At 71.3% G+C, this 57,671-nt stretch carries 46 protein-coding genes and 1 riboswitch (2 of these 47 running past the window's edge); of the genes, 28 read left to right on the top strand and 18 right to left on the bottom strand.

The window, feature by feature from the left end:
• Positions 1-277, bottom strand: partial view of an ABC transporter substrate-binding protein gene (locus ACFO60_RS28935; RefSeq protein ID WP_380846171.1) — the start only. The gene continues 1,040 nt to the left of window position 1, outside the view; 277 of the gene's 1,317 nt are visible here — the first part of the coding sequence; the start codon lies at positions 275-277; its stop codon lies beyond the left edge, outside the window.
• A 189-nt stretch (positions 278-466) separates the two neighbouring features.
• Between ACFO60_RS28935 and ACFO60_RS28930 the strand changes: the two genes are divergently transcribed.
• Positions 467-2,497: a beta-galactosidase gene (locus tag ACFO60_RS28930; RefSeq protein WP_380846168.1), complete on the top strand. Its 2,031-nt coding sequence runs from the start codon at positions 467-469 to the stop codon at positions 2,495-2,497.
• A gap of 87 nt (positions 2,498-2,584) precedes the next feature.
• Here ACFO60_RS28930 and ACFO60_RS28925 read toward each other — a convergent pair whose 3' ends face one another.
• Positions 2,585-4,243 carry a sensor histidine kinase gene (locus tag ACFO60_RS28925; protein WP_380846165.1) on the bottom strand — a complete coding sequence of 553 codons (1,659 nt, stop codon included), beginning with the start codon at positions 4,241-4,243 and terminating at the stop codon, positions 2,585-2,587.
• 134 nt (positions 4,244-4,377) lie between these two features.
• A complete protein-coding gene (locus tag ACFO60_RS28920; protein WP_380846162.1) occupies positions 4,378-4,935 on the bottom strand; it encodes a TetR/AcrR family transcriptional regulator in 558 nt (185 codons plus the stop codon).
• Between the two features lie 125 nt (positions 4,936-5,060).
• Here ACFO60_RS28920 and ACFO60_RS28915 point away from each other — a divergent pair, with 125 nt between their 5' ends.
• From ACFO60_RS28915 to ACFO60_RS28890, 6 genes are all read left to right on the top strand, one after another.
• Positions 5,061-6,671, top strand: coding sequence for an MDR family MFS transporter (locus ACFO60_RS28915; protein ID WP_380846159.1), 1,611 nt, complete (start codon positions 5,061-5,063; stop codon positions 6,669-6,671).
• 172 nt (positions 6,672-6,843) lie between these two features.
• Positions 6,844-7,257, top strand: a complete 414-nt coding sequence (locus tag ACFO60_RS28910) for a DUF3592 domain-containing protein (RefSeq protein ID WP_380846156.1) — start codon at positions 6,844-6,846, stop codon at positions 7,255-7,257.
• A 32-nt stretch (positions 7,258-7,289) separates the two neighbouring features.
• Complete coding sequence (locus ACFO60_RS28905; protein ID WP_380846153.1) at positions 7,290-7,874, top strand: histidine phosphatase family protein; 585 nt, start codon at positions 7,290-7,292, stop codon at positions 7,872-7,874.
• Positions 7,875-7,886: 12 nt separating this feature from the next.
• Positions 7,887-8,819: a Ppx/GppA family phosphatase gene (locus tag ACFO60_RS28900; protein ID WP_380846150.1), complete on the top strand. Its 933-nt coding sequence runs from the start codon at positions 7,887-7,889 to the stop codon at positions 8,817-8,819.
• A 274-nt stretch (positions 8,820-9,093) separates the two neighbouring features.
• Positions 9,094-9,624, top strand: coding sequence for a hypothetical protein (locus ACFO60_RS28895; RefSeq protein ID WP_380846147.1), 531 nt, complete (start codon positions 9,094-9,096; stop codon positions 9,622-9,624).
• A 27-nt stretch (positions 9,625-9,651) separates the two neighbouring features.
• Positions 9,652-10,770, top strand: a complete 1,119-nt coding sequence (locus ACFO60_RS28890) for a 5-methyltetrahydropteroyltriglutamate--homocysteine S-methyltransferase (protein WP_380846144.1) — start codon at positions 9,652-9,654, stop codon at positions 10,768-10,770.
• 101 nt (positions 10,771-10,871) lie between these two features.
• Here the strand turns inward: ACFO60_RS28890 and ACFO60_RS28885 are convergent, their stop codons facing one another.
• From ACFO60_RS28885 to ACFO60_RS28855, 7 genes are all read right to left on the bottom strand, one after another.
• Complete coding sequence (locus tag ACFO60_RS28885) at positions 10,872-12,251, bottom strand: AAA family ATPase (RefSeq protein ID WP_380846141.1); 1,380 nt, start codon at positions 12,249-12,251, stop codon at positions 10,872-10,874.
• Positions 12,248-13,726, bottom strand: coding sequence for a hypothetical protein (locus tag ACFO60_RS28880; protein ID WP_380846138.1), 1,479 nt, complete (start codon positions 13,724-13,726; stop codon positions 12,248-12,250). The genes ACFO60_RS28885 and ACFO60_RS28880 overlap by 4 nt, the downstream gene beginning before the upstream one ends.
• Entirely contained in the window at positions 13,723-13,857 is a 135-nt protein-coding gene (locus tag ACFO60_RS28875; protein ID WP_380846135.1) for a hypothetical protein, read from the bottom strand. Before ACFO60_RS28875 ends, ACFO60_RS28880 begins: the two co-directional genes overlap by 4 nt.
• A gap of 22 nt (positions 13,858-13,879) precedes the next feature.
• Positions 13,880-14,989: a hypothetical protein gene (locus ACFO60_RS28870; RefSeq protein ID WP_380846132.1), complete on the bottom strand. Its 1,110-nt coding sequence runs from the start codon at positions 14,987-14,989 to the stop codon at positions 13,880-13,882.
• Positions 14,990-15,007: 18 nt separating this feature from the next.
• A complete protein-coding gene (locus ACFO60_RS28865) occupies positions 15,008-15,892 on the bottom strand; it encodes a hypothetical protein (RefSeq protein ID WP_380846129.1) in 885 nt (294 codons plus the stop codon).
• A gap of 57 nt (positions 15,893-15,949) precedes the next feature.
• Positions 15,950-17,149: a cytochrome P450 gene (locus ACFO60_RS28860; protein WP_380846126.1), complete on the bottom strand. Its 1,200-nt coding sequence runs from the start codon at positions 17,147-17,149 to the stop codon at positions 15,950-15,952.
• Positions 17,150-17,341: 192 nt separating this feature from the next.
• Positions 17,342-19,438 (bottom strand): serine/threonine-protein kinase, encoded by a 2,097-nt coding sequence (locus ACFO60_RS28855; protein ID WP_380846123.1) that lies wholly within the window; start codon positions 19,436-19,438, stop codon positions 17,342-17,344.
• Positions 19,439-19,844: 406 nt separating this feature from the next.
• Between ACFO60_RS28855 and ACFO60_RS28850 the strand changes: the two genes are divergently transcribed.
• The gene (locus tag ACFO60_RS28850) at positions 19,845-20,438 is read left to right on the top strand and encodes a TetR family transcriptional regulator (RefSeq protein ID WP_380846120.1); all 594 of its coding nucleotides are present in this window, start codon (positions 19,845-19,847) and stop codon (positions 20,436-20,438) included.
• Between the two features lie 124 nt (positions 20,439-20,562).
• On the opposite strand, the gene ACFO60_RS28845 is transcribed toward ACFO60_RS28850, so the two are convergent.
• Positions 20,563-25,188, bottom strand: coding sequence for a LamG-like jellyroll fold domain-containing protein (locus ACFO60_RS28845; protein ID WP_380846117.1), 4,626 nt, complete (start codon positions 25,186-25,188; stop codon positions 20,563-20,565).
• A gap of 413 nt (positions 25,189-25,601) precedes the next feature.
• On the opposite strand from ACFO60_RS28845, the gene ACFO60_RS28840 reads away from it, so the two are divergent.
• From ACFO60_RS28840 to ACFO60_RS28830, 3 genes are all read left to right on the top strand, one after another.
• Complete coding sequence (locus ACFO60_RS28840; protein WP_380846114.1) at positions 25,602-28,625, top strand: AfsR/SARP family transcriptional regulator; 3,024 nt, start codon at positions 25,602-25,604, stop codon at positions 28,623-28,625.
• A gap of 102 nt (positions 28,626-28,727) precedes the next feature.
• Positions 28,728-29,033 carry a hypothetical protein gene (locus ACFO60_RS28835; RefSeq protein ID WP_380846111.1) on the top strand — a complete coding sequence of 102 codons (306 nt, stop codon included), beginning with the start codon at positions 28,728-28,730 and terminating at the stop codon, positions 29,031-29,033.
• An 87-nt stretch (positions 29,034-29,120) separates the two neighbouring features.
• Positions 29,121-29,450: a cupin domain-containing protein gene (locus tag ACFO60_RS28830; RefSeq protein WP_380846108.1), complete on the top strand. Its 330-nt coding sequence runs from the start codon at positions 29,121-29,123 to the stop codon at positions 29,448-29,450.
• Between the two features lie 263 nt (positions 29,451-29,713).
• On the opposite strand, the gene mctP is transcribed toward ACFO60_RS28830, so the two are convergent.
• From mctP to ACFO60_RS28815, 3 genes are all read right to left on the bottom strand, one after another.
• Positions 29,714-31,321, bottom strand: coding sequence for a monocarboxylate uptake permease MctP (gene mctP / locus ACFO60_RS28825; RefSeq protein ID WP_380846105.1), 1,608 nt, complete (start codon positions 31,319-31,321; stop codon positions 29,714-29,716).
• On the bottom strand, positions 31,318-31,548 hold the full coding sequence (locus tag ACFO60_RS28820) for a DUF3311 domain-containing protein (protein ID WP_380846102.1): 231 nt from the start codon (positions 31,546-31,548) through the stop codon (positions 31,318-31,320). The genes mctP and ACFO60_RS28820 overlap by 4 nt, the downstream gene beginning before the upstream one ends.
• Positions 31,549-31,788: 240 nt before the next feature.
• Positions 31,789-33,384 (bottom strand): CocE/NonD family hydrolase, encoded by a 1,596-nt coding sequence (locus ACFO60_RS28815; protein ID WP_380846100.1) that lies wholly within the window; start codon positions 33,382-33,384, stop codon positions 31,789-31,791.
• A gap of 332 nt (positions 33,385-33,716) precedes the next feature.
• On the opposite strand from ACFO60_RS28815, the gene ACFO60_RS28810 reads away from it, so the two are divergent.
• The 5 genes from ACFO60_RS28810 (at position 33,717) to thyX (ending at position 39,822) form a co-directional block, all read left to right on the top strand.
• Positions 33,717-35,849, top strand: coding sequence for an anthranilate synthase component I (locus tag ACFO60_RS28810; RefSeq protein ID WP_380846097.1), 2,133 nt, complete (start codon positions 33,717-33,719; stop codon positions 35,847-35,849).
• A gap of 191 nt (positions 35,850-36,040) precedes the next feature.
• Positions 36,041-37,258, top strand: coding sequence for an amidohydrolase family protein (locus ACFO60_RS28805; protein ID WP_380846094.1), 1,218 nt, complete (start codon positions 36,041-36,043; stop codon positions 37,256-37,258).
• A gap of 77 nt (positions 37,259-37,335) precedes the next feature.
• A complete protein-coding gene (locus ACFO60_RS28800) occupies positions 37,336-38,286 on the top strand; it encodes an ABC transporter ATP-binding protein (protein WP_380846091.1) in 951 nt (316 codons plus the stop codon).
• A complete protein-coding gene (locus ACFO60_RS28795) occupies positions 38,283-39,035 on the top strand; it encodes an ABC transporter permease (RefSeq protein ID WP_380846088.1) in 753 nt (250 codons plus the stop codon). Before ACFO60_RS28800 ends, ACFO60_RS28795 begins: the two co-directional genes overlap by 4 nt.
• Positions 39,036-39,111: 76 nt before the next feature.
• Positions 39,112-39,822, top strand: coding sequence for an FAD-dependent thymidylate synthase (gene thyX / locus ACFO60_RS28790; RefSeq protein WP_380846085.1), 711 nt, complete (start codon positions 39,112-39,114; stop codon positions 39,820-39,822).
• A gap of 7 nt (positions 39,823-39,829) precedes the next feature.
• On the opposite strand, the gene ACFO60_RS28785 is transcribed toward thyX, so the two are convergent.
• On the bottom strand, positions 39,830-40,135 hold the full coding sequence (locus tag ACFO60_RS28785; RefSeq protein ID WP_380846082.1) for a ubiquitin family protein: 306 nt from the start codon (positions 40,133-40,135) through the stop codon (positions 39,830-39,832).
• A gap of 191 nt (positions 40,136-40,326) precedes the next feature.
• Positions 40,327-41,550, bottom strand: coding sequence for a globin domain-containing protein (locus ACFO60_RS28780; protein ID WP_380846079.1), 1,224 nt, complete (start codon positions 41,548-41,550; stop codon positions 40,327-40,329).
• Positions 41,551-42,105: 555 nt separating this feature from the next.
• Between ACFO60_RS28780 and ACFO60_RS28775 the strand changes: the two genes are divergently transcribed.
• Positions 42,106-42,792, top strand: a complete 687-nt coding sequence (locus tag ACFO60_RS28775; RefSeq protein ID WP_380846076.1) for a gamma-glutamyl-gamma-aminobutyrate hydrolase family protein — start codon at positions 42,106-42,108, stop codon at positions 42,790-42,792.
• A 162-nt stretch (positions 42,793-42,954) separates the two neighbouring features.
• On the opposite strand, the gene ACFO60_RS28770 is transcribed toward ACFO60_RS28775, so the two are convergent.
• Together ACFO60_RS28770 and ACFO60_RS28765 are read right to left on the bottom strand one after the other, a co-directional pair.
• Positions 42,955-44,136, bottom strand: a complete 1,182-nt coding sequence (locus ACFO60_RS28770) for an acyl-CoA dehydrogenase family protein (RefSeq protein ID WP_380846073.1) — start codon at positions 44,134-44,136, stop codon at positions 42,955-42,957.
• Between the two features lie 160 nt (positions 44,137-44,296).
• Positions 44,297-44,887 carry a class I SAM-dependent methyltransferase gene (locus tag ACFO60_RS28765; protein WP_380846070.1) on the bottom strand — a complete coding sequence of 197 codons (591 nt, stop codon included), beginning with the start codon at positions 44,885-44,887 and terminating at the stop codon, positions 44,297-44,299.
• Between the two features lie 271 nt (positions 44,888-45,158).
• Between ACFO60_RS28765 and ACFO60_RS28760 the strand changes: the two genes are divergently transcribed.
• The 11 genes from ACFO60_RS28760 to ACFO60_RS28710 all read left to right on the top strand — a co-directional run.
• Positions 45,159-45,737: a CDP-alcohol phosphatidyltransferase family protein gene (locus ACFO60_RS28760; protein ID WP_380846067.1), complete on the top strand. Its 579-nt coding sequence runs from the start codon at positions 45,159-45,161 to the stop codon at positions 45,735-45,737.
• A gap of 96 nt (positions 45,738-45,833) precedes the next feature.
• The gene (locus ACFO60_RS28755; protein ID WP_380846064.1) at positions 45,834-48,335 is read left to right on the top strand and encodes a sugar phosphate nucleotidyltransferase; all 2,502 of its coding nucleotides are present in this window, start codon (positions 45,834-45,836) and stop codon (positions 48,333-48,335) included.
• A gap of 349 nt (positions 48,336-48,684) precedes the next feature.
• The gene (locus ACFO60_RS28750) at positions 48,685-49,188 is read left to right on the top strand and encodes an FHA domain-containing protein (protein WP_380846061.1); all 504 of its coding nucleotides are present in this window, start codon (positions 48,685-48,687) and stop codon (positions 49,186-49,188) included.
• A gap of 12 nt (positions 49,189-49,200) precedes the next feature.
• On the top strand, positions 49,201-49,878 hold the full coding sequence (gene ftsR / locus ACFO60_RS28745) for a transcriptional regulator FtsR (RefSeq protein ID WP_380846058.1): 678 nt from the start codon (positions 49,201-49,203) through the stop codon (positions 49,876-49,878).
• A 130-nt stretch (positions 49,879-50,008) separates the two neighbouring features.
• Positions 50,009-50,479 (top strand): bifunctional nuclease family protein, encoded by a 471-nt coding sequence (locus ACFO60_RS28740; protein WP_380846055.1) that lies wholly within the window; start codon positions 50,009-50,011, stop codon positions 50,477-50,479.
• A gap of 146 nt (positions 50,480-50,625) precedes the next feature.
• Positions 50,626-51,249: a MerR family transcriptional regulator gene (locus tag ACFO60_RS28735; protein WP_380846052.1), complete on the top strand. Its 624-nt coding sequence runs from the start codon at positions 50,626-50,628 to the stop codon at positions 51,247-51,249.
• Positions 51,250-51,432: 183 nt separating this feature from the next.
• Positions 51,433-51,558, top strand: a riboswitch (glycine riboswitch).
• 169 nt (positions 51,559-51,727) lie between these two features.
• Positions 51,728-54,595: an aminomethyl-transferring glycine dehydrogenase gene (gene gcvP / locus ACFO60_RS28730; protein WP_380846049.1), complete on the top strand. Its 2,868-nt coding sequence runs from the start codon at positions 51,728-51,730 to the stop codon at positions 54,593-54,595.
• Between the two features lie 104 nt (positions 54,596-54,699).
• Entirely contained in the window at positions 54,700-55,515 is an 816-nt protein-coding gene (locus ACFO60_RS28725) for a tetratricopeptide repeat protein (RefSeq protein WP_380846047.1), read from the top strand.
• Between the two features lie 87 nt (positions 55,516-55,602).
• A complete protein-coding gene (locus ACFO60_RS28720; RefSeq protein ID WP_380846043.1) occupies positions 55,603-56,400 on the top strand; it encodes a MerR family transcriptional regulator in 798 nt (265 codons plus the stop codon).
• A gap of 73 nt (positions 56,401-56,473) precedes the next feature.
• Positions 56,474-57,319: a hypothetical protein gene (locus tag ACFO60_RS28715; protein ID WP_380846040.1), complete on the top strand. Its 846-nt coding sequence runs from the start codon at positions 56,474-56,476 to the stop codon at positions 57,317-57,319.
• Between the two features lie 111 nt (positions 57,320-57,430).
• Positions 57,431-57,671: the beginning of a hypothetical protein gene (locus tag ACFO60_RS28710; RefSeq protein WP_380846037.1), read on the top strand. The gene runs 740 nt beyond the window's last position; the window shows 241 of its 981 coding nt (coding positions 1-241); the start codon lies at positions 57,431-57,433; the stop codon falls past the right edge of the window.

Raw genomic sequence — 57,671 nt, 5'->3', positions numbered from 1 at the left:
CGGCCTTGGCGGCGGTGAGGAACTTGGCCGCCGCGTCGTCACCGCCGGCCTGTTTGCTCACCGTGACCTGGATGTCGGGGTGAGCGGCGTTCCAGGTCTGGACGATCTTGTCCATGTTGGGGACCCAGGTCCAGTAGGTCAGCTTGACCGGCCGGGCCGGGGCGCCGGACGACGCGGCGGGGGACCCGGCGTCGCCGGTCGTCCCTCCGGAGCATCCCGCGGCGAGCGCGGCGGCGAGCGCGACCGCCGCCACCGCCGATAGCCGTCGTGTACCCATGCGTAGCTCCATGTCCGAGTTCGGGTGCCCACATATCTCTGTGAACGTTCACAGACTGAGAAACCGATACGGGTACGTCAAGGGCTGTTACGGGGTCGTTAAACAGCACGTGGGCCGGGCCGATGCTTCCGGGTGCGGGGATCCTCGGTTACTGTGCACGTTCACAGAGTTGGACGTCGAGGGGGACCGATGCGGGGCATCGCGTACGGGGGGGACTACAACCCCGAGCAGTGGCCGGAGGAGACCCGCCGCGAGGATCTGCGGCTCATGCGCGAGGCCGGGGTGAACCTGGTCAACGTCGGGATCTTCGGCTGGGTGCTGATGGAGCCCGCGCCGGGCGCCTACGAGTTCGGCTGGCTGGACGAGATCGTGGACCGGCTGCACGCCACCGGCGTCCAGGTCGGCCTCGGCACGCCCACCGCCGCCCCTCCCGCCTGGTTCTCGCGCATGCACCCCTCGTCGCTGCCGGTCACCCGCGAGGGCCACCGAATCGGCGTCGGCGGCAGGGAGTCGGCCTGCCCGAGCTCGCCGGAGTACCGCGCCGCGACCGCGGGGCTGGCCACCGCGCTGGCCGAGCACTACGCCGGCCACCCGGCCGTGGCGCTGTGGCACGTCCACAACGAGTACGGCGCCCCGCTGGGCGAGTGCTACTGCGAGACCAGCGTCGAGGCGTTCCGCCGCTGGCTGCGCCGCGCCTACCTGGACCTGTCGTCGCTCAACGACGCCTGGGGCACCACCTTCTGGGGCCAGCGCTACACCGCCTGGGAGGAGATCGACGCCCCGCGGGCCAACCACACCGTGGTGAACCCGGCCCAGCGGCTCGACTTCATGCGCTTCACCTCCGACGAGCACCTGGACTGCTACCGCCTGCAACGCGACATCCTGCGGCGGATCACCCCGTCGGTCCCGGTGACCACCAACTTCATGACCACCAACTGCAAGTCGATGGACTACTGGGCCTGGGCCCGCGAGGTGGACGTCGTCTCCAACGACCACTACCTGGCGGCGGAACGGCCCGACAACCACATCAACCTGGCCATGTCCGCCGACCTCACCCGGTCGCTGGCCGGCGGGCCGTGGATGCTGATGGAGCACTCCACGGGCGCGGTGAGCTGGCAGCCGCGCAACATCGCCAAGACGCCGGGGGAGATGCGCCGCAACAGCCTCGCCCACGTGGCCCGCGGCTCGGACTCGGTGCTGTACTTCCAATGGCGGGCCTCGCGGTTCGGCGCCGAGAAGTTCCACTCGGCGATGGTCCCCCAGGCCGGCACCGACTCGCGCCTCTGGCGCGACGTCAAGGAGCTCGGCGCCGACCTCGCCAAGCTCTCCGGCGTGCGCGGCGGCTCGGTGCGCGCCGACGTCGCCATCGTGTGGGACTGGCACTCGTGGTGGGCGCTGGAGCTGGAGTGGCGTCCGTCGATCGACCTGGCCTACCGCGAGCGGGTGGACGCCTACTACGAGGCGCTGTGGCGCTCGCACGTGACCGTCGACTTCGTCCACCCGACCGCCGACATGTCGGGATATCGGCTGGTGGTGGCGCCGAGTCTCTACCTGCTGACCGAGGCGGGGGCCAAGAACCTGCGCCGGTACGTCGAGGCGGGCGGCCACCTGTTCGTGTCCTACTTCTCCGGCATCGTCGACGAGCACGACACCGTCCACGCCGGGCCGTACCCGGGGGCGCTGCGCGACGTGCTCGGCCTGACGGTCGAGGAGTTCCACCCGCTGCGCGAGGGCGAGACCGTCGCCCTGTCCCCGTCCGCGCGGTCCGAAGAGGCCCTCTCCGAAGAGGCCCTCTCCAAAGGGGCCGCGCCCGAGGAGGCTCACGCCGGGCGGGTCTGGTCGGAGCGGGTGCGCCCCGCCGGGGCCCGCGCGCTGCGGGCCTTCGCCGAGGGGCCCGACGCGGGGCATCCCGCCTTCACCCGCCACGACCTCGGGGCCGGGACCGCGTGGTACCTGGCCACCGGCGTCGCCGACCCGCGCCCCCTGCTGGCGGAGGCGCTGGACGCCGCGGGAGTCGAGAGGCCGCGCGACCTGCCCGAGACCCTGGAGGCCGTCCGGCGCGCCGGGCACCTGTTCCTCATCAACCACGGAGACCGGCCGGTGACCGTCCCGGGCGTGACGGGCAGTGGCGTCCTGGACGGGGTCGAGTACACCGGCGCCGCCACGGTCCCGGCCGGCGGGGTCACCGTCGTCCGGGAGCCGCCTCCCGGTCGCGGATGACCGCGGCGTGACGGCCGGGCCGTGACCGGCGAGCTCGGGAGCCCGCGCCCGCCGGCTCCGGCTCGGCCGGCCGTCCGCGGGACGGGTCTAACTCTCGGCCGCGCCCAGCGGGCCGTCCGGCAGGGGAGAGGCCGCGGGAGCGGCGACGCCGGCCGTGGCCGTGGCGCCGGCCGTGGTCCTGGTGTCGGCGGCGGGCAGGGTGAAGAAGAAACGGGTGCCCTCGGCGCGTTCGGTGTCCAGGCGGATCCTCCCGCCGTGGTACTCGACGATCTTCTTGCAGAGGGCGAGCCCGATGCCCGTCCCGTCGTACTCGGCGCGGTTGTGCAGCCGCTGGAAGATGACGAAGATCTTGTCGGCGAAGCGCGCCTCGACACCGATGCCGTTGTCGGCGACCGCGACCTCCCACATGTCGCCGTCGCGCTCGACGGAGATCTGGATCTCGGGCGCCAGGTCAGGCGAGCGGAACTTCATGGCGTTGCCGATGAGGTTCTGCCACAGCATGGTGAGCAGGGCGGGGTCGCCGACCACCTGAGGCAGTTCCGGCGGCCGGCGCACCACGGCGCCGGTGTCCTCCGACAACGTCTCCAGGTTGGCGAGCGCGCGGTCGAGCGGCTCCGCGAGCGCCACGGGCACCCGCTGGCTCTGCTGGCGCCCCACCCGGGAGAAGGTCAGCAGCTCGGCGATCAGCGCCTGCATGCGCTTGGCGCCGTCCACCGCGAAGGCGATGTACTCGTTGGCGCGCTCGTCGAGCTGATCGGCGTAACGGCGCTGCAGGAGCTGGCAGAACGCCGTCACCTTGCGCACCGGCTCCTGCAGGTCGTGCGAGGCGACGTAGGCGAACTGCTCCAGCTCGGAGTTGGAGCGGCGTAGTTCGTCGGCCTGCTCCCTCAGCAGGTCGGCCTGCTCCTGCAGGCGCCGCTGGGCGTCCTGCGACACGGTGAGCTCGGCGGAGATGCGCCGCCGCATGGCGTCGACGTCGGCGCCGAGCATCGTCAGGTCGCTCGGCCCCCTGATGTCGATCGCGTGGCCGAAGTCGCCGTTCGCCACCCGCCGTGAAGCCGCCCCGAGCCGGTCCAGGGGCCCGAGCACGGCATACCGCAGCAGCAGGGCCACGGTGAGCAGGGTGACGGCGAACATCACCAGGATGACGGTGAGCACCGTGTTGCGCCAGAACCGCGCCTGGGTGATGTCGGCGGCGGCCCGCGCCTGCTCCCGCGTGAGGCTCGTGACCTGCTCGTCCATGGCGGTCTTGATGCGGTCGAACAGCGCCTTGCCGCCGGTGACCTGCTCGGGGGAGGCCGTCCCCGGTCCCTGCGCGCGCACCGCGGCCATGATGGGCTGGGCGTACGCGGTGCGCCAGGCCTCGGCGCGCTGCTCGACGACGTCGAGGTCGGCGAGCAGCGGGCCGCCCGCCAGCGAATGCCGAAGCGCCCTCACCGCCGCCCGCTCCGCGGCGAGGCCCTCCTCGTAGCCGGTGACGAAATCCTGCTGCCCGCTGACGATGTAGCCGTGGACGCCGGTCTCCTGGTCCAGCAGGGCCCCGCGCAGGCGCTCCGCCGACAGCAGGCCGGGACTGACGCGCTGGGTCATCTGGTCGAAGGTGAAGGTGCTGCGGCTGAGGGCCCAGGTGCCGGCCACCGCGGAGATCGCCAGCAGCAGCGCCGTGGTCGCCAGGGTGGCGGTGAACCAGGAACGCGTGCTCAGCCGGGGCCATGTGGCGGCACGGCCGTAGCCGGAGATGCTCACCCGTCCTCCTCTTTCCCGTCGCCAGCTCGCCATGACCTTACCGAAATCGCCTGGTTCAACCCTCGTGATGACTCGCCGGAGGACAGGACGCGGCGCTTTCGAGAAGCGGGGCGCGCGAGATGACCCCGGGCCGGTCAGCGGGCGGACTCGAGCAGCTCGAGGGCGAGGTCGAGGGCCTCCGCCTTGCGCTCGTCGTCGGAGATCTTCTCGTCCTTCAGCACGAACCAGGAGGCGTGCAACGTGAAGATCGCCACCGAGGTGCGCAGCCGCTGGGCGGTCGTGGCGTCCTCCTCCCAAAGGACGTCGCCGAGGCTGGCCATGAGGTTGCGCATCCTGTCGAACTTCGGATGGCCGCGCAGCGCCGTCTGGTTGCGCTCCATGAAGCGCATGAACGCGTAGTGCCGGCCGCTGTACACCTCGTCGGCGTAGCGCCGGACGAACTCCCGCCGGGTCTCGATCGCCCGGGGCTCGCCCTTCGCCCACTCGATGAGGCGTTCCACGGCCGCGTGACGGTCCTCGGCGAGGCTGGCCACAATGTCTTCTTTTGTCTTGAAGTGGTAGTAAAGTGCCGCCTTGGTCACCCCGAGCGCTTCGGCGATCTCCCGCAGCGAGGTCGCCTCGTAGCCCTGCTCGGTGAAGAGCCGCAGGGCGATCTCCTGGATGCGAGCTCGCGTGTCGGTCTGTGGCCTCATATGTCTTTGACGCTCCTTGGTCCCCTATTTAACTTGACGGCCGGCAAGTAAGCACTCTACCTTGGGGCAGTCTACGCACTAGCCGGTCGGCAAGTAAGTAAGCGTTCACCAAGGGGGCCAAAAGAATGACGGAGACCGAGGCCGGGGTGGTTCCCGGCCGCCGGCGGGAGGTAATGGTCGTCCTGCCGGGGCTGATGCTCGCGATGATCCTGGCGATGCTGGACAACATGATCGTCGGGACGGCGATGCCGCGCATCGTCGGAGAGCTGGGCGGCTTGGCCCATCTCTCGTGGGTGGTCACGGCGTACGTTCTCGGAACCACCGTGTCGACCCCTATTTGGGGCAAGATCGGCGACCTCTACGGCCGGAAGAACGTGTTCCTGTCGTCGATCGCGATCTTCATGGTCGGTTCGGTGCTGTGCGGCATGGCCGGCTCCGACCTGTTCGGGGGCACCGGCGACGGCATGATGGAGCTCATCGGCTTCCGCGCCCTGCAGGGCCTCGGCGCCGGCGGTCTCATGGTCAACGCCATGGCCATCATCGGCGACCTCGTGCCGCCCCGCGAGCGCGGCCGCTACCAGGGCATCATGGCGGCGATGATGTCGCTGGCGATGGTCGCCGGCCCGCTGGTCGGCGGGTTCATCACCGACCACCTCAACTGGCGCTGGGCCTTCTACGTGAACCTGCCCATCGGCGCGGTGGCGTTCGTCCTGCTGGTCTTCCGGCTGCACCTGCCGAAGTACCGCACCGAGCACCGCATCGACTGGCTGGGCGCCGGCCTGCTCGGCGTGGGCATCACCGCGCTCGTCCTCATCACGACCTGGGGCGGCAACGAGTACGACTGGGGCTCCTGGCAGATCCTCGGCCTGGTGGCGATCGCCGTGGTGACGCTCGCCCTGTTCGTCCCGGTGGAGCGCCGGGTCGCCGAGCCGATCATGCCGCTGCACGTGTTCCGCGACCGCAACTTCACGCTGATCTCACTGATCGGCTTCCTGCTGGGCTTCGCGATGTTCGGCGTGATCAACTTCCTGCCGCTGTTCCAGCAGACCGTCCAGGGCGCCTCGGCGACCAACTCCGGCCTGCTGCTCCTGCCGATGATGGCGGCCATGATGGTGGTCTCGCTCTTCGTCGGACAGGCGATCACCAAGACCGGCAAGTACAAGGTCTTCCCGATCGTGGGCGGGGTCGTGATGGCCATCGGCATGTGGCTGCTGTCGCTCATGGACGTCAACACCGCCCGCTGGGAGACCGGCCTGTTCATCGCCGTGCTCGGCCTCGGCATGGGCGGCCTCATGCAGACCACGATGCTGATCGCGCAGAACAGCGTCGAGCAGAAGGACCTGGGCGTGGCCAGCAGCGCCTCGACCTTCTTCCGCTCGATCGGCGGCTCGTTCGGAGTGTCGCTCTTCGGCGCCATCTTCAACAACCAGCTCACCGCCGGCCTGACCGAGAAGCTCGGCCCGCAGGCGTCGAAGATGGCCGAGGGCGGCGGCGGCCGTCTCGACCCGGCGTCGCTGGCCCGGCTCCCCGCCCAGGTGCGCGACGGCTTCCTTTCGTCGCTGGCCTCCTCCATCTCCAGCATCTTCTTCTGGGCCATCTTCTTCGCCGTCCTGATCCCGATCCTCGCGGCCCTGGTCAAGGAGATCCCGCTGCGCAGCGGCCCGCCCACCCCCGGCGCCGCCACCAAGGACGGCGAGCAGGCACAGCCGGTCACGCCCGTGGCGGCCTTCGACTGATCCGCCCTGTCCGCCCCATCACCGCCGACGGCCGTGACCCCCGTGGTCACGGCCGTCGCCGTGTCCCCGGAGGGAGTGCCATGGATGGGCCGTCAAGGAGGCGGCAAGTCGCCCGCAAGCCCGCCTTCCTAACCTGGCGGCACCTCTCCCACAGATCGTCAAGGAGCTCAACGTGTCCGACACCGCCTGGATCGTGCTCGGCCTCGGGCTGGCCGCCCTCGTCTTCGGCGGCGTCGGCACCGGCCTGCTGGTGTCGGAGCGCGAGTTCCGGCGCATCGCGCACCGCGTCCCAGGCCAGGTGGTACGGCTGCGTCCGAGCCGCGGCGAGGACGGGACGACCTACTATCCGACCCTGAGGTTCATGACGGTCAACGGGCAGGCCGTCGAGGCCGAGACCCGCTTCGCGTCCAACCCACCGGTCGCCCCGGTCGGAGGCGGCGTCATGGTGCTCTACGACCCCGCCGGGCCGACCCGCGTACGCGTGGACAGCTTCTGGGGCGGCGGCACCGTCATCGGGGTGGTCTTCGCCGGCGTCGGCGCTATCTTGCTTGCGGTGACGATCGGCATGGTCGCCTTCAGCGGCTGAGAATCCGCCCTCTCGGGCGCTACGTTCGTGTCATGGGCGTGGAACTGGTGTACGAGACGCACTCGATCACCGTGGACAACGAGACGGGCATCGCCACCGGATGGCTGCCGGGTGAGTTGTCCCGGCAGGGCCGCGTCCTCGCGCGACAGCTCGGCCTGCGCCGCCGCGACGACGGTCTGTCGGCCGTCTTCAGTTCCGACCTGCGCCGCGCGATGGAGACCGCCGAGCTGGCGTTCTCGCACGCCGCCGTCCCCCTCTTCCAGGACGCCAGGCTCCGCGAGTGCGACTACGGCGAGCTCAACGGCCGCCCCGTCCGCGAGCTCCAGCCGCTCAGGTCACGGCACATCACCGAGCCCTGGCCCGGCGGTCAGAGCTACCTGGACGTCGTCGAGCAGACCCGTTCCTTCCTCCACGACCTCGTCCGCGACTGGAACGGCGCTCGCCTGCTGGTCATCGCCCACTCCGCCAACCGCTGGGCTCTTGACCACCTCTTCCACGGCCGGCCCCTGGAAGACCTCGTCGACGCACCCTTCGACTGGAGACCGGGCTGGACCTACCACATCCCTGACCACTTCGGTGGCCGGGGCCGGGAGGATCTCCCGGGCGGGTGCGGGTAGTAGCGTCTGCTCATGCGACTCGGCGTTCTCGACATCGGCTCCAACACGGTCCACCTGCTCGTGGTGGACGCCCACAGGGGTGCGCAGCCGCTGCCGGCCTTCTCGCACAAGGTCGAACTGCGGCTCGCCGAACACCTGCACAACGGCGACACCCTTTCCTCCGAGGGCGAGCGCGAACTGCGGCGCTTCGTGGAGGAGTCACTGCGCATCGCCGAGGACAAGGGGGTGGAGGACATCATGGCCTTCGCCACCTCGGCCGTCCGCGAGGCCGTCAACGGCGAGGAGGTCCTGGCCCGCCTGCGCACCGCGACCGAGGTCGACGTCCGGGTGCTGTCCGGGCAGGACGAGGCCCGGCTGACCTTCCTGGCGGTGCGTCGATGGTTCGGCTGGTCGTCCGGGCGGCTACTCGTGCTGGACATCGGCGGCGGCTCCCTGGAGATCGCCTCCGGCATGGAGGAGGAGCCCGACGTGACGGTCTCGCTGCCCCTCGGCGCCGGGCGCATGACGCGCCAGTGGTTCACCGGAGACCCGCCCGCCGCCGAGGAGGTGCGCGGCATGCGCAAGCAGGTGCGCGCGCAGATCGGCAGGGTCGTCGGCGACGTGGTGAAGTACGGCCGCGCCGACCACGCGGTCGCCACGTCCAAGACCTTCAAGCAACTCGCCCGCATCGCCGGCGCGGCGCCCTCCAGCGAGGGCGCCTACGTCAAGCGGGTGCTGCGGCAGCAGGACGTGTCACACTGGACCGGGCGGCTGGCCAAGATGGACAACGCGCAGCGGGCCGGCCTGCCGGGCGTCTCCGCCGGGCGCGCCCCCCAACTGCTCGCCGGGGCCATCGTGGCCGAGGCGACGATGGACCTGTTCGAGGTCCCCGAGGTCGAGATCTGCCCGTGGGCCCTGCGCGAAGGCGTGATCCTGCGCCGCCTGGACGCCATGCCCGGCGCCTGAGACGAGGAGACGATCGATGGCCGGACGCCCGCACGGCAAGATCGCCCTGTCAACGGCCGCCACCTCGCCGGCGGCCCCTCGGGGACCGGGCTCCTGCCACCTCAGATGAGCCGCCTTCCCGTCCTGGGCCCTCGGAGCGCGTGGGGGAGGGGCGCGAGCGTGCGGCGGAGGCGGGAGAATCGGTGGATCGGTGGGTCCGCCTGAGTCGGGGGACGTGTGACCGTGCTCCGTGCGGGCACGTGTCCACCGCGAAGGCACAAGAGGAGGAACGGCGATGATGGCGTTCATCGGAGCCGCCTGCACCTTGCTGGCCGTTCTGATGCTCATGGGGCTCGCGCTGATCCTGATCGCGGTCATGGGCCTGATCTCGCTGGCTCTGCTGGCCTCGACCACCAGCCCGGAACCTGAGCTCGGCGCGGACGGACGCCCGGTGTCCCGGCCGGCGCCCGGGGGCCTGGCGCCGGCCCGCGCGGCGGAGGGGGCGTCCGACGCCCGGGCGGGAGAGCAAGAGGCGTCCGAGACGCCGGTGCGGGACGCCGCGCGAAAGCCGGCGAGGCGAGATCGTGTGCCCGGGACGCCGGACGTGGCGCGGTCCGCGTCCGAGGCGCCGCTGCTCGATGGCCGGCCCGGGGCGCGCGCACGGGAAGCCGCGCCGCCGGAGGCGGGGGAGAGCAGGGTGCCGCCGTGGCCCTTCGCAGGGCCGCGATCAGGCTGGGTTCCGCATGGAGTGGCGTACGCCCGGGACGCATGGCTTTATCCGCTTCGACGGTACGGCGAAACTGCCCAAAAGCTGATAGGACGGTAGTCGCCCGAGATCGCCAGGAGGATCGCTATGCGGACAAAACCCCCATTCCGCGCCGACCATGTCGGCAGCCTGCTTCGTCCCCCCGCACTGCTGGAGGCGCGTGAGGCGTTCGCCGCCGGGACCATCCCCGCCGAGCGGCTGCGCGAGGTGGAAGACGAGGCGATCCGCGAGGTCGTGCGGGCCCAGGAGGAGGTGGGCCTGCGCTCGGCGACCGACGGCGAGTTCCGCCGCGCGTCCTGGCACATGGACTTCATCTACCGCCTGGGCGGCATCGGCCAGGCCTCCGACGAACGCATCAACGTCCAGTTCCGCAACGAGCAGGGCGTCATCGAGTTCGCCCCCGCCGCGCTGCGCGTGCACGACCGGGTGAGCCTTCGCGAGACCATCTTCGGCGACGACTTCGCCTTCCTGCGCGACCAGGTGACCACGGCCGTCCCCAAGCTCACCATCCCCTCGCCGAACATGGTCCACTACCGGGGCGGCCCGGCCGCCCTCGACCCGGACGTCTACTCCGACATGGAGCCGTTCTGGACCGACCTCAGCGCCGCCTACGCCGAGGAGGTCCGCCGCCTGGCCGAGCTCGGATGCACCTACCTGCAGTTCGACGACACGAGCCTCGCCTACCTCAACGACCCCTCCCAGCGCGCCGAGATCGCCGAACGCGGGGACGACGCCGAGCACCTGCACCTGAGGTACATCAAGCAGATCAACGACGCGCTCGCGGACAAGCCCGACGGGTTGTCGGTCACCACGCACATGTGCCGGGGCAACTTCCGCTCCTCGTGGGTGGCCGCGGGAGGCTACGACTTCGTGGCCGAGGCCCTGTTCGGCGAACTGGCCGTGGACGGCTTCTTCCTGGAGTTCGACGACGAGCGCTCCGGAGGGTTCGAGCCTCTGCGGTTCGTGCCCAAGGGCAAGGCGGTCGTCCTCGGACTGGTCACCACCAAGCGCGGCGCCCTCGAGTCCAAGGACGAGCTGAAGCGACGGGTCGACGAGGCCGCCAAGTACGTCGACCTCGACCAGCTCTGCCTGTCGCCCCAGTGCGGGTTCTCCTCCACCGTCGAGGGCAACTCCCTCACCAGGGAGGAGCAGTTCGCCAAGCTCCGCCTGATCGTCGAGACCGCCGAGGAGATCTGGGGCGCCTGACCCGCGGGCGGCCCGCGAGCGCGGACGGCCGGCGCCCCGTGAGGGGCGCCGGCCCTCCGGCGGGGCGCGCGTTCACGGCGCCGGCCCGCGGATGGCCGTCGTCAGCGGGGCGGGGCCGCCTCGACGCGGTGCTCCGCCAGGTGGGCCAGCACGGCCTGGTTGGCCTCCCAGCCGTCGGGGAACTTCACCGGCACGTTGAGCTGCACCGTCTCGGCGGAGGGATGGGCGTCCAGCAGTTCGGGGATCCCGGCGCGGGCCACGACGACGCACGCGTGCCGGTGCCGCGAGGCCAGCACGCACAGCCGCCCCGACTCCAGGTGGAAGGCGGTGGCGTCCCTGCGTCCCGACAGCGGGTGCAGCACGATCGTGACGTCGTACTCCCTGCCCTGCAGCCGGTTGGCGGTGTCGACGGTGACGCCCTCGGGGACGCCCGCGGCCTGGATCGCCGCCACCTGGTCGCGGTGCGCCGCGCCGACCGCCACCCGGCCGGCGGTCACCGGCCGCTCGCCGCGTTCGGAGGAGGCGACGGGGGCCCGCTGCAGCAGCCGGGTGGCCAGCGCCGCCACGGCCTGGACGGCCTCGGCGTCGGTGCGCACTGTGTGCCTGCTCGGCAGCTCGTACAGTGCCCAGCCCGACCGCGCGGCCTCCTCCAGGGCAAGGTCGTAGGAGGTGCGCATGCCGTCCGCGGTGAACGACAGCCGCCGCTCGCCGGGCGCGGTGCCCGCCCGGAAGCCGGTGAACGGGTAGAACGCCTCCGACACCACCGGCGCCGCCGAGGCGGGCAGCCGCCACGACACCGGCAGGCGGTGCACGGGAAGGTCGGGGTTGTGCCGCGTCAGCACCGCCACCGCGCTCTGCAGCGGATCCCACGACAGGCCCGCCCAGCGGTCGCCGTCCACGATCGAGAACGGGTCCAGCTGCCCGGGGTCGCCGACGAACAGCGCCCGCTCGAACAGCCCGGCGACGCGAAGCAGCTTGTCCGAGCGCATCTGGTAGGCCTCGTCGACGATGGCCCACGGCCAGGTGCGCCCGCCCGCCCAGGCCCACTTGTCGGCCGTCGCGACCACGATCGCCGGGTCGCCGAGGTCGGGCAGCTTGGTGCCGATGGCGGCCTTGCCGACGATGCGCTGCGGGACGGAGTAGTCGGCGGCCGACAGCCGGCCGACGGGCACGCCGGGGTGCTCGTCGGCCAGCCGGACGATCAGGTCGTCCACCTGCTCGTTGGTCTGCGCGACGATCATCAGCGGCTCGCCGGTCGCCGCCAGATGGCCGGCCGCGCGCACGACCAGGGTCGACTTGCCCGCGCCCGGCGGGGAGTCGACGACCACCCCGCGGTTGCGGGGCAGATCGGCGAGGACCGCCTCCACCACGCCCTCCGCCTCCACCGCCGGCGAGGGCGCCTTCGCCGCCGGGCCGCCGGCGGGACCGCCGGGATCCGCGTCGCCACGGCCCGTGACGCCGCGGGCCACGCCCGGGCTCATGACCATTCCTCGTCCGGCTCGTCCGGCTCGTCGGCCGCGGGCTCGTACTCGGGAGGCGGGCCGCCGTGCGTCCACGGGGTCTCCTCGGGAGGGGGCAGGGCGGCCGGCGGCTGGAACTCGTCGGTGAGCGCGGCGTAGCAGACCCGCTCGCCGGCGTCGGGCACGGCGCCGGGCGTCGCCGCCATGCCGCGCCCCATCCCCTTGACGATCTTCAACGTGACGTGCTCTCCCTCGATCGCGACCAGGTCGGCCTGCTGGCCGCGCCGCTCTGGAGTGCCGAGCCGCGTGCCGGGCGCCAGGCGCACCGGGTCGGTGGTGCGGACGGTGACCAGCGGCCGGAGCTTGCGCCCCCGTCCCTCGCCCTCGGTGCGGTCGGGTTCGGCGTGCACCACCGTGCCGGTGAACGCCTCGCCGGTCAGCCGGTACCCCGCCATGACGAGGGGGTCGTCGTAGGCGCGCTGGGCGTCGTAGGAGGACCGCGCGCGCTCCATGCGGGCCAGCCGGGAGGCGGCGCTCACCGCGCCGTCCCGCTTGGGCTGCGGCGGCGCGCCCTCGGCGAGCTGCGCGGCGAAGGAGGTGAACGCCGCCCGGTCGGCCTCCCAGCGGCCGGCGCAGCCCGGAGCGGGAGGCAGCGCGGCCAGCAGGCCGATGGCCCGCCACATCAGCCGCCAGGTCGGCTCAAGCTGGGAGCGCACCGCCTCGCGCACCCGGGCCTCGGTGTGCTCGCCGCGCGTCTCCTCGTGCGCGCGCATGGCGGGGGCCAGCACTTCGGCGTCGAAGCCCGGGTCGGTGGCGGGCCCGGCGGGCGGCCAGATCAGCGGGTCCTCGGCCTCCTTGGCCGCCGCCGCCCCGCTCATGCCGGGCGGCGGGTCGATCCAGCCGACCAGGGAGGCCAGGTTGGCGTCCTCCAGGGCGCTCTGCCCGGTGGCCCAGTGCAGCGACAGCGCCTCGGTGGCGGCCGGCAGCAGCGAAGAGCCGGGATAGCGTCCCCGCTGGGCGAGGAAGGTGAGCCACCGGCCGAGCACCGGCACCGACGGATGCACGGCGTAGGGCCCCTCGGCGCGGCGGAACCGGGTGGAGCGGCCGAGCAGCTGCACGAACGCCGCCGCCCCCCGGTTGGGGACGATGAGCTGCGGCGCGTCGACGCAGCGCTCGTAGGGCTCGGCGCCGCGCCGCTCGACCGTCTCGGTCGCCTTCTGCAGGCTCTCGATGTACGGCAGCAGGACCTCGGCCAGCTCGGCGGCGAAGGCGAAGCGCAGGTCGCGGTCGCGCGGCTGCGGCACGACCAGCAGTCGCGGATGGGCGGGGTCGGTGCCGGCCATCGCGGCCAGCGGCGCGGCCGCCTCGCCGGCCAGCCGCAGCGGGATGACGACCATGGGCCGCTCGGACAGGTGGAGGTGCCGCACGGTCGCCAGCCGCTGCGCCGTCCCGCTGCGCAGCGCGCGCGACCGCGCGAGGGCCGCGAGAGTGCTCACAGGGCGTCCGTCCGCGCCGTGCCCACCTGCGGGCATGGGCGTCTCGTGCGGATGCCGCCGATCGCCGGCGCGGCCGTCTCGTCCGCGACCACCGGCCCTTCGATCGTGCGGGCATGGCCAAGGGTGCTCACCGGAACCTCCGGAGCGGGCGGGTCAAGAGACCTCCGCGTAGATGCGGTCGGCGAGGCGGAGCAGGCGGGCGATCTCCTCCTGGCCCTCGCCCGGGATGAGCGTGCCGTCCGCCAGGCCGAGCGCCTCCGACACGGTGGCGACCCCGCCGAGGGCGTCGCGCACCTGCCGCCCGAGCAGGTCGGTGGACTCCCCGGCGGCCGCCTCGTCCCGGCAGAAGAAGCACAGGTCGCAGGTCGAAAGGCAGTCGGGCGCGTACCGGGCCTCCACCCCGCGCACCGCCTCGCGCAGTTCCTCGACCGGCCGGGCGGGCACGCCGTCGGCGTCGCGCGCCAGGTCGAAGGTCAGCCCTGGCGGCAGCGCGTCCACGATCGTCCCGACACGGGTCATGCGGGCGAGCTGGCGCCGCAGCACGGCGAGCTGCCTGCGCACGTCCACCAGCGTCGCGGTCGGCCGGTTGGCGAAGTTCTCCGGGCACACCAGCACCACGTCATGCGACACCCGGCCGGGATCGTGGCCGAGGTCCTCCATCATGTTCCTCAGCGCCAGCACGTACACCGCGGCCTGCCGGGCCGCCGCCGCGACCTTGTCGGGCTCGGCCTGGCCGTCGACGACCGCGAACGACTTGATCTCCACGATGTGGAAGCGGCCGCCGAGCTGGAACGCCACCACGTCGGGCTCGAGGTAGGCGCTCTGGCCGGCGATCTCCAGCCGCAGCAGCGGGTGGTCGAACAGGGTGCCGGCGTCGTCGCGGTCGCGCGCCGCCCGGTCGAGCAGGCCGCGGGTGTGGGAGTGCCGCACGTGCGCCGAAGGGTTGCCGCCGACGTCGCCGAGGTCGGCGTAGGCGGCCTGCTCGACCGGCAGGCCGAGAAGCTCGCGCAGCAGCCTCAGCAGCTCGGCGCATCCGCTCTCTTTGACCAGCGACTCGAAGACGTTGCCCCGGGTGATGGCGAAGGGCGACTGGCCGAACGGCGCGGGAAAGCCGAGATGGGTGGCGGTGGCGTCCTTGTCGATGCCCGCGGCGTCCAGTACGGCGCGCCGCGCGCACCCAGGGTTCGCCGCCAGGGCGGCGATGGCCCGCGCGTCGTGGGGACGCGGCGGCACAGGGCCGCGCAACCGGTCGAGTGGATCCACCTCACGCCTTCCTTTCACTCACGCTTTGGCCACCCGCAACGCGGCGCCCCCGAAGAGCCGCTCGGCGTCGGCGAGCCGCTGCCGGGCCCGGCCCGCGATCTCGGCGCGCGCCGCGGCGTCCGCGGCGGCGTGGACCGCCAGCTCGGCGCGGGCCGCCCGGGCGACGACCGCGGGGTCGGGCCCGTCGAAACCCTCGGAGAACGGATCGGCCGCCCCGGCGCCCGGCCGCGCCGTCAGGGCGTCCACCAGGGACAGGCCCGGCGCGCGCGGCCCGGCCTCCGCCGAGGCGCCGGGGATGTTGTGCGCCAGCCGCGCCAGCAGGCGCCGGGCGCCCGGCGGGGTGTGCTCGCCCGCCTCCGCCGCCCGCGCGACATGCTCGGCCACCCGGATCGCCGTGCTGAGGAAGTCCACGCGCGGGCTCAGCGGGCCGATCACCCGCCGCTCCAGCGGCCAGGTGCTGACCGCGAGCAGCCCCCGCGACGCCGACAGCCGGTCGGTCAGCGCGGCGCACAGGTAGTACGGCCGGGTGTAGGGCGCGACGCGGAAGGAGCGTTCCTCGTCCCGGCGCAGACTCGTGAGCTGGGAGCTTCTGAGTGAGCCCGCGCGCAGGGCGGTGTGCACGGCGACGATCACCCGGGCCGCGGCGGGCACGCCGAGCAAGGTGAGCGCCTGGTGGACCTGCTCGCGGATGGGCACCAGCGAGCCCGGCGCCCGCTCGTCGCTCGCGTGCTCGTCGCTCGCGGGTTCGCCGGCGGCGAGGGCCTGGTCCCAGGCCTGTTCCGCCCGCCGCAGCTCGCCGCGCAGCGACCGGGCCAGGACGCTCTCGCGGGCGCGCACGGCGCGCCGGATCTCCCGGCGCAGCGCGTCGATGCGCCGCTCGAGATCGTCCAGCCTTTCACTCACGCCCGGAGCGTACCAGTGGTTCCCAGGAGTTCCAGGGATTTCCAGCATGTCTCGCGTTCAGACCAGCGGAAGGCGGCGGACTCCCGTCATGGTCGGCGTCGGCATGAACTCCACCGGGTCGCCGGGATCGGTGCGCAGAACGGGGTGCCGGTCGAGCAGGACCTCCAGGGCGACCCGCCCCTCCAGCCTGGCCAGGGGGGCGCCCAGGCAGAAGTGGATGCCGCGGCCGAAGGCGAGATGCGGGTTCGGGTCGCGGCCCGGGTCGAAGACGCCGGGATCACGGAACTGCCGGGGGTCTCTGTTGGCCGATCCGACCCAGACCATGAGCAGTTGGTCCGCCGGTACCGTCACCCCGCCGAGTTCGGCCTCGCGGGTGGTGGACCGGGCGACGGCGGCGAACGGGGTGAGGAACCGCAGGGACTCCTCGATGGCGGCCGGGATCGAGGCGCGGCGGGCGCGCACCTCCTCCTGACGCTCGGGGAAGGCGTCCAGGCAGAGCACCGTGTTGCCGAGCAGCATCGTCGTGGTCACGTGCCCGGCCAGCAGGAGGATGATCGCGAAGGTGACCACCTGGTCGCCGGGAAGGCGTTCGCCGTCCACCTCCGCCTCGACCAGCTTGGTGAGCAGGTCGGCGCGCGGCCGCCGCCCGCGCTCCTCCGCGTGGCCGGCGAGGTACTCCGACATCTCCTTCCACGGTGTCAGCGTGGCCCGCATGTCCGCGCTCTGCTCCTCGACGGGCTTGGTGAGCGAGATCTTGGTGTCGCGCTGGAACAGCGCGTCGGCCCACCGTTTGAACAGGGCGCGGTCGCCGCTCGGCACGCCCAGCAGTTCGGCGATGACGATGACCGGCAGCGGGTAGGCCAGATCGGTCACGAGTTCCAGCCGGCCGCGCTCGCGCGCCGCGTCGAGCAGCTCACCGGTGAGGGAGGCGATCCGCGGCTCGAGGTCCGCGACGACCTTGCGGGTGAAGGCACTGCTGACCAATTTGCGCAGTTTGCCGTGCTCCGGCGGGTCCATCTGGGTGATGAGGCCCTCCGTCGGGAACTCATCGCTCTCCGGGATCAGGCCCTTGGGGATCAGGCGCATGGTGTCGGAGGAGTACGTCGCGGGGTCGCCGAGGATCTCCTGCGCCTCCGGGTGACCGTAGACGTTCCATATCGCGGTGTCGGCGTCGTACTCGACCGGCCGGTCCGGCCGCGCCCCGCGCAGCCAGAAGTGCCGCTCGGAGATGTCGTACCGCTCGATGATGTCCGTCATCGCCTCTCCCCAGGTCGTAGGCCGTCCGGTGGAGCGAGATCAGTTCTGTGAAGACCGGGGCACGACGTGTCGCGGCGGCCGGGACGCCCTCGTCGTACGGATCCTCCTTCCCTGATACCTCTTCCGGGCTCCTTTCGATCCTCGCGACCGAGGCGAATTCGCGGGCGCCACATTCGGGTGGCTCAGAGACGATCAGCCGAGAGGACGGAAGTAGGTGCCCGGGCGTTCGGCGCCGAGTACGCCGCCCACGCAGCGGTACACGCGCACACCCGCCTTGAAGGCCTCCGGGCTCGGCGGGAGCACGGAGACCAGCCATCGGCCGGCCGGGACCCTCCGGGCGGCGCCGTACCGGGAGCGCAGCAGCACCTGTGGCGAGCACAGCCTCTTGACCACCGGGTGCGCCTCCAGTTCCTGCATGTCGGAGGTGATCCCGTCGGCGGGCAGCGGCGCGATGGCGAAGGTCTCCCACGTGTGGGTGGCCTCGCACCCCCGCCGGTTGATCGACACGTCCCCGGTGATGACCACCATGCCGCCCCAGCACTCCGCCTTCTGCCCGCAGGCCGCCTTGGCGCCGATGACGGCGGCCGCCGGGCAGGAGGCGGTGGTCGTCGCGACCGGCCCGAAGACGCCGCCCGGAACGGCGGCCGGTGAGGCGGCGGTTGAGGTGGCCGGTGAGGCGGCGGGCGCGGACGCGGGGGCGCTCGCCGCGCGGCCCGGGTCGCTCGGGGCGGTGGTCGTCGTGCCAGGATCGCGGCCCTCCCAGACCATGATCGCGGCACCGGTGGTCAGCAGCAACGCGAACACGCCGGCCACCGCCACGTACAGCCCCGTCTGCCCGTGCGGCCTGGCCGCCGGCGGCGGCACGGTGGACGCCGGATCGGCCCTGCCACGCGACCCGGACGCCTGGACCCTCCCACCGGCCCCGGACACTCGCCCAGACCCCCCAGGCCCAGACCCACCCGGTCCAGACCCACCCGGTCCAGATCCACGCGGCCCAATGGACCCGCCTGCTCCGCCCGGTCCAGGCACACCCGGCCCACGCCCACCTGGCCCGCCTGCTCCGCCCGGCCCGGTCGTCTCGGCCCGCACACCGCCGCGCCCGCCGACACCGTTCCCGCCGGCCGGTCCGCCGCCCGCCCAGCCGCCCGCTCCGCCGGACCCGGTCCCGCGGCCCGGGCCGGTCGCCTCGAAGCGGCCACCTGGTCCGGTGGCCTCCGCCGCCCGGCCCGGCCCCGTCAGGTCGGCGTGCCCGCCGTGAACGGGCACGCCCGGCCCCGCCCCGGGACCGGCGTTCCCACCGCGGCCTCCCGGACCGGGCGACCCCGGCGTACCCGGCGAGAACGGGGCCGCGTGCGAGGAAGGCCCTTGGCCGGAGGAGGGGGAAGACCCGCGGCCGGTGGAGGCGGGATGGGGAAGCGAGGGCCCTGGGCGGGCGGGCCGGGAACCGGCGCCGCGCGACGGGAGCAGCGCGGCCGGCAGGGCCGAGAGCGCGTCGCGCAGGGCGACCGCCGACGGAATGCGCATGCGGGGGTCGGTCGCCATGCCGGCGCGCAGCACGGCGGTCAGCTCGGCCGGCACCCCGGGGATTTCGGGGATCGGCCGCCGGTGCATCGCCATGATCATCGCGATGTTGACCACGCCGCCCTCGGGGAAACGCGGCGGCCTGCCGCTCAGCAGGGCGTACAGGGTGGCCGCCAGCGAGTACACGTCGCCGGCCGGGCTCGGCGCGGCCAGCTCGAAGGCCTCCGGCGGTCCGAACGCCGGAGTGAGCGACTCGCGGGTCACCGACATGTCGCCGTCGGCGTGCGCGGCGGCGGCCAGCCCGAAGTCCGTCAGCGCCACCATGCCGTAGCCGTTGACCAGGATGTTGGCCGGCTTGACGTCGCGGTGCAGCACTCCGGCGGCGTGGGCGGCGGCGAGCGCGTCCCCGATGCGCACGCCGATGTCGCGCACCTCCGCCGGGCTCAGCGGGCCCTCGGCGCGCAGCCGGTCGGCGAGCGACCCGCCGGGGCACAGCTCCAGCACCATGTACGGACGCCCGTCGCCCAGAACCCCGGCGTCGTACACGTCCGCGACGTGCGGGTGCCCCGACAGGGCGCCGGCCGAGCTGACCTCGCGCATGAACCGTCGACGGTCCCGGTCGGAGAGCAGGACGCGGTTGTCGACCTTGAGGGCCACCTCGCGGCGCACGGCGAGCTGCCTGGCGCGATAGACCACGCCGAAACCGCCCTGCCCGAGGACTCCGAGCACCTCGTAGCCCGGCACCTCCGGTGCTCCAGGCTCGGCCACCTTCCACCTCCAGCAAGGTCAGAGAGCGGCACACTATCGGAACGATCCCCGCCAAATCCGCCAAGCGGCGCGGCTACCCGACGGACCTGGCGCCGCCCGCCGGCCGCGTGCCGCGGCTTCGGGACGACGGCCATGCCGATCACCGGTCACGCGCCCCGGCGAACGCCCGCGCGAGACGTTCCCGCCACCGGCCACGCGTCCCGGCGGGCGTTCGCGTAGACCGTTCCCGTCACCGGTCATGCGCCCACGCGGGCGTTCACGCGGAACGTTCCTGGCAGCGGTCATGAGCCCCGGCGAGCGTTCGCGCGGAACGTTTCCGCCACCTGCCACGCGTCCTCGGCGGGCGTTCACGCGGAACGTTCCTGGCAGCGGTATGTGACGGTGAAGTGCCCCTATGCTGTCTGGCATGGCGACCGTGGCGGGCACCGGCGGGCGAGATCCGGACCGCCGCAAGGCGCTTCTCGACGCGGCCGACCGGGTGATCCGCCGCGACGGCCCGCAGGTCTCGATGGCGGCCATCGCCGCCGAGGCGGGCATCACCAAGCCCATCCTCTACCGGCACTTCGGCGACAAGAGCGGCCTGTACCAGGCGCTGGCCGACCGCCACGTGCGCAGCGTCGTCAACATCCTGCGCCCGAAGTTCGCCGAGGCCGGCGCCGACCTGCGCGTTCGCGCCCGGGCCACCATCGAGGGCTACCTCGGGATGATCTCGGCCGACCTCAACCTCTACCGTTTCCTGTTCCACCGTGCCGGCGCCGAGGACAGCCGCACCCACTCCCACATGGCCGCCATCGTCCGCGGCCTCGGCGAGGAACTCGGCGCCGTCATCGCCGCCGGCGGCACGGTCGCCGACCCCGTACGCGCCCAGATCCTCGGCCACGCCTTCGTCGGCATGGTCCACACCACCGGCGACTGGTGGCTCGAACACCCCGAAGTCCCCCGCCCCCAGCTCGTCGACACCCTCACCGACGCCGTCCTCGCCACTCTTTCAGCCATGTAGTCGGAGTCGACGACAAGGTGAATCTTGCTGAACACCGTTGATGCCAGGGGCAGGGAGCGTTCACCTCCCTGCCACTGGTTCTACGGTATGGGCGGCTCGTTCTACGGTATGGGCGGCTCGGCCGTCAGCCTTGGCGGACGCAGTGGTAGCCCTGCCCCTCGGTGGCCCTCAAGCCCCAGCTGGTCTGCCAGTCGCATTTGGCGGCGATGTAGACGTCCTTATGCTTGATAATCTTCACTGGCTTGCCGTTGCGGTCCACGCTGGTGCTGTAGTACCTCCACTGCAGCAGACCGTCGACCCGGTGTTGATAACCGGTGAGGTGGCAATACCCAAGGGCGGATGTCTTGCATTCGCCGTCTACGGGTCTTACGTCTATGGTGAGAGCGGAGCGGGAGTTAGGCGGCCACTTGGCCTTGACGCTCCTGCATCTCTCTTCGGTCTCGCCGCTGATGGTCGCCGAGATCGACCCGCCCAACGACCTGGGCATTGCGATCTCGAAACCGACTTCAACCTCTGCGGAATAGCTCGAGTTCTGGAAGCAGGCGTGTGACTCGATCTGTAGTCGCGAGTTCTTCAGAACGTACTTCCCGAAGGCAGTGTTGTAATACTTGTTGGCTATTGGAACGAGGCGGGCGTAGTTATTCCACGGATCGATCCGCCAGAAGGTGGGCCCCAGGATGCTGCCGCCGGTCCAGTAGGAGCCGGCTACCACGTGCAGTTTCCATACCTTGGAGAAGCTGGGCGTATAGTAATCCATGAACTGCCCGTGATTGGAGCCCGATATCTGTCCCGCGCCCGCTCTTCCAGGAAGCACGTCGTCGGCGACCATGTCCGTGGCATCCTGCTCCAGATCCGGGACGTAGATTTCTCCCTCGAGATTGCCGCAGCGCTCGAACACGAACACGACGTCTTGGCTGCTGGCCTTCTGCTCTATGTGGTCGACTCCTTGCGTGTCTCTGGTGATCTGGTCCCAGGTGCGTTCGACGCTGGCCGTGGCCATGACGGTGCCGTCGGTCATATCTTTGACGATCAGGTCGCTCACTTGTACGGCGGAGTTCGCGCGACGCTTGTCCGCTGTGTCAAGACCTTGCTTCTCGTTCACCAGTCGCTGGTTGAGCAGAGACAGTATCGGAGTGGAAGGCGCGTGGGCGGCGCCCGCTGGAACCGCCCATACGTCGATTGACTCTCCTTCCAGTACCGAATCCTGGGTCGTATAGAAATCGTGGATCGCGTTCCCGTATCCGGCGGTGTCGCAGGGCTTTCCCGGCGATGGGGGGGAAGCGGGCGGAGTCAACGCACGGGGGACGACGGAAGTGACTTCCCACGCCCCTGCGCCTATCCGCGTCCGAGCCCGAACCCGAATGGTGTACGTCAGCCCGTTCGCCAGTCCATCTATGGATACTGTGGCACCGGGCGAGTCGGACGTTTGTTTCACCGTTCCGTCTGGGTTCAAAACCTCAACATCGAAGCCATCGACCATCGCCGAGCTGCCGTTGCTTTCCGGCCAGCCCCAGCTCGCTGTGGCGCCGGAATCTCCGGCCGCGGCGACGAGATTGAGGACTTTGCTGGGGGGCGTCGGCGGCAGGTATTTGATGACCAGGGAGATATTCTCGGGCGCGCCTGCGTCACCGAAGATAACGCGCTCGGCTGTGTCAGACGTGAGCAACAGCCAAGCGTACTCGGTGCCGGCGATGTCCGCCTGGGGTGCGGACACGGGCAATGAAAACGTTACGTCATCGACGTCACCCAGAAGATCGGGGCCCTTTGTCTCGCTCGTGACCTCGCTTTTCAAGGGGGCGGCCGTGACCGTTGTGGTTCCAGTGCAAGGACTGTCAGGACAAGTGGCGCTGCCGAGCTTGAGGATGGCTTCGGATATCGCGACTCCGTCAGGGAGCTGATCCAGCTTTATATTGAGGACGCTGACCAGCTTGTCGGTGCCCGAACCTCCCACCTGTACCGTGCCCGAGTCCGTCAGGGGACACGGCGCGTTATTGCATGCAGTGCTGTCGACCTTGGCGGTCTTGATGACGAAGTTGTCGCGTGTCAGCGTCACCTCATGCACCGTTTCCACCGGATCTGTGGCTTGCCCGGGGGTGGTGAACGAGACTACAGCGGATTTCGGTGTGCAAACGTCTTCGGCACACGCTTGCATCTGCCAGGTGTAGTCATGGCCCGGTTCCACCATGCCTTCGGGGATTCGGAGGGACGCTCTCGTGCCGCCTGCCGCGATGACTTCACCGAGGGGACTCGTGCCTACCGGGTTGCCAGCGCCGTCGGCGAGGTAGAACTTTGCTGTAACGGAGTCGCCGGAAGGGCGAGACACGATTCCCGACAATATCGGTCTGGTCTCGTCCGAGAGCCCCGTCTGCAGGTCGGACGGCGGGTACGGTGCGTCGGTGGTGATTCGGTAGTAGGGGGATTGGCTGCAGGTTGCGGGGGTTACCGCGTTGAGGCAGGCGGTCACCTTGAAGCGGTAGGTGTTGACGTTGCCGAGGTCGTAGGTCTTGGTGACGGGCTGGCCGGAGGGGATGGCTGTGTCGACGCTGGGGACGGGGCCGGTGAAGGTGGTCGAGATGGGGACTCCGGCGAGGGTCTTGATCTCGTCGCCGGTGAGGACGCGCTGGTATACGCGAAGGTCGTCGATCAGGCCCTTGGACTGGTCCTGCTGGAAGTCGCCGCTGTAGTAGGTGCCGTTGAGCTTCATCCGGCCGACCTGGAAGGCGCCGGTGGCGTTCCATCCGCTGGTGTGAGCGATTTCTCCGGCGAGTTGGCCACCGACGTAGAGGCGGAGCTTCTTGGCCGTGGCGTCGTAAACGCCGACCAGGTGGGTCCAGGTGCTCAGCGGGACGGTGCGGCGTGCGACAATCCGTTTGACGGTGGGATCGGCGGTGTTGGACGGCATGGCCATCTGCCAGCTTTGGATGCCCGAGGTTTCGTAGAAGCCGCGATAACCGAGGTAGAAGCCGCTGTTGATGCCGCCGTCCTGGCTGGCGAGGGTGAGGTCCTCCTCTTCGTCAGGGCGAATCCATCCGGCGACCGAGAACCCCGCGTTGGTGTTGATGAGCTTGGCCGGGGTGGCCGCGTAGGCGCCGGCGGCCGTGAAGCTCAGGGCTTTGCCGGTCTTGCCTGTCGCCCAGCCGGCGTTGCTCTTCAAGGTGAGGGCCGGGCCGGCCGCGACGGAGTTGGCCGCCGTCGTGCCGGTGCCCTCGTCGAAGTTCCACCGTGCGGCTCCGTCGGTGACGGCAGGGGGCGCCGGGGGCGGCAGAGTCGAGTCGCTGACCTCCACCGTGTAGTCGAGCTTCTTGCCGTCGGGAGAGGTGGAGCTGTAGCCGACATGGACGTCCTTGCTGCGGATGATCGCGTGCTCGCCGTCCACCGAATCGACCGACTGGGCGGTGACCGTCGGGATCTCCGGCGGCAACAGGTAGGTGACGCTCAGCTTGGGCGGGTAGGCGCCGGCGCCGGTCGCCTCGGAGGAGTGGAAGGCCGCCTCCATGCCGCAGTTACAGCCGACGCTTTCAGGGTTGCCGCGCACCTGGATCCCGTAGTTGGGCAGTCCCGCGGCCCAGGCGGCCACGATGTCGGTGGCATTCCAGGTGAAGGTCCACGGAATGAGACCGTCGGTGGGACAGGTCTGGCTGTCACCGATCCAGTTGTTGGTGGGCTGGTCACTCCAGGAGACCGAATCGTTCCAGTCCGACGTTATTCGCGTGGCATAGTACGAGCCTGGGCCGTACCACTTGCAGCCAACGGTGGAGTCGGCCTTCATCGAGAGCTGGGCGCCGGTGATCGTCTTGCCCACGATGGTGGCGGCGTTGAACTTCACCAAGGCGCGACTGTACCGGCAGGTGAAAGTAGACCCGTTATTGCTGGAGCAGGACGTGCCGACGTTCATACGCTGTGCGGAGGAAGATGTGTCGGCCGTCGAGTTCGCGACCAGCTTGTCCGTCAGGACTGTCAGGGTCGTCGTCGGGTCCACGGTGACGGGGTAGCGGGTGGCGGGGTCGGCCAGGAACGCGGGGTCGGGCTTCAGGACCAGCGTCTGGCGTCCATTGTCGGACTCCACCCGCGTGTCTATCTTCCCCTGCCGTAGCGGGGTCGCGGTCCGGTCCTGCTTCTCGGCGTTCGTGGGGCCGGCGTCGAACATCACCGGCTTGGGAGCCGACGCGATGGTCTTGCCCGCGGCGTCCTTGAGCGCGAGACCGTCGATCTTGTCCTTGCCGAACCGCAGCCCATCGGAGACGACGGGCATCCGGTATTCGACCGGCCCCGTAGGTCTTTCCCGCAGCACCACGTCATGACGGAAACCCGCCGGGAGAGCCGTGACGACCAGGTCCGCTCCCGCGCCTGCGGCGTCACGGTAGATGGCGACGTTGCCGGACACCTCGGGGTGAGGCAGTTGCCTCGTCCACGACAGGGCGAATCGACGGCCCTTGCCACCGTGCATGGACGCGAAGGGCCGGCTGCCACCGAGGGACAGCTCGATATCGGCCTTGGCCACCTTGGGCTTGAGGACCCCGCCCTTTTCGACAAGGGTCGTGTCGATCCACGCCCATGAACCGTCGGACTGTTCGACCTGCGCCGGCCCGGCATAGGACTCTGTCGTCAGGTGGCCGTCAGGGTTGGCCCAGGTGCGCGACGTCTCGGTGAACACCTCGTCGACCGGGACGGGCGTGCCCTTGTCCTTCGCCAGTTTCAGTGCGGCCCGTAGGGGGGCGTCCGGATCCTCGGGGCGGGGGAGGGTGGTCACGGTGGGTGTGACGGGCGCGGGTGAGGACGGGGAGGGGGCGGCCTGTGCGGGAAGGGAGTTCCCGGCCGTCAGCAAGGACGCCGTCAGCGCCGAGATGGTGACGAGCGTGAAGATGATCCGTGGTCGATGTCGTAATGGCGGGAGGGGAGAGCGGTTCGGTAAGGGATACCCCACCGGGACCTCCAATAGTAGAAACGGGCCGGGCGGGGCATTTCATGGGAACCCGGCTGATGATCACCGCAAGTATCGGCTTTACCGCTGTTGATCTTGTCGGGTAAAATGTCGCGATCTTGTGCCGAGGCGGCGGCCGTTCTTCTCAGGAGGCGGAACCTCGCGGGTGCGCTATGTGCCGCCGGCACAGTCAGGCCTGTGAACAGCGCCATCCTTGACCACTGAGCAACGCGGGGGTTGACGTGGAGATCCGTGTCCTTGGCCCTGTCGACCTTTGGCGCGATGAGCGCTCTATCGCGGTTGTCGGACAGAAACAGCGGACATTGCTGGCCCTTCTCGTCCTGCGGGCCGGGCAGGTGGTCTCTCATGACCGGCTGCTGTCCACCCTGTGGGGAACCAGGATTCCGGCCACGGGGCGCCGGCTCCTGCACAACCACCTATGGTCGCTCCGGCGCCTGCTGGCAGACGGCGACGCGTTGGGGAGCACGCCGACGGGCTACACGCTGCGTCTGCCGCCGGGCGCCACGGATCTGGACGTCTTCCGCGCTCAGACCGCGGCCGCTCGCGCGGCGCTGTCCGCGGGCGACTCCGACGAGGCCGCCGCACGATTACGCGCGGCGCTCTCGCTCTGGCGGGGGGCCGCGCTCGGTGGCACCGCCCCGGAACTACAGGAGACCGAGGGCCCCGCGCTGGAAGAACTGCGGGTGGCGGCGCTCGTCGACCGGATCGAACTCGACCTGTCCCAGAGACGCCATTCGGAGCTGGTGGGCGAGCTGCGCTCGTTGATCAGAGAAAATCCGTCGAACGAGAGGCTGCGCGGTCAGCTGATGCGGGCACTTCATCATGAGGGCCGCACGGCGGAGGCATTGGAGGAATTCCAGGCCGGCCGCCGGTACCTCCGCGAGGAACTAGGGCTTGACCCGGGCGAGGGACTGGTCGGCGTCCACCGGATGATTCTCGCGGGAGAAGCCCCTTCCAGCCCGGCTGCGGCCCCGCCTCCGCCGGTCACCCCGGCCACCCCGGTTCCCCACCAGTTGCCCCCCGCGGTGACGCGCTTCACCGGTCGCGCGGAGCCGTTGCGCGAGCTGGACAGGGTTCTGCTGTCCGACGGGACCGCGACGGCGGTCGTGGTGTCCGCCATCGCCGGCACCGCCGGAGTCGGCAAGACCGCCCTGGCCGTGCACTGGGGATATCGCACGGCTGAGCGGTTCCCGGACGGCCAGCTCTACATCAACCTGCACGGTTACTCCCCGGGACGCATGACCCCCGTACCGCAGGCGCTGAACCGGCTGCTGCGCGGGCTGGGCGTGGACGAGGAGCACATCCCGCACGATCTGGACGAACGAGCGGCGCTCTACAGGTCGCTGCTGGCCGGGAGGCGGATGCTCATCGTCCTGGACAACGCCGCCGCCGCGGAGCAGATCAGACCTCTCCTGCCAGGCTCGTCGGCCTCACGGGTCGTCATCACCAGCCGTGACGCCTTGCGCAGCCTGTCGGTCACCCATGACGTGCACAACATCGCGCTCGATGTGCTGACGGCGGACGAGGCGATCACGCTACTGAAAAGTCTGCTGGCGGACGGCGGGGAGGTCGATGACACGGACACCATCGCCGAGCTCGCCGGACTCTGCGGCTATCTGCCGCTCGCGTTGCGCCTGGCGGGGGCACAACTCGCGGGTGGGCCGGCCGCTCAGGTCGCGGACTTCGTCGGGAAACTCAGGAGGGAGAACCGGCTGACCGTTCTTGACCTGGCCGAGGATCCCGCCGTCGGAGTCCGCTCTGCGCTCGAGCTCTCCTACCGTACCCTCGCCGACCCGGTGCAGCGGGTGTTCCGGCTGTTCAGCGTGCATCCGGGGCCGTCCGTCGGCCTGGACGCGGCATCCGCGCTCGTGGGCATGCAGGTCGAGAGCACGGCTCAGGCGGTCGCGATCCTGGTCGGTGCGCACCTGTTGCAGGAGAACGAGGAACGGCGACTGTCGATGCACGATCTCGTCCGTGTCTACGCCGAGGAAAAGTGCATCGCCGACGAGACCGTGCATGGCCGCGACGACGCGCTGACGAGGGTGCTCGATTGGTATCGGTATGCGGCTCTGAAGGCCATGTATCGGATGGCTCCGTCGGACGTCACATATCTGGACATCTCCCCGGTGGCCGGGACTCCGGCCTTTTCCGGATTCGATGAGGCGATGGCCTGGCTGGACCGGGAGCATCCGGTTCTGGTCAGGATGATCGCCCATGCGGCGGGCGAAGGACGCCATGTCCACGCCTGGCAGATCTTCAGCAGGATCTCGTGGTTTCTCTACGCCAGGAACCATCTGGAGGATCTGCTCATGACGGGTGAGACCGCCCTGTCCTCCGCCCGCCTGGCCGGTCATCGGCACGGGGAGGCGGAGATCCTCAGTGACCTGGGCTATGCCCAATTGTTCCTGGGCAGATATGCCGAGCATCTCGAGTACCAGCGCGCGGCACTGGAGATCCGGCGAGCCTCCCATGACCGGGTCGGCGAGGCGAAGGCGCTCAGGCACCTCGCCTACGCCCTGTACCTGGCCGGACGGCCCGCCGAAGCGATCGATGTCGGTGAGCAGGGCCTGGCACTGTGTCGCGAGCTCGGTGAGCGTTCGGAGGAATACTCGGTGCTGGACGTGCTGGCGTTCTGTTTCACCACCGTTGGCAGATTCGAAGAGGCATCGGAAATCCTGCAGGAGTCCCTGATCTTCTGGCGCGAGGTCGGCCGGCATTACGATCAGGCCTACGCCTTTGTGCGGTTAGGACAAGTCCGCACGGAACTGGACGAATTCGAGGGCGCGATGGACTGCTTCCAGCAGGCGCTCCTCATGGGGCGCAAACAGGGTAACCAGCGCCTTGAGGTCGATGCGCTCAACGCCATGGCCATCGTCCTGCGCCGCCAGGAACGATACGACGGAGCCCTCGACGCCCACGAGGAGGCGCTGAGGCTCACCAGGAGTATGCGGAGCAGGCCCCTGGAGGGTGAGGCGCTCAACTCCTTCGCGGGCACTCTGCTGGCGATTGGGGACGCAGAGACCGCTCTTCGGCACTATCGGAACGCCCTGCGCTGTATCGGCGAGGAGAGCGACGTCTACCAATGGGCGCTGGCCCACGAGGGACTGGGCGACGCGCTGCATGCGCTGGGGTCCGCGGAGGAGGCCGCGGAGAAGTGGAGGACGGCCCTGGCCATATGGGAATCCGCCGGCGCACACCAGGCGGGAGGACTCGTCGCGCGCATGCGCGACTTGGGGCTGAGCTGACACACAGCGCGTGTGCGGCTTGACGCCCGGCACTTCGGCGGAGTGCCGGGCGCGTGTCCGGTGGCAGGTGGGTCAGTGGGAGCCGGAGAGTTCGATTCCCACATGGCCGCCATCGTCCGCGGTCTCGGCGAGGAACTCGGCGCGGTCATCGCCGCCGGCGGCACGGTCGCGGACCCCGTACGCGCCCAGATCCTCGGCCACGCCTTCGTCGGCATGGTCCACACCACCGGCGACTGGTGGCTCGAACACCCCGAGGTCGACAGGGCACAGGTGGCGGACACTCTCACCACCGCCGTCCTCGCCACCCTGACCGGCGCCTTCGGCGCGCCGCCCGCCGAACGCCCGGCGGCCGAAGACACCGCCATCCCCCGCCCCGCCGAATCGGCGATCACCGGCCGTTCCGGCTGAGACTTGATGGGCCGAGGCCAAATCGCCGCAAGACAGGTTGATCATCAGGTGACATGATTCCGTCGCGGATATGGCACGATCCGGATCGTGGAAATCATTCAAAGCGGACAGTTCGCGCCCGCCGCGGACGGATCGGCCGACTTCGTGGAGCACCTGAGCGTGCCCTCACTCAGCTTCGGCACCTACTCCATCCCGGCCGGGGCGAAAGACGATCAGTCACCGCACAACGAGGATGAGATCTACGTGGTGACCCAGGGGCGCGGCTCCTTCACCGCCGGCGGCCGCACGGTCGAGGTCGGCCCAGGCACGACCCTCTTCATCCCCGCCCGTCAGGAGCACCGCTTCCACGACGTCACGGAAGACCTCGTGACTCTGGTGTTCTTCGCCCCGGCGTACTCCGGGATCCCGCAGTCGTAACCTGCCCTGAATGAAGCCGTTCGCGTTGGACGAGGTGGATCGCTCCGCCCGTTGAATGTCAGACCGGACGGGCGCGCGGCGTCACCGGAGGCTGCGCTCCTGTGGCGTGGTGCGCGTGGTCGGGATGCCCGTCGCCAGGATGGCGGGACGAGAGGGCTGTTTCACCAACTTCGACGCGGAAGGGCCGCATCCGACCGGGGATCACACGGCTTGGCGCCCGGCACTCCGGTGGAGTGCCGGGCGCGTGCCCGGTGGCAGGTGGGTCAGCGGGAGCCGGAGAGTTCGATCTCGTGGACGCGGGGGTCGCCCTCGTCGGCGAAGTACTCCGAGGGGCGCGTGGCGTCCGGGCCGTCGGCCACCTTTGCCGCGCGGGCGATCAGCGTGCCGGCGACCGCGACGACGAGGTTGACGATGAGGGCCAGGAAGCCGGCGTAGACGGTCATCTTGGTGTCCAGGCCGAGCTTGGCCAGCGGGAAGGCCGAGCCGCCGAAGTGGGCGTGGTTGATGGCCGGGTTGGCGATGTTGTAGAGCATCACCATGCCCGCTGTCATGCCCGCCGCCCAGCCGGCGATCAGGCCGGCCCGGTGGAACCAGCGGGTGTACAGGCCGAGGGCCACCGAAGGCAGGGTCTGCAGGATGATGACGCCGCCGATGAGCTGCAGGTCGATGGAGAACTGGGGGTCGATCAGCAGGATGACGAGCACGGCGCCGATCTTCACGACCAGCGAGGCGATCTTGCTGACCGCCGCCTCCTGGGCGTCGGTGGCGTCCCGCTTGATGTACTCCTTGTAGATGTTGCGGGTGAACAGGTTCGCCGCGGCGATCGACATGATCGCGGCGGGGACGAGCGCGCCGATGCCGATGGCGGCGTAGGTCACGCCGGCGAACCAGTCGGGGAACATCTTGTCGAACAGCTGCGGCACGACCGTGTTGGCGTCGGCCTTGCCGTTGGCCGTGATCGGCTTGATGCCCGCCGCGATGGCCATGTAGCCGAGCAGCGCGATCAGGCCGAGCAGCAGGCTGTAGGCCGGGAGCGCGGACATGTTCCGCTTGATCACGCCGCGGTTGCGCGCCGCGAGGACGCCGGTGACGCTGTGCGGGTACAGGAACAGCGCCATGGCCGACCCGAACGCCAGGGTGACGTACTGCAGCTGGTTGTTGGCGTTGAGCAGGTAGCCGTCGCCCGGGGCCGGCGTCGTGTCGAACTTGGCCTTGGCGGCGTCGAAGATCGAGCCCCAGCCGCCCAGCTTGGCCGGGATGTAGATGATCGCGACCAGGATCACCAGGTAGATCAGGCCGTCCTTGACGAACGCGATGAGGGCGGGCGCGCGCAGCCCCGACTGGTAGGTGTAGGCGGCCAGGATCGCGAACGCGATGATCAGCGGCAGATCGCCGGTGATGCCCATCGTCTTCAGCACGGCCTCGATGCCGACCAGCTGCAGCGCGATGTAGGGCATCGTCGCCACCAGGCCGGTGATCGCGATCACCAGGGCGAGGGTGGGCGAGCCGAAGCGGGCGCGCACGAAGTCGGCGGGGGTCACCATGCCGTGCACGTGCGCGACCGACCACAGCCGGATCAGCACCAGGAACACCAGGGGATAGGTGACGATCGTGTACGGCAGCGCGAAGAATCCGGTGGCCCCGGCGCCGTACAGCAGCGCGGGCACGGCCACGAACGTGTAGGCCGTGTACAGGTCGCCGCCCACCAGGAACCAGGTGACCCACGAGCCGAACTTGCGCCCGCCAAGGCCCCACTCGTCCAGGCTGGCCAGGTTGTCGGGCCGGCGCCAGCGGGCCGCGACGAACCCCATGCCGCTCACGATGAGGAACAGGATCGCGAAGACGACGATCTCGGTGACGTGGCCGCTCATCGTCCGTTCCTCCTCTTGCCCGTCTGGTACACGATCGTCGTGGCGGTGACGCCGAGGATGATGAAGGCGAGCTGAAGCCAGTAGAACAAGGGGAAGCCGAACAGGCGCGGCTCGTCCGCGTTGTAAAGGGCGGGAATCAGCGGGATCACGATGGGCACGAGGAGCAGCCAGTTCCACGGGCTGCGATCGCCGCGGGCCGGGCGCTGATCGCTGGGTGGCGTGGTCAACGTACTCTCCTAGGGAGAAGAGAGACGTGACTAGCCTGATGAGGCCAGTCATTCGGTCGAGCGGCAAGCGTAATTACGCCGCCCGGCCGACTGGCTCACGAATCGCCGAACGGACCTGTTGGCGCGCCGAGTGGTGACAGCGAGTCAAGGGGCGCGGTCGGCGGCGGTTTCCGGCCGGTGACGCGGTCGACGAGGTCCGGCCGACATCCCATGGTCCAGGCGGCACGCCCGGGCGCGGTCTCAGGCCGGGACGTGGGGCAGGATGATCGCCGACGGGCGGCGGGGGTCGTGGAAGATCTCCTGATCGGCCGCGAGCGCCATGTGCCCGGTGCCGAGCGGCTCGCCGGTGCCGAGGTTGCGGGCCAGCCGCGGGTAGGCGCCGCTGGCCACCTGCACCCGGATGCGGTGGCCGCGCGCGAAGCGGTGCGCGATCGGCCACAGGTCCACCTCGACCCGCCGCACGCCCTCCTCGTCGGCGGGCGGCGTGCCGGGCGCCAGGCGGCGCACGCCCTCGCAGACGTTGAGCGAGCAGCCGTCCGGGCGGACGTCGCACACGCGGACCACCAGGTCGGTGTGCTCGGTGCTGGAGCGCAGGTACACCTCCGCCGTCACCGGCCCGATCAGCTCCACGTCCTCGCCGAGCGCCTCGCCGGTGTACACCAGCACGTCCGAGCGCGCCTCCAGGCGCCGGTTGTCGCGCGGCGCCGAGCTGCCCAGCAGCGTCGGCCCGCCGACGACCGGGGTGGGCCTGGCCGGGTTGTAGCGATAGCGGTCGGGGCCGGACCGTGAGGGGTTGTCCTGTGCCAGCGCGAACCCCGGCTGCAGGTGCCAGCGCCGGCGCCGCATGCCGGGCACCGGCCAGTCGCCGTAGTCGCGCCACTCGCCCGCGCCGGTCACGTACACGCGCACCGGGTTCGCGCGCAGCCCGGAGGAGTCGCCGAGCAGGTGGGCGCGGAACCACGCAAGCGCGTCGAGGTTGGCGACGCGCCCGTGCCGCACGTCGGCGTGGTGCCAGGGCCCGATCGTCAGGTACGGCTGCCGCCCGGCGGCGCGCATGGCGGCGTAGTCCTTCAGCTGCCAGGGCAGGAACACGTCGTACCAGCCGCCGGTCATCGTGACGGCCGCGTCCACCTCGCCCACGGTGGCCGAGAAGTCGCGCTTCTTCCAGAACGGCACGGACGGGTCGGCGTGGTGGGTGAGCACCTCCTGGAAGAACGGCAGCGAGCGCCCGGCCGCCAGCAGGTCGAGCTCGCAGAGCGGCCGGCCCGACAGCACGGCGCGCTGGGTGCGGCGGGGGGCGAGGAACACCGCGGCCCCGGCGAGGGGGCCGTTCATCATGGAGGTCAGCGTGCTCCAGCTCAGGGTGGACTCCAGCGCGAAGGATCCGCCCACGTAGGCGGCGTCGCGGAACTGGGAGGCGGTCACCTGGGTGGCCATCGCCTTGAGGTCGGGCCCGGCGAAGGGCGCGATGGCCCACTGGGCGTGGCCCAGGTAGCTCGGCCCGTGCATGGCGAAGCTGCCGCCGTACCAGGGCTGGGCGCGCATCCACTCGACGGTCGCGAGGCCGTCGTCCTGCTCGTCCAGCGGACAGGACTCGCCGCCCGACCCGAACCCGCCCCGGCAGCTCTGCAGGAGCACCTGGAAACCCTGGCGCGCGAAGGCCTTGCCGTAGGCGTACCCGAACAGGCCGCGCCGGCCGTAGGGGGAGCGGATGAGGATCGTCGGCGGGCTGCCCGCGCCGATCGGAGTGTAGCGGTCGGCCAGCAGCAGGACACCGTCGGGCATCGGGACCCGCAGGTCCTTGTGGACGACAATCCTGAACGGATTCCTGCCCATGCGCGCTCCTTGTGTAAGCGGAGACGTACCCCGATTGAAGTAAGCAGCGCTTTACTCACTGGTAACATGTTAGTGCTAAGGAGTTCGGGGCGCTGTGACGCATGTCACTCCCCGCTCGCGGCGGCGCGGCGCGCCCACCCCCCGAACAAGTGGCGGCGGGCCCCTGGATGCCGCTACCATTCAGCAATGCGAACCATCTCACCTGCTCGGTGGTGGCGCCGCTCTTAGGCGGCGCGATTTTTCGCATCTTTTACCCACGGCCGCCCCGGGAGGCGGCCTTTCTCATACCCGCCCGCCCCGGGGCTGATTAGCAACCAGAAGGGCGAGGCAAGGTGGACAAGAGCCGATATACCACCGCGGGCGGCATCGAGGTCGAGGTCACGACCGCCGATGTTCCTGAGTCCGTGCTGGAGGAGGTCGTCTCCTCCCTGGGCGAGCGCCGCGGCGGCGTGCTCTCCTCGGGCATGGAGTACCCCGGCCGGTACAGCCGATGGCACCTCGCCTACGTCGACCCCGTGCTGGAGATCGTCGCCCGCGGCCGCCGCATCTCGGCCCGCGCGCTGAACGAGCGTGGCCGCGTCCTGCTGCCCGCCGTCACCTCCTGCCTGCTGGCCGCCGGCAAGACCACCACCGAGCCGACCCTCGACCACGTCGAGGTGCATGTCGCCGACTCCGAGGACATCCTGCCCGAGGAGATGCGCAGCCGCCGCCCCACCGTGTTCACCGCCGTCCGCGAGGTCATCGCCGCCTTCGCCGGGGACGACGAGCACCTCGGGCTGTACGGGGCCTTCGGCTACGACCTGGCCTTCCAGTTCGAGCCCATCCGGCAGGCGCTCGAGCGCGCGCCCGGCCAGCGAGACCTGGTCCTGCACCTGCCCGACCGCGTCATGGTCATCGACCGCAAGCGCGAGACCAGCCGCGAGTACCTCTACGAGTTCACCGTCGACGGCGTCTCCACCCGCGGCCTGCGGCGCGCCGGCGAGACGCTGCCGCTGCCGCCCGCGCCGGCGAGCCTGCCCAAGGACCCCGAGCCGGGGGAGTACGCCACCATCGTGGAGGCCGCCAAGCAGAAGTTCCGGCGAGGCGACCTGTTCGAGGTGGTCCCCGGGCAGGTCTTCCACGCCGCCTGCCCCGACCCAGCCGGGTTCTACCGGGGACTGCGCCTGAGCAATCCCGCGCCCTACGAGTTCCTGTTCAACCTCGGCGAGGGCGAGCACCTCGTCGGCGCCTCGCCCGAGATGTACGTGCGCGTCCAGGGCGACCGGGTGGAGACCTGCCCGATCTCCGGGACGATCGCCCGCGGAACCAACCCCGTCGAGGACGCCGAGGCGATCCGCACCCTGCTCAGCTCGGTCAAGGAGGAATCCGAGCTGACCATGTGCACCGACGTCGACCGCAACGACAAGTCCCGCATCTGCGTCCCCGGCACCGTCCAGGTCATCGGCCGCCGCCAGATCGAGATGTACTCCCGCCTGATCCACACCGTCGACCACATCGAGGGCCGCCTGCGCCCGGAGTTCGACGCCCTCGACGCCTTCCTCACCCACATGTGGGCCGTCACCGTCACCGGCGCTCCCAAGACCTGGGCCATGCAGTTCATCGAGGACCACGAGGCCACCGCCAGGCGCTGGTACGGCGGCGCCGTCGGCTACCTCGGCTTCGACGGGTCCATGAACACCGGACTCACGCTGCGCACCGCCCAGATCCGCGACGGCGTGGCCACCGTCCGGGCGGGCGCGACGCTGCTGTTCGACTCGGACCCGGCCTCCGAAGAGCGCGAGACCGAGCTGAAGGCCAGCGCGCTGCTCGGGGCGCTCGCCGCGATCGGCTCACCGCAGGTCGCCGCCGCACGCCGTCGCGAGCCCGAGCGGGCGGGCGAGGGCATGAAGGTCCTGCTGGTCGACTATGAGGACTCCTTCGTCAACACCCTCGCCGACTACTTCCGCCAGCAGGGCGCCGACGTGGTCACCCTGCGTCACGGCTTCCCCCTGGCCATGCTGGAGGAGATCGCGCCGGACATGGCCGTGCTGTCGCCCGGCCCCGGCTGGCCCTCGGACTTCGGCTGCGGAACCCTGGTGGAGGCCCTGTACGCCCGCGGCCTTCCGGTCTTCGGAGTGTGCCTGGGGTTGCAGGCCATGGTGGAACAGGCCGGCGGCACCCTGTCCCTGCTGTCCGAGCCCGAGCACGGCAAGCGCGGCCGCGTCGCCCGGATGGGCGACAGCGCGCTGCTCGACGGCCTCCCGCAGGAGTTCACCGCCGCCCGCTACCACTCCCTGCACGCCAAGCAGCCGGGGGTGCGGGGCTTCACGGTCACCGCGCTCACCCCGGACGGGGCCGTCATGGCGATGGAGGACGCCGCCAACCGGCGCTTCGCCGTCCAGTTCCACCCCGAGTCCATCCTCACCGCCGAGGGCGGCGCGGGGGCCCGCATCATCGCCAACGTGCTGCGGCTGTGCCGGGGATGACCCGCGGCGGGCCCCGCCAGGTCGCGGGAGTGCCGGGGTTGGGTAAAGGGCGGGACGAACCCGGCGCCGGCCGCCGGGCGCGGCCGTAGAGTCCACAGGCGGCGCGGGCCGGGCGCCCGGGCGGGAGGACGTCCCGGCCCGCCCGGCATTCCCCGCGCGCGCCAGGACCGACGAGCGGGGCGAGGTGGCCGATGGATCGCACCGAGACGCCGCCGGCCGCGGCCCCGGGCGGCCCGCCGGCCGGCGTCGCCGACCTGTGCGGCCTGCTGCCCGCCCCGGTCCCCGACGCGGTGCGGGCCGCGCTGCTCGCCCCGCTGGTGGACCACCACTGCCACGGCGTGCGCCGCGACGAGCTCAGCCGCGCGCAGTTCGAGCTGCTGATCACCGAGGCGGTCACCCCCGCCCCTCCCGGCACCACCCACTTCGACACACCGGCCGGCACGGCCATCCGCCGCTGGTGCGGCCCGGTGCTGGGCCTGGCGCCGCACGCCCCGGCGGCGGTCTACCTGGCCCGCCGGGCCGAACTCGGCGCGCGGGAGGCCAACACCCGGCTGCTGCGCGCGGCCGGGGTCGTGGCCTTCCTCGTCGAGGGCGGCCACGGCGGCGGCGAGTCGCTGTCGGCGGCCGAGATGGGACGGCTCGGCGGCGCCGCCGCCGACGAGATCGTCCGCCTGGAAGGCGTCGAGCAGGACGTCGCCCGCGAGGGCCTCACCTGCGTCGGCTACCTCGACGCCCTGGAGGACCGCCTGGCCGCGCGGGCGTCCAGGGCCGTCGGCCTGAAGACCGTCCTCGCCTACCGCTGCGGCCCGGACTTCGCGTCCTCGCGTCCGAGCCGCGGCGCCGTCATCGCCGCGGCGGCCCGGCGGCTCGCCGACCCCGCCGCCCTCCTCACCGACCCCGACCTGCTGCGCCACCTGCTGTGGACTGCGGTGGACATCGCCCGCGAACGCGGGCTGCCGCTGCAGGTGAACGCCGGCTACGGCGACCCCGGCATCGACCTGCACCGCGCGGACCCGGCGCTGATGGCCGGTCTCGTCCGGGCGCTGCGCCCGGCCGGCGTTCCGCTGGTCCTGCTGCACTGCTACCCCTACCACCGGCAGGCGGCCTACCTGGCCGGCGTGCACCCCCACGTGTACGTGGACGTCGGCCTCGCGCCGGCGTCCACGGCCGCCGGCTCGGCGGCGATCATCGGGGAACTGCTGGAACTGGTGCCCTACCACAAGCTGATGTTCGGCTCCGGCCGCCACGGCGTCGCCGAGACGTGCCACCTGCGCGCCCTGTACTTCCGGCGCGGCCTGACCCGCGCGCTCGCCGCGCGGCTGGCGGAGGGAGAGTGGAGCGCCGCCGACGCCGCCCGGGTGGCCCACATGATCGGGTCCGGCAACGCCCGCCGCGTGTACCGGCTCTAGGCGGTCCATATCGTTGTGATCTATATCGGTGTCAATCGCTATGCGCCTCGGGCCGGCTTCGCCGATAATCAGGCCTGATGTCTGCTATAGAGATCCGCAACCTGTCAAAGTCGTTCGGCGCGGTCAGGGCCGTGGACGACGTGTCCTTCACCGTTGAGCCGGGCACCATCACGGGGTTCCTCGGTCCCAACGGCGCCGGCAAGACCACCACGCTGCGCTGCCTCCTCGGCCTCGTCACGCCCGACTCCGGCCAGGCGCTCATCAACGGCCACGCGTACACCGGCCTGGCGGATCCGCTGTCGGAGGTCGGCGCGGTGCTGGAGGCGACGAACTTCCACCCCGGCCGCACGGCCCGCGACCATCTCAAAGTGCTGTGCACCGCGGCCGGGCTCCCGGCGGCGCGCGCCGGCGAGACGCTCGAGCAGGTCGGCCTCGCCGACGCGGCGGCCAAGCGGGTGGGCGGGTTCTCCCTCGGCATGCGCCAGCGCCTGGCCCTGGCCACCGCGCTGCTCGGCACCCCCAAGATCCTCATCCTCGACGAGCCGTCAAACGGCCTGGACCCGGCCGGCATCCAGTGGCTGCGCGGCTTCCTGAGGTTCCTCGCCGACGACCAGGGGTGCGCCGTGCTGGTCTCCAGCCACGTCCTGGCCGAGGTCGAGCAGACCGTCGACCACATCGTCATCATCGCCAGGGGGCACCTGATCAGGCAGGGCGCCCTGTCGGAGCTGACCGCCGGCGGCGACAACGGCGTCCGGGTGGCCGCCGCGCAGGCCGAGCGGCTGCGGCCCCGCCTGGAGGCGACCGGCGCGACGGTCGAGTCCGCCGGGGACGGCGTGCTGGTGGTCCGCGGAGCCCCGCCCGAGGCGGTCGGCCAGGCGGCGCTGGACGAGGGAGTCGTGCTGTCGGAGCTCGTCAGGCAGCGTTCGGACCTCGAGCAGGTCTTCCTCGAGCTCACCGGCGACCCGGCCGCGCCGCCGGGCGGGGCCGCGGCTCCCGCCCTGACCGAGACCCCTGGGGGAACGTCATGATCCGGCTGGTCAAGGCCGAACTGCAGAAGGTCTTCACCACCCGCATGGTCTGGGGCATGCTCGCCCTGTCGCTGGCCTTCACCGCGATCGGCGTGGTCGTGCTGAGCATCTTCTCCGGGCAGCAGGGCACCACCCCCCTCACCGAGTCCGCCGGGGTGCTCAACCTCTTCAGCCAGGCCGGCGTGGGACTGGTGTTCGCCTTCGTGATCGGCACCCTCCTCATCACCGGCGAGTACCGATTCCAGACGATCACCCACACCTTCCTGGTGACGCCGCGCCGGGCACGCGTGATCGCCGCCAAGCTCCTCGCGTGCTCGGTCGTGGGCGTGTTCTTCGGCCTGGCCGGCATCGTGCTGGCCTTCGCCCTCGGCATCCCGGCGATCCTGCTCAAAGGCGGCAGTCTCTCCCTGATCGGCGGCGACGTGGCCCGCCTGTGCGTCGGAGTGGTCGCGGCCATGGCCCTGTACACCATCCTCGGCCTCGCCCTGGGCTCGCTGCTGCGCAACCAGGTCGCCGCGATCGTGGTCGGGATCGGCTGGGTCTACGTGCTGGAGAGCCTGCTGGTCGCCCTGCTGCCGAGCGTCGGCAAGTGGCTGCCCGGCGGGGCCGCCCAGGCGGTGTACGGCCTGTCCTCGCCGCTCGGCGGCGACTACCTGCCCGCCTGGGGAGGCGCGGCGCTGCTCATCGGCTACGCTCTGATCTTCGCGGCCGTCGCCTCGGTCACCACGCTGCGCCGCGACATCACCTGACCCGCCTCACCTGCGCTTTCCCCTCGACTACGATGTGGGGCGGCCGCGAAGGACGGGGCGAAGGGGCGGGGCGGGCGTGCGATTTCTCAGCGACGTGACGGTGAACCTGGTCAGGCACAGCGCCGCCGACTCCGACGTGGTGTGGGCCGCCCGGGTCTCCACGGCGGGCGAGCAGTCCCTCGAGGCGGTCGGCCAGGACCCCGAGCGCTCACGGGGCCTGATCAACTACCTCATGCGCGACCGCCACGGCAGCCCGTTCGAGCACAACTCGATGACCTTCTTCATCCACGCGCCGATCATGGTCTTCCGCGAATTCCACCGCCACAGGGTGGGGTGGTCGTTCAACGAGGAGAGCGGGAGATACAGGGAGCTTCAGCCAGATTTCTATGTGCCCGGGCGAGAGCGGAAGCTCGTGCAGGAGGGCAAGCCCGGACGCTACCAGTTCGTCGAGGGCGACGATCAGCAGCACAAGCTGGTGGCCGAGGCGATGGAGCTGTCCTACCGGCGGTCCTACGCCGCCTACCGCGAGATGCTGGAGGCCGGCATCGCCCGGGAGGTCGCGCGGGCGGTGCTGCCCGTCGGGCTGTTCTCCTCCATGTACGCCACGTGCAACGCCCGGTCGCTGATGCATTTCCTGTCGCTGCGCACCAAGGACGAGCGCGCGACGGTGCCGTCCTTCCCGCAGCGCGAGATCGAGATGGTGGCCGAGAAGATGGAGGCGTTCTGGGCAGGCCTGATGCCGCTCACGCACGCCGCGTTCAACGCCGCGGGCCGCGTCTCTCCGTGAGCCGCCGTCACAGGGCGGGCATGACGTAGACCTCGGCTCCCGGAGGCAGGGCGCACGCCAGGCCGCCCAGGCGGCGGGCGTTCTCACCGCAGACGAACATGCTGATGTGCCGGCGGATGCCGCCGTACTCGTCGCACAGCCGCCGTTCGAGCTTGGGGTGGGTGCGGCGCAGGGTGTCCAGGGCGGCGCCGAGCGTCGGGCGCTCTTCGCCCGCGCCGGCGACCGCGAAGACGCGCACCTCCGTCGCCCCGCCGCCCCAGTGCCACAGCGCGCTCGGCAGCACGAATGTCACGAGCGTGACCGGTCGGGCCATGGGAGTCAGCGCACCGCCGGGGCGATGAGCGAGACCCTGGTGGCTGGGGGAGAGGGCCGCCTTGTGGTGGCGGCGAGCAGCGTGCGCCGCATGATCGCCCCTTCCTTTCGCGGTGCCGGGCACCCATCGCCGGTCCCCCGGCCGGCGTGGTGGCCCGATCGACGTGGTCGGCCGCTGCGCGCGGATCGGCATCATCGTGACACGCCGCGCCGGTGTCCGCCGGGCTCCGCGGTATTTGGCTGATCGGTTCGCCCGTATCCTCCTGCAGTATCTGGTTGTCGGGGGGAAAGCCGCCGCTGTTCGGCCTCCTCGCAGTCACGGTGGATGCGCGCCGGAGGCACGCCGTCGTGCTGGAGGCGGCCTACCGTCTCCTCGACCATGGCCGGCGGGCCGCAGACGTAGACCTCGTGATCGGCGAAGGAGTGGAAGCGCCGCACGACGTCCGGCAGCAGCCCTCGCATGCCGTCGTAGGCCGGCTCGCCCGACACCACCGGCATGAAACGCAGCCAGGGGTAGCGGCCCTCCATGCGGACCAGGTCCGCGAGGTCGTAGAGCTCGGCGGCGGTGCGCGCGCCGTGCAGCAGGTGGATGTTGGGACGCCGGCCTGAGGCGATGACGTGCTCGATGATCGCCTTGAGCGGGGCCAGGCCGGTGCCGCCGGCGACGCACAGGATGTCGCGCACCGGATCGTCCGGCGGAGGGGTCATGGTGCCGACGGGCGGGCCGAGCAGGATGGTGTCGCCGATGCGCGTGTGGGAGACCAGGGCGGTGCTCACCCAGCCGCCGCGCACCGCCCGCACGTGCAGCCGGATGGTGTTGTCGGGCCGGGGCGCGTTGGCTATGGAGAAGGTGCGCCACACCCTGGGCCAGCGCTCGACCTGCACGTCCACATGCTGCCCGGCCACGAAGTTCATCGGCGCGCCCGGGAGCAGAGTGATCACCGCGATGTCCGGCGCGCGCAGCTCGTGGTCGACGACCTCGGCCAGCCACCAGGCGGGAGAGACCCCCGCGTCCGCCTCGGCGGCGTCGATCATGATGTTGGCCGCGGTGGTGTAGGCGGCGACCCAGGCCGCCTCGACCTCGGTGGTCCAGGCGTCGGCTGAGAACCGCCGGATCGTCGCGAGCAGCGCGTTGCCGACGGCGGTGTGGTGCTCGGCGAGCACACCGTACTTGCGGTGGTCCCGGCCGAGCTGTCCGAGGTAGGAGCTCAGGCTGCCGGGGCTGTCCAGGCTCCACACGATGCGGGTCAGGGCGGCGAAGAGCCTGTCGCGCTGGACGTCCATGGCAGGGGGGAACATGCAGCGCAACTGCGGGCTCTCGGCGAACAGCCGGCCGTAGAAGTAGGCGACGGCCTTGCCCATGACGGGCTCGATGGCGGAGAAGCTTTCCTTGATAAGACGCGGATTCAACGACATTTGTGGACGCCATCCTAAATGACCGGATTGAGTATCCGGTCTTGTTGTCGCACCTCCCTGACGGTCCGGGTTGTGAGCGTCCGTCGGCCCCGGCGCCACCGGCCGCTCGAAATGGAGTCTTCCATTCCCTCGTGAGCCTCACAACCGTTTCACCACAAGGTGACAGGATAGGGAACCCTTCGTAATTGGTGCGTCATTCCATGTAATCCTGGTTCGATAGTGCCGCATGAGAAGTGAAAAGGAATCGCATTCATATTCACCGGCCATTCCTCGGCGCCCGGCAATGCCTGGTTGAAGACGGTGCGGCGCCCTGTCGTGCCCGCGGCGCGAGGGGGCGCCGGCGGCGGGCGCCACGCCGGAGGCGCGCGCCTCCGGCGCGCGCGCACCTGGTGCTGATGGGGCCAACGGGACGAAAGATGCGGAAGTGACGTACCTGATACCGGGATTCGTGACATACCCGAAATGTTGTGCGCCATGATGGGTTCGCCACTGCATACGGGCTGAGTGCCGCTGCGGCTTGGCGGTACGACCTTGCGCGAGCCCCCTGGAGACCGCATGTCCCGACCACTGATCGGTATCACCACCTACTTCGACGCCGCCCGCTGGGGCACCTGGGTGCGCGAGGCGGTGCTGTCGCCCCCCGCCTACGCCAAGGCGGTGGACAGGGCCGGAGGCTCCCCGGTGCTGATACCTCCGCTGAGCCTGGGCGCGATCGACGGCTACGTGCGCGGCATCTCGGGGCTCATCCTCGCCGGTGGTGTGGAGGTCGACCCCGCCGCCTACGGCGAGGAGCGCGACGAGCGGGTGGAGGAGCCGGAGCCCCGGCGCGACCGGTTCGAGATCGCGCTGGCGGGCGCGGCCATCCAGGCCGGCATCCCCGTCCTCGGGGTGGCCCGCGGCATGCACGTCTTGAACATCGCGCTCGGGGGCACGCTCACCCCGTGGCTGCCCGACGCGGTGCACCACGAGCGGCACGCCGCCACCACGCCGCACGTCCTGCAGGTCAGCGTGTCCAGCAAGGTCGGCAAGGCCGTGGGCGACCGCATCGAGGTGGCCATGCCCCATCATCAGGCGCTCAGGCGCCTCGGGGACGGGCTGCTGGCGATCGCGTGGGCCGACGACCAGATCGTCGAGGCGGTGGAACTCCAGGGCCACCGGTTCTGCGTCGGCGTCCAGTGGCACCCCGAGCGCGGGGACGACAACCGCCTGGTCGACGCCCTGGTCGAGGCCGCGATGCCGTGAACCCGGCGAGGACCGGCGGGCCGTCGCCGGCCGGTCCCTCCGCCGCCCCGCGACCCTCCGGGACCAGTGTCCGTCCGGGGACCTGCGGTGGTCTCGCGGAAACCCTCAGGCCGCGCGCGTGGCCCCTCGGCCGTCCCGGCGCGGGAGCCGGGGCGGCGGCCGTCAGAAGCTGCGGGGAAGGCCGAGCACCTGGGTCGCCAGGTAGTTGAGCAGCAGTTCCTCGGTGACCGGCGCGACCCGGCCGACGCGGGCGTCGGCGAGCAGCCGGGCGACCGGGTACTCCAGGGAGTAGGCCATGCCGCCGTGGGTCTGGAAGGCGTGGTCGGCCGCCTCCCACGCGGCCTGCGAGGCGGTCAGCTTGGCGATGTTGGCCTCGGTGCCGCAGGGCATGTGGCGGTCGAACAGCCAGGCCGCCTTGTACAGCATCAGCCGCGCCAGCTCGATCTTGGCCTTGACCTGCGCCAGCGGGAAGGCGATGGCCTGGTTGGCCCCGATCGGGCGGCCGAACACCTCGCGTTCCTTGGCGTAGGAGACCGCCACGCGCAGCGCCACCTCCGCCCCGCCGAGCGCGCTGGCGGCCAGCAGGATGCGCTCGGGGTTGAGGATGTCCCACAGCACAAGGGCGCCCTGGTCCACCTCGCCGACCACGCTGGTCGCCGGCACGCGCAGATCGTCGATGAACACCATGTTGGACGGGGTGGTGTTGGCGCCCATCTTGGGGATCGGGCGGTAGGACATCCGTCCCGCGGCCACCGCCCCGGGCACGTCCACCAGGAACACGGTCAGGCCGTTGGTGCGGGGCCTGGCCTCGGCGGCGGGGATGGTGCGGGTCACCAGCAGCATGCGGCTCGCCCGCTGGACTCCGGTGATCCAGATCTTCTGGCCGTTGATCACGTACTCGTCGCCGTCGCGGCGCGCGAAGGTGGAGATGGCCAGGGAGTTGGACCCCGCGTCCGGCTCGGTGAGGGCGAAGCAGGTCTCGGCCTCGCCGGTGGCGAGCTTCGGCAGCAGCGCGGCCTTCTGCCCGGCCGTGCCGTGGCGGGCCAGGGTCAGCGCGCCGAAGCCGGGGGTCAGCACGTAGGTGAACGCCGACCCGCCCGCCGAGCCGGACGCCGACAGCGTCTCGGTGGCCACGGCGAGCTCGAGCAGGCCCTGGCCGGCGCCTCCGTACTCCTCGGGCACGGCCAGGCCCAGCCAGCCGCCCTTGGCCAGCTCGGCCCACACCTCCTCCGGCCACCGCTTCTCGGCCTCGCAGCGCTGCCAGTAGTCCATGTCGTAGCGCGAGCAGATCGCGGCGACGCCCCGCTGGACCTCGCGGGCGCTCTCCGGAAGCGTGAAGTCCACCTTGATCACTCCTATCCCGTCGGCCGCAATAGTAGAACGGCGTTCGGTCCGCAGGCGAGGACCGCGCCTGGAAAGGCGGCCAACGGGCGCTGACGGCGCGTCCCGGCCCCGCGTCCGCGCCGCCCGCGAGGGACGCCGGCGCCTCGCGGGGCCGCGGGCGTCAGCGGCGCGGCCGGCGCGCGTGGTAGACGAAGGCGGGCGGCACGTTGCCCCACACGGTGCGGCTCGGCACGACCTCCTCGAACGCCTCCAGCAACCGGCGGCGGAAGCGGATGGCGGGCGGCAGCGTGCGGGCGTGCACGTAGGCGAAGGTGGTGAAGGCCCCGTCGGGGGCGAGGATCTCGGTGATCGCGCCGAGCAGCCTGTCCTGCAGCACGGCGGGGAAGGCCGCCCACGGCAGCCCGCTGATCACCGCGTCGGCCCGGCCGAGGCCGTGCTCGGCCAGCAACCGGGGGAGGTTCACCGCGTCGGCCACGATGACCCTCGCCCCTGGGTGACGCTCGGTCAGCCGCGCCGCGAGCGCGGGGTTGATCTCGATGGCCAGATGGTGCCCCCGGCCGTTCAGGCGCCGCTGGATCTCTTCGGTGAACACGCCCGTTCCCGGGCCGAGTTCGACGATGACCGGGTCGCCGCGCTCGGGCACCGGCGCGGAGACGACCTTCGCCAGACGGCGCGAACTGGGCGCCACCGCCCCCGTGGTGCCGGGCGCCTTGACGAACTGCCCGAAGAACAGCGCTGCATCGTTGGCCATGGCACTGACATTAAAGCCCAAAACGGTCCGCTCGCTTCCGCCGTCCGGCCGATCTCGTGGTCCCCAGGAGGATGCCATGTCCACCTTGAGGAGGATGCCGTCTTCGCCGGAAATATGGCCATTTGGCCGCTCTCGTGGCGCGCGGGCCCGGCTCTCCCACGATAGGGCCACCGCGCCCGTCCCGGAGACGCCGCCGGCCCGGCTCGCCCTCGCCGTCGTCCGCGGCCGTGCCCGGGTAGGGTCGGCACCAGGTTCACGAGGGGAGTCACGGGTGAAATCGGCGGAGGACCGCATCTGGACGGTTCCGAACATCCTGAGCATGCTGCGGCTGCTCGGCGTGCCGGTCTTCCTGTGGCTCGTGCTCGGACCCAAGGCCGACGGCTGGGCGCTGGTCCTGCTCATGCTCGCCGGCGTCTCCGACTGGCTGGACGGCAAGCTCGCCAGGGCCTGGAACCAGACCAGCAGGCTCGGGCGGCTGCTCGACCCGGTCGCCGACCGCCTGTACATCCTGGCGACGCTGATCGGCCTGACCCTGCGCGAGGTGATGCCCTGGTGGCTCACCGCGCTGATCATCGGCAGGGACGTGGTGCTCATGCTCGGCGTGCCCGTCCTGCGCAGGTACGGCTTCGGCCCCGCGCTGCCGGTCCACTTCCTGGGCAAGGCGGCCACCGCCTGCCTGCTCTACGCCTTCCCGCTGCTGTTCCTGGCCTCCCACGAAGGCTGGTACGCCGACGTGGCCCGGATCCTGGGGTGGGCCTTTGCCATCTGGGGAACAGGTCTGTATTGGTGGGCGGGGGCGCTGTACGTGGTTCAAGGGCGCCGGCTCATCGGAGGGGCGAGCCGGGCATGAGCGGTCGCGGGACACGCCCCGGCGGGGTCCCGGCGGCGAATGCCCGCGCGAGCGTGACCGTGTGCCCACCGTGACGAGACAGGCGGAGGGTGATCTGTGAAGGCCGTCGTGATGGCGGGCGGGGAGGGCACTCGGCTACGGCCGATGACCGCCAACCAGCCCAAGCCCCTGCTCCCCGTGGTCAACCGGCCGATCATGGAGCACGTGCTCCGGCTGCTGAGGCGGCACGGCTTCACCGAGACCGTCGTCACCGTGCAGTTCCTCGCCGCACTGGTGCGCAACTACTTCGGCGACGGCGACGAGCTCGGCATGAGCCTGCACTACGCCACCGAGGAGGTTCCCCTCGGCACCGCCGGCAGCGTCAAGAACGCCGCCGACAAACTGCGCGACGAGCGTTTCCTCGTCATCTCCGGCGACGCGCTGACCGACATCGACCTCACCGACATGATCAGGTTCCACGAGGAGAACGGCGCCCTGGTCACCATCGGCCTCAAGCGGGTCCCGAACCCGCTGGAGTTCGGCATCATCATCGTCGACGAGCAGGGCAGGGTGCAGCGCTTCCTGGAGAAGCCCACCTGGGGCCAGGTGTTCTCCGACACCGTGAACACCGGCGTCTACGTGATGGAGCCCGAGGTCCTCGACGAGGTCGCCCCCGGGGTGCCGGTCGACTGGTCGGGCGACGTGTTCCCCAAGATGCTCGCCCGCGGCGCCCCGCTGTACGGCTACGTCGCGAGCGGCTACTGGGAGGACGTCGGCACCCACGAGAGCTACCTCAAGGCCCAGGCCGACGCCCTGTCGGGCCGGGTGCGGCTGGACGCCGACGGGTTCGAGCTCTCCCCGGGCGTCTGGGTGGCCGAGGGCGCCTCGGTCGACCCCGACGCCGTCTTGAAGGGCCCGCTGTACATCGGCGGCTACGCCAAGGTCGAGGCAGGGGCCGAGCTGCGCGAGTACACCGTGCTCGGCGACAACGTCGTGGTCAAGGAAGGGGCCTTCCTGCACCGCGCCGTCGTCCACGACAACGTCTACATCGGGCCGAGCGCCCACCTGCGCGGCTGCGTGATCGGCAAGAACACCGACGTGATGACCGGCGCGCGCATCGAGGAGAACGCCATCGTCGGCGACGAGTGCGTCATCGAGGCCGAGGCCTACGTCTCCTCCGGCGTCAAGATCTACCCGTTCAAGACGATCGAGGCCGGCGCGGTGGTCAACACCAGCGTCATCTGGGAGTCGCGCGGCCAGCGCAGCCTGTTCGGGCCGCGCGGGGTCTCCGGCCTGGTCAACGTCGAGATCACCCCCGAGCTGTGCGTGCGCCTGGCCAGCGCCTACGCCACCACCCTGAAGAAGGGCGCGTCGGTCATCACCTCGCGCGACTCCTCGCGGGCCGCCCGGGCGCTCAAACGGGCCGTGATCAGCGCGCTCACCGCCAGCGCGATCAACGTGCTCGACCTGGAGGCCGCGCCGCTGCCGGTCGCCCGCTTCCACACCTCCAACGAGACCGCCTCGGGCGGCATCGCGCTGCGCACCACCCCGGGCGACCCGCAGAGCGTCGACATCATCTTCATGGACGAGAACGGCGCCGACCTCTCCCAGGGCGCCCAGCGCAAGCTGGAGCGCGTCTTCTCCCGCCAGGAGTTCCGGCGCGCCTTCCCCGGCGAGATCGCCGAGCTGAGCTTCCCGGCCCGCGCCGTCGAGGACTACACCCGCGAGCTGCTGCGCTGGGTGGACATGTCGGGTGTGCGGGACGCCGAGATGAAGGTCGTCATCGACTGCGCCGGCGGCACCTCCTCGCTCGTGCTGCCCAGCCTGCTCGGGCGGATCGGCGTCGACGTGCTCACGGTGAACAACAGGCTGGACGACGCCTCGCCGACCGAGACGCTGGCCGAGAGGCGCAGAGACCTGCAGCGCCTGGCCGAGCTGGTGGCCTCCTCACGGGCCGCCTTCGGCGTGCGCTTCGATCCGGTGGGCGAGCGCATCTCGCTGGTCGACGAGATGGGCCAGCTGATCAGCGAGGAGCGCGCGCAACTCGTCGTGCTGGACCTGGTCGCCGCCGAGCGGCGCGGCGGGCGGGTCGCGCTGCCGGTGACCACCACCCGCGTGGCCGAGCAGGTGTGCCGCTTCCACGGCGCCCAGGTGCAGTGGACCTCCACGGCGCTGGACGCCCTCACCACCGCCGCCGCCGACCCCGAGCTGATCTTCGCGGCCGACGGGCGCGGCGGGTTCATCGTCCCTGAGTTCGCCCCGACGGTGGACGGCCTGGCCGCGTTCCTGCGCCTTCTCGGCCTGGTGGCCCGCACCCGCCTGTCGCTCAGCCAGATCGACGCCCGCATCCCGCAGGCCAAGATGCTCAAGCGCACCGTGCCGACGCCGTGGGCGGCCAAGGGGGCGGTCATGCGCTCGGTGGTGGAGGCCGCCGACGGCTACAGCCTGGACACCACCGACGGCGTGCGAGTGGTGGAAGAGGACGGCGGCTGGGCCCTCATCCTGCCCGACCCCATCGAGGCGGTGACCCATCTGTGGGCGGAGGGGGAGGACCTGGACGTCGCCCAGAGCCTCCTCGAACGCTGGGCCCGCGTCGTGGAGCACGCCGTCGGCACCTGAGAGCGATGTTCCTCCGTGAAACGCCCGATTCCGGCCACATCTGAACGGCGCGGCGCATGGACCGGAGGGCTGCCCGGGCGGTAACTTTGGACCGGCGCGGCGAGCCGAGTCGGAGGGGAGCGAGGGGCGAGCGCCGTCAGTCACAAGCGAGCCCCCCGCCGGCGAGACCCGAGCGAGCCTGCGCCAGCAGCATGTCCGAACCCACGAGGCTGCCCTCATCTTGACCTTTGCGACTCATCAGCGTAAGTTGCGGCATTCGCAGTCTGAGCAATCATGAGAAGCGAAGAACCGAGGCACGCCGCCCAGAGCACCGTCGCCGCGACTTCGCGGTAGGAGGCCGAGCCGATCGATGCCGAGCGTCTACTGCACTCAGTGCGGGAATGCCAACCCTGAGGACGCCCGTTTCTGCTCGCGGTGCGGGTCGCCGCTGAGCCGCGTCGAGAACACGCCGGGGGACACCACCTCCACGATCTCCCTGAGCGGGATCGAGGCGATGGACGGCGAGGCGACGGGGCAGACGCTCATTCCCGATCGGGCGGCGGTCGAGCAACTGCCGCCGGGCACGGCCTTGCTGGTGGTGATGCGCGGGCCGAACGCCGGGAGCCGCTTCCTGCTCGACAGCGACCTCACTACGGCGGGCCGCCATCCCGAGAGCGACATCTTCCTGGACGACGTGACCGTGTCGCGCAGGCACGCCGAGTTCTACCGGCGGGGCGACTACTTCACCGCCAGGGACGTCGGCAGCCTCAACGGCACCTACGTGAACAGAGAGCGCATCGAGGAGCTGCCCCTGTCGGGCGGCGACGAAGTCCAGATCGGCAAGTTCCGGCTGGTGTTCCTCACGCGTGGGTGAGGAGGAGCGGTGATGAGCGCGCAGGCGGCCAGGGCGTTCATGAGCATCGGGGAGGTCCTCGAGGTCCTGCGGGCCGACTTCCCCGACGTCACCGTCTCCAAGATCCGCTTCCTGGAGGGCGAGGGGCTCATCGAGCCCCAGCGCTCCCCATCGGGTTACCGCAAGTTCACCCACGCCGACGTCGAGCGCCTGCGCTACATCCTCACCGCCCAGCGCGACCGCTATCTGCCGCTGCGTGTGATCAAGGACCATCTGGACACCGCCGAGCACGACGGCGCGGGCGGCGTGACCCGCCCCCGCGCCGTGGGCGCCGAGCCGCCCGAGGTGCGGCTCAGCCGCGCCGAGCTGCTGGCCGCCGCCGGGCTCGACGAGGAGACCCTCGCCGAGCTGGAGGACTACGGCCTGCTCACCCCGGTCGCCCGGTGGTACGACGCCGAGGCCCTGACCGTGGCCCGCGCCTCGGGCGCCCTGGCCAGGTTCGGCCTGCACCCCCGGCATCTGCGGGTGCTCAAGGCCGCCGCCGAGCGGGAGGCCGGGCTCGTCGAACAGGCCGTCGCGCCGCTGCTGCGCCGCCGCGCGCCGGGCGCCGCGGGCCGCGCCGAGGAGGCCGCCAGAGAGCTGTCCGGCCAGCTCCAGGACCTGCACGCCGCCCTGGTCCGTACCGGCCTGCGGGGCATTCTGGGCCGCTGACGGAGCCGCCCGGACATTTCGGGGTGCGGGGATGTTACGTTGAATTTTGCGGCGATGGTCACGCCGCGAGCCGAGAGCCGCGAGGTAACGGGCCCGAGCGGGCCGGCGACCCGATGAGACGGAGCAGCCTGTGTTGCAGATGGAGGTCGTGGGGGTCCGCGTCGAGATGCCCTCCAACCAGCCCATAGTCCTGCTCAAGGAGGCCAAGGGCGAGCGATACCTGCCGATCTGGATTGGGATGACCGAGGCCACGGCCATCGCGCTGGCACAGGCGGAGGAGCCGCCCCCCCGGCCGCTCACGCACGACTTGTTCAAGGACGTCATCGAAGCCCTCGGCGTGCGGCTGCAGGCGGTCAACATCGTCGCGCTGCGTGACGGGATCTTCTTCGCCGACCTGGTGTTCTCCAACGGGGTGGAGGTGAGCGCGCGGCCGTCGGACTCGATCGCGCTGGCGCTGCGCACCGGGGCCAGCATCTTCGCGAGCGAGGACGTCGTGCGCGAGGCCGGTGTGATCATCCCCGACGACCAGGAGGACGAGGTCGAGAAGTTCCGCGAGTTCCTTGACACGATCACGCCCGAGGACTTCGGCCGTGCGGGTTAGCCATTTCGGGCATTTACGCTTCACGACGCGCCGGGCGGGATCGTTGACTGAGCATCGCGCCAGTCCTACGGTGCAAGGGAACTCACGGTTGTAATTCACGAACCCCCAGATCAGGCCGTGGGATGAGAGGAAGCCGGAGGTCCGCAGTGGCGGTCAGCAGCGGCGAGGGTAAGACGGCCGGCCAGCACGATCCAGCCAAGCGCGAGTCCGCGCGGGAACGCGCGGGCGAGCAGGGCCTGCTGTTCGACGAGCGGCCGGCGTCTCTGCCCGCCGACGTCGGATACCGCGGCCCGACGGCGTGCTCGGCGGCCGGCATCACCTACCGTCAGCTCGACTATTGGGCGCGCACCCAGCTCGTCGAGCCGTCGGTGCGCGCGGCGCAGGGGTCCGGGTCCCAGCGGCTCTACAGCTTCCGCGACATCCTCGTGCTCAAGGTGGTCAAGCGCCTGCTCGACACCGGAGTCTCGCTCCAGCAGATACGCACCGCGGTGCAGCACCTGCGCGAGCGCGGCGTCAACGACCTGGCGCAGATCACCTTGATGAGCGACGGGGTGAGCGTCTACGAGTGCACCTCGGCCGACGAGGTCATCGACCTGCTGGAGGGCGGCCAGGGCGTGTTCGGCATCGCCCTCGGCGGAGTGTGGCGCGAGGTCGAGGGCTCCCTGGCGGAGCTGCCGGGGGAACGCGCGGAGCCGGTCGGCCGTGACTCTTCGGAGGACCACCCAGGTGACGAACTGGCCAAGCGCAGGAAGGCCCGCAAGACGGGCTGATCCCGGACAGGCGTCTCCCCCTCAGCGGAGGGCCGGGGACTGCCGCACGCCCATTTCTGAAGATCTACGGGGCCGCATGGGATGGCTACATACCCCTCCTACAGGGATAAAACCCGGCAAAGACGAAATGTAGGGGTAACTCCCTACTCGGGGCGGGACGGTACGATTGCCGGGAAAGGCTGTTGACCCTGTGCGGGAGAGACCTGGGCACGGGCCGGCTGCGCACCCCGTGCGACGCCGGTGAGTGACCCCGGCGCCGAAGGAGCAACCTCCCCGGAATCTCTCAGGCTCACGTACCGCACAGGTGAGGCGACTCTGGAAAGTAGGCGTGCCCGCCAGGCGTGTCTCACCGACGGTGCAAATCCCCCGTGCAGGGATGAAGCTCTCAGGTCGCGATGAGGATGTCGCGCTGACAGAGGGGGAGATCCGGCATACGCGCGCGCTCAGCGCCGGTCTCTACCCCTTGTAGGAGGGCCCCATGACCGATCGGTCACCGCTTCGCGACCTCTTCGCACCGCCCTTCGCCACCCGGCACATCGGCCCCTCGGACGCCGACCAGGCCCGCATGCTGGAGGCCGTGGGCTACGCCTCGGTGGCCGACCTGATCGCCGTGGCCGTACCCGGCGCGATCCGCTCAGGCGAGCCGCTCGAGCTGCCCGAGGCGGCGAGCGAGGAGCAGGCCATCGCCGAGCTGCGCGCCCTGGCCGCCCGCAACCAGGCGCCCACCTCGATGATCGGCCTCGGCTACAGCGACACGATCACCCCCGCCGTCATCCGGCGCAACCTGCTGGAGAACCCGGGCTGGTACACCGCCTACACCCCTTACCAGCCGGAGATCTCGCAGGGGCGCCTTGAGGCGCTGCTGAACTTCCAGACCGTCGTCGCCGACCTCACCGGCCTGGACGTCGCCGGAGCCTCCCTGCTGGACGAGGCCACCGCCGCGGCCGAGGCCATGACCTTGGCCCGCCGCGCCGGCCGCGTCAAGAGCCCGGTGTTCGTCGTGGACGCCGAGGCCCTGCCGCAGACCAAGGCCGTGCTCGCCACCCGCGCCGAGCCGCTCGGCATCGAGCTCCTCGAGGCGGACCTGACCGCCGGCCTGCCGGACGGGGAACTGTTCGGCGTGCTGGTCCAGTACCCCGGGGCCGGCGGCCGCCTCGGCGACTTCCGCGCGGTGGCCGCCGAGGCCCACGCGCGGGGCGCGCTGGTGGTCGCCGCCGCCGACCTGCTCGCCCTGACGCTCGTCGAGGCCCCCGGCACCCTGGGCGCCGACATCGCCGTCGGCTCCTCCCAGCGCTTCGGCGTCCCCTTCGGCTTCGGCGGCCCGCACGCCGCCTACATGGCCGTCCGCGAAGGGCTGCAGCGGCAGATGCCCGGCCGCCTGGTCGGGGTGTCCCAGGACGCCGACGGCCATCCGGCCCACCGGCTGGCCCTGCAGACCCGCGAGCAGCACATCCGCCGGGAGAAGGCCACCAGCAACATCTGCACCGCCCAGGTGCTGCTGGCCGTCATCGCCGGCATGTACGCCGTCTACCACGGCCCCGACGGGCTGCGGCGCATCGCCCAGCGCACCCACCGGCACGCCGCCGTGCTGGCCGCCGGGCTGCGCGAGGGAGGCGTCGAGATCGTCCACGACGAGTTCTTCGACACCGTCCTCGCCCGCGTCCCCGGCGGGGCCGCGGAGATCGTCGCGGCGGCCCTGGGCAAGGGGATCAACGTGCGGCTCGCCGACGCCGACCACGTGGGCGTGAGCTGCGACGAGAAGACCACCGGCGAGCACCTCCAGGCGGTGTGGGAGGCGTTCGGCGTGACCGGCGTCGTGCTGGAGGACGTGGACACCTCCGCCTCCGACGCGCTTCCCGCCGGGCTGCTGCGCACCACCGGCTACCTGGACCACCCGGTGTTCCACTCCCACCGCTCAGAGACCGCGATGCTGCGCTACCTGCGCAAACTCCAGGACAGGGACATCGCCCTGGACCGGTCGATGATCCCGCTCGGCTCGTGCACCATGAAGCTGAACGCAACCACCGAGATGGAGCCGATCACCTGGCCCGAGTTCGCGGGCGTGCACCCCTACGCCCCCGCCGGCCAGGTCGAGGGCTACCTGCGGCTGATCGGCGACCTCGAGGGCTGGCTGGCCGAGGTCACCGGCTACGACGCGGTCTCCCTGCAGCCCAACGCCGGCTCGCAGGGCGAGTTCGCGGGCCTGCTCGCCATCCGGGCCTACCACAAGGCCAACGGCGAGCACGAGCGCGACGTCTGCCTCATCCCCTCCTCGGCCCACGGCACCAACGCCGCCAGCGCCGTCATGGCGGGCATGCGCGTGGTGGTCGTCGCCTGCGACGAGGACGGCAACGTGGACGTCCCCGACCTCGTCGCCAAGATCGACAAGCACCGCGACCGGCTCGCGGCCATCATGGTGACCTACCCCTCCACTCACGGGGTGTACGAGGAGACCATCACCGAGATCTGCGACCTGGTGCACCGGGCGGGCGGACAGGTCTACGTCGACGGCGCCAACCTCAACGCGCTGGTCGGGCTGGCCAAGCCCGGTTCCTTCGGCGCCGACGTCTCCCACCTCAACCTGCACAAGACCTTCTGCATCCCGCACGGCGGCGGCGGCCCCGGCGTCGGCCCGGTGGCCGTCCGCTCCCACCTGGCGGCGTACCTGCCCGGCCACCCGCTGGAGGACGGCGCCGAGGGCGCGGTCGGCCCGGTCTCGGCCGCGCCGTACGGCTCGGCGGGCATCCTGCCCATCTCCTGGGCCTACATCCGCATGATGGGCGCCGAGGGCCTGAAGGCGGCCACCGAGCAGGCCATCCTGTCGGCCAACTACCTGGCACGGCGCCTGGCCCCCCACTACCCGGTGCTCTACACCGGCCGCGAGGGACTGGTCGCCCACGAGTGCATCGTCGACCTGCGTCAGATCACCAAGGAGACCGGGGTCACCGTCGACGACGTCGCCAAGCGGCTCATCGACTACGGCTTCCACGCTCCCACCATGTCGTTCCCGGTGGCCGGCACGCTGATGATCGAGCCGACCGAGAGCGAGGACCTGGCCGAGCTGGACCGCTTCGTGGACGCCATGGTCGCCATCCGCGAGGAGATCGCCAAGGTCGCCTCGGGGCGGTACGACCGGGCCGACAACCCGCTGCGGGGCGCGCCGCACACCGCGGCCTGCCTGCTGGCCGACGACTGGAAGCACCCCTACACCCGCGCCGAGGCGGCCTACCCCCTGCCGTCGCTGCGCGAGGACAAGTACTGGTCGCCGGTCCGCCGCATCGACCAGGCCTACGGCGACCGCAACCTGGTGTGCGCCTGCCCCCCGCTGGAGGCATACGAAGACTAGGCGACCAGCCTCGGCGACCCGTCTGGATCGGCATAATATGTCGCGCGCGACGGCGCGCCCGCGTCGCGAGGCCCGGGGATTCCTGACGCGGAGGAGAGGTCCCGATGGCGGCGCACGAGGTCGAGTCCGGGCGGTCGATCGACGACGCGCGAAGGCTCGCCGAGAGCGGCGAGCTGGAGGCCGCCGCCGGGATCCTCGCCGAGCTGGCGGCCGACGAGCGGGAGGCCGACCGTGCCCAGGCGGCCGTCGGCCTCGCCCTGGTGCTGGAACGGCGCGGCGACATCGCCGGGGCCAGGGCGGCCGCCCGCACCGCCCTGGCCACCGGCCACCCCGAGTACGCCGCCCAGGCGGCCTGCCACCTGGCGCGCGGGTTCGAGAAGGACGGCATGGCCGACCAGGCCCGCGCCGCCTGGCAGGCCGTGATCGGCGTCGGCACCCCCGCCTACCTGCCCGGCGCCCACCTGGCGCTGGCCCGCATCGCCGAGCACCAGGGCGACGACCTCGGGGCCGAGGCGTCCCTGCGCGCCGCGCTCGCCACCCGCGACCCGCGGGCCTGCGCGGAGGCGGCGCAGCGCCTGGCCGAGTTGCTGCTTCAGGAGGGGGAGCCGGGCGAGGCGGCCGACGTGCTCATCGACGCTCTCGACGTGCCCGAGGTGGCCGACGCCGGGCGGCTTCGCGTTCTGCTCGGCATGGCCCATCTGGACATGGCCTGCGGGGAGTTCGCCGCGGCCGCCGAGGGCGAGGGTGACGCCGACGGCGTCGCGCTGGCCGTCGAGCTGCTGGCCCGGACGCTGCCCCTGCGCGGGCGCGACGCCGACGCCGAGACGGTGTGGACCTACGGTCTCGCCCACCCCGACGAGGCCGTGGCCGCACAGGTGCGGCTGCGCCTGAACCGCGACGACCAGCCGTCCGAGCCGTAGCCCGCGCCCCGCCGGCCATGCCGTGCCGTGTCCGTCCGGGCGGACGCGGTTTGACCTTGACGCGGCGTCAACGTTTCTAATGAAGCCATGCTGATCGGTGAGCTCGCCGCGCTGGCCGGGGTCTCCACCCGCACCGTGCGCCATTACCACCACCAGGGCCTGCTGCCCGAGCCGCCGCGCCTTGCCAACGGCTACCGCGAGTACCGCCTGCGCGACGCGGTGATCCTGGCCCGCGTGCGGCGGCTGGCCGAGCTCGGCCTGTCGCTTCCCGAGATCCGCGACGCGCTGGCCGACGACCAGGGCAAGGACCTGCGCGAGGTGCTCCAGGAACTGGACGCCGACCTGGCGCGGCAGCAGGAGGCGATCGGCGCCCGCCGGGCCGGGCTCGCCGCCCTGCTGGCCCGGGAGGACCCGATCCCCGACGCGATGGTCTCCCCGGAGATGGCCGCGGTGCTGCGCGACCTGCCCGCCGGGGGGTCGAGGTTCGCCGAACTCGACCGCGAGCTGCTCACCCTGGTGGACGGCATGACCGCCCCGCCGGACCGGGCCGCGCTGCCGGCCCTGCTGCGGCCGCTCACCGAGCCGGCCGCGCTCGCCCGGGCACACGCCCTTTACCGGCGGCTCGACGAGCTCGACGGCGTCGATCCCGGCGACCCGCGGGTGGCCGCGCTGGCCGCCGACCTGGCCGCCCACCTCCCCGCGGACATGGCGGCGTTGATGGCCGAGCATCTCGGCCCGGCCGGCGGACCGGCGCCCCCGGGCGGGGCGGGCCCGTCCGGCGACGGGGACGGCGCCCGGGTCATGGAGCTGCTGTCCGCGGAGATGTCACCCGCCCAGGCCGAGGTGTTCAGGCTGCTCATGGTCACGCTGACAGGGCGGGGATGAGACCGCCGTTCCCCCGCCCGCCGGGCGGGGCGGAAGGTTCGCGGCCGCGTGGGCGGCGTTCGAGGAGGCAGGGATGACGCTCGCGATCGCGCGGGCCGCGCTGTACGCGGTGATCCCCGCGGAGCTGCTGTTCGCGGTGCTGCTGCTGTCGGGGGTGGCGCCGCCGGCTCCGCTGATCGCCGTGGCGGAGGCCGCGGTGGCGGCGGCGCTGGTCCTGGAGGCCGTGGTGGCCGGGCGGCTGTTCCGCGCCGCGCGCCGGCGGGGCATGGGCCGCCGGGCGGCGCTGCGGGCCGTCTACGAGCACATGGTCCCCGACAAGGTGCGCAGGGTCGCGGCGTTCGACGGGAACGGCCTGCTCAGCCTGGTGCTGTGGGTGGCGCGACGGCGTCACGGCGTGCCGCCCGGCGCCGTCGCGGTGTCCTACGCCAGGCAGCTGACCCCGGTGCTGACGGCCCTGCTGACGGTCATGATCGTCGAGACGGTGGGGGCCGAGCTGCTGCTGCGGGCGATCGGCGCGCCGGTGTGGCTGCGGGTGACGATCCTGGTGCTGGACCTGTACGGCGTCCAGTTCGGCCTCGCGCACGCCGCCGCCTGCGTCACCCGGCCGCACGTCGTGTCGGCGGGGGAGCTGCGCGTCCGGCACGGCGTGTTCTTCGACCTGCGCGTCCCGCGTGAGCTGATCACCTCGGTGCGGGTGTCGCCGAACTACAACGAGTCGGGCATGGTGCGCGTCAAGGACGGCACGCTCGCGGTGGAGGTGTCCTCCCAGACCAACGTGGTCGTGGAGCTGTCCGCGCCGGTCACCGTCGTGCGCCCCCTCGGCCGCCGTGCCGAGGTCACCGCGATCCGCCTGTTCGCCGACGACCCGTCCGCCGCCGTCCGGGCCCTGCGCCCGGCCCGCACCCTCGACCCGTCCTGACGGCGGCTCCCAGGCGACGGCCGCCCGGCCCTCCGGCCGGACGCGCGCTTACCTATGGCTCTCCAGTGTTTGCATTGTTATAGTGACATGCAAACAGTTGGAGGTGGATCGGTGAACGGTTCCCCGGATCCTGCGAGCCCCGGGCGCGCGCGCCGGCTCGTCCTGACCATGGCTCCACCGCTGCTCATACTGCTCGTCCCGCTCGTGCTCACCACCGTGTTCGCCGAGCGGCTGCCCGACCGGGCCTACGTCGAGGGGGTCACGGCGCAGTACGCCCACCCGTGGGACGGATGGGTCCGGTTGCACATCCAGGGCGTCGTGCTGGCCGAGGTCTGGTATGTCGTGCTCTTCG

Source organism: Sphaerisporangium dianthi, assembly GCF_042654065.1.
Classification (GTDB): domain Bacteria; phylum Actinomycetota; class Actinomycetes; order Streptosporangiales; family Streptosporangiaceae; genus Sphaerisporangium; species Sphaerisporangium dianthi.
This window is presented reverse-complemented; position numbering and strand designations above follow the sequence as displayed.

Bases quoted from the DNA above. Each gene is read 5' to 3' on its own strand.
- gcvP (WP_380846049.1), top strand. From the start codon at position 51,728: ATGACCGATCGGTCACCGCTTCGCGACCTCTTCGCACCGCCCTTCGCC.
- ACFO60_RS28905 (WP_380846153.1), top strand. From the start codon at position 7,290: ATGGGCGTGGAACTGGTGTACGAGACGCACTCGATCACCGTGGACAAC.
- ACFO60_RS28815 (WP_380846100.1), bottom strand. From the start codon at position 33,384: ATGGGCAGGAATCCGTTCAGGATTGTCGTCCACAAGGACCTGCGGGTC.
- ACFO60_RS28835 (WP_380846111.1), top strand. From the start codon at position 28,728: ATGGCCGCCATCGTCCGCGGTCTCGGCGAGGAACTCGGCGCGGTCATC.
- ACFO60_RS28795 (WP_380846088.1), top strand. From the start codon at position 38,283: ATGATCCGGCTGGTCAAGGCCGAACTGCAGAAGGTCTTCACCACCCGC.
- ACFO60_RS28725 (WP_380846047.1), top strand. From the start codon at position 54,700: ATGGCGGCGCACGAGGTCGAGTCCGGGCGGTCGATCGACGACGCGCGA.
- ACFO60_RS28920 (WP_380846162.1), bottom strand. From the start codon at position 4,935: ATGAGGCCACAGACCGACACGCGAGCTCGCATCCAGGAGATCGCCCTG.
- ACFO60_RS28850 (WP_380846120.1), top strand. From the start codon at position 19,845: ATGGCGACCGTGGCGGGCACCGGCGGGCGAGATCCGGACCGCCGCAAG.
- ACFO60_RS28800 (WP_380846091.1), top strand. From the start codon at position 37,336: ATGTCTGCTATAGAGATCCGCAACCTGTCAAAGTCGTTCGGCGCGGTC.
- ACFO60_RS28805 (WP_380846094.1), top strand. From the start codon at position 36,041: ATGGATCGCACCGAGACGCCGCCGGCCGCGGCCCCGGGCGGCCCGCCG.
- ACFO60_RS28780 (WP_380846079.1), bottom strand. From the start codon at position 41,550: ATGTCGTTGAATCCGCGTCTTATCAAGGAAAGCTTCTCCGCCATCGAG.
- ACFO60_RS28885 (WP_380846141.1), bottom strand. From the start codon at position 12,251: ATGAGCCCGGGCGTGGCCCGCGGCGTCACGGGCCGTGGCGACGCGGAT.
- ACFO60_RS28765 (WP_380846070.1), bottom strand. From the start codon at position 44,887: ATGGCCAACGATGCAGCGCTGTTCTTCGGGCAGTTCGTCAAGGCGCCC.
- ACFO60_RS28785 (WP_380846082.1), bottom strand. From the start codon at position 40,135: ATGGCCCGACCGGTCACGCTCGTGACATTCGTGCTGCCGAGCGCGCTG.
- ACFO60_RS28715 (WP_380846040.1), top strand. From the start codon at position 56,474: ATGACGCTCGCGATCGCGCGGGCCGCGCTGTACGCGGTGATCCCCGCG.
- ACFO60_RS28900 (WP_380846150.1), top strand. From the start codon at position 7,887: ATGCGACTCGGCGTTCTCGACATCGGCTCCAACACGGTCCACCTGCTC.
- ACFO60_RS28895 (WP_380846147.1), top strand. From the start codon at position 9,094: ATGATGGCGTTCATCGGAGCCGCCTGCACCTTGCTGGCCGTTCTGATG.
- ACFO60_RS28930 (WP_380846168.1), top strand. From the start codon at position 467: ATGCGGGGCATCGCGTACGGGGGGGACTACAACCCCGAGCAGTGGCCG.
- ACFO60_RS28860 (WP_380846126.1), bottom strand. From the start codon at position 17,149: ATGACGGACATCATCGAGCGGTACGACATCTCCGAGCGGCACTTCTGG.
- ftsR (WP_380846058.1), top strand. From the start codon at position 49,201: ATGAGCGCGCAGGCGGCCAGGGCGTTCATGAGCATCGGGGAGGTCCTC.
- ACFO60_RS28775 (WP_380846076.1), top strand. From the start codon at position 42,106: ATGTCCCGACCACTGATCGGTATCACCACCTACTTCGACGCCGCCCGC.
- ACFO60_RS28915 (WP_380846159.1), top strand. From the start codon at position 5,061: ATGACGGAGACCGAGGCCGGGGTGGTTCCCGGCCGCCGGCGGGAGGTA.
- ACFO60_RS28720 (WP_380846043.1), top strand. From the start codon at position 55,603: ATGCTGATCGGTGAGCTCGCCGCGCTGGCCGGGGTCTCCACCCGCACC.
- ACFO60_RS28890 (WP_380846144.1), top strand. From the start codon at position 9,652: ATGCGGACAAAACCCCCATTCCGCGCCGACCATGTCGGCAGCCTGCTT.
- mctP (WP_380846105.1), bottom strand. From the start codon at position 31,321: ATGAGCGGCCACGTCACCGAGATCGTCGTCTTCGCGATCCTGTTCCTC.
- ACFO60_RS28750 (WP_380846061.1), top strand. From the start codon at position 48,685: ATGCCGAGCGTCTACTGCACTCAGTGCGGGAATGCCAACCCTGAGGAC.